Annotated in this window: 56 protein-coding genes, 2 tRNA genes and 2 riboswitches (2 of these 60 running past the window's edge); of the genes, 29 read left to right on the plus strand and 29 right to left on the minus strand. The window is 70.8% G+C overall.

Going from position 1 to position 54,726, the window contains the following annotated elements; all coding sequences use genetic code 11:
• Together ctaD and coxB are read right to left on the minus strand one after the other, a co-directional pair.
• Positions 1-1,380, minus strand: the 5' portion of a protein-coding gene (gene ctaD / locus NK718_RS12005) for a cytochrome c oxidase subunit I (RefSeq protein WP_254742347.1). It extends 234 nt beyond the left edge of the window; 1,380 of the gene's 1,614 nt are visible here — the first part of the coding sequence; the start codon lies at positions 1,378-1,380; the stop codon falls past the left edge of the window.
• Between the two features lie 31 nt (positions 1,381-1,411).
• Entirely contained in the window at positions 1,412-2,266 is an 855-nt protein-coding gene (coxB, locus tag NK718_RS12010; protein ID WP_254742349.1) for a cytochrome c oxidase subunit II, read from the minus strand.
• Between the two features lie 450 nt (positions 2,267-2,716).
• Between coxB and NK718_RS12015 the strand changes: the two genes are divergently transcribed.
• From NK718_RS12015 to ypfJ, 7 genes are all read left to right on the plus strand, one after another.
• Positions 2,717-3,247, plus strand: a complete 531-nt coding sequence (locus tag NK718_RS12015; protein ID WP_254742351.1) for an invasion associated locus B family protein — start codon at positions 2,717-2,719, stop codon at positions 3,245-3,247.
• Positions 3,248-3,314: 67 nt separating this feature from the next.
• Positions 3,315-3,941 (plus strand): hypothetical protein, encoded by a 627-nt coding sequence (locus NK718_RS12020; protein ID WP_254742353.1) that lies wholly within the window; start codon positions 3,315-3,317, stop codon positions 3,939-3,941.
• A 68-nt stretch (positions 3,942-4,009) separates the two neighbouring features.
• Positions 4,010-4,112: riboswitch (glycine riboswitch) on the plus strand.
• A gap of 1 nt (position 4,113) precedes the next feature.
• Positions 4,114-4,219, plus strand: a riboswitch (glycine riboswitch).
• 57 nt (positions 4,220-4,276) lie between these two features.
• Positions 4,277-5,437, plus strand: coding sequence for a glycine cleavage system aminomethyltransferase GcvT (gene gcvT / locus NK718_RS12025; RefSeq protein WP_254742356.1), 1,161 nt, complete (start codon positions 4,277-4,279; stop codon positions 5,435-5,437).
• Positions 5,438-5,453: 16 nt separating this feature from the next.
• Positions 5,454-5,828 (plus strand): glycine cleavage system protein GcvH, encoded by a 375-nt coding sequence (gene gcvH, locus NK718_RS12030; protein ID WP_254742359.1) that lies wholly within the window; start codon positions 5,454-5,456, stop codon positions 5,826-5,828.
• A gap of 13 nt (positions 5,829-5,841) precedes the next feature.
• A complete protein-coding gene (gene gcvPA, locus NK718_RS12035; RefSeq protein ID WP_254742362.1) occupies positions 5,842-7,182 on the plus strand; it encodes an aminomethyl-transferring glycine dehydrogenase subunit GcvPA in 1,341 nt (446 codons plus the stop codon).
• Complete coding sequence (gcvPB, locus tag NK718_RS12040; RefSeq protein ID WP_254742365.1) at positions 7,182-8,753, plus strand: aminomethyl-transferring glycine dehydrogenase subunit GcvPB; 1,572 nt, start codon at positions 7,182-7,184, stop codon at positions 8,751-8,753. The genes gcvPA and gcvPB overlap by 1 nt, the downstream gene beginning before the upstream one ends.
• 143 nt (positions 8,754-8,896) lie before the next feature.
• Positions 8,897-9,793, plus strand: a complete 897-nt coding sequence (gene ypfJ / locus NK718_RS12045; protein WP_254742368.1) for a KPN_02809 family neutral zinc metallopeptidase — start codon at positions 8,897-8,899, stop codon at positions 9,791-9,793.
• Between the two features lie 389 nt (positions 9,794-10,182).
• Here the strand turns inward: ypfJ and NK718_RS12050 are convergent, their stop codons facing one another.
• The 8 genes from NK718_RS12050 to NK718_RS12085 all read right to left on the minus strand — a co-directional run bounded on the left by NK718_RS12050 (position 10,183) and on the right by NK718_RS12085 (position 17,910).
• A complete protein-coding gene (locus NK718_RS12050; RefSeq protein ID WP_254742371.1) occupies positions 10,183-10,671 on the minus strand; it encodes a F0F1 ATP synthase subunit B family protein in 489 nt (162 codons plus the stop codon).
• A gap of 9 nt (positions 10,672-10,680) precedes the next feature.
• Complete coding sequence (locus NK718_RS12055; protein WP_254742374.1) at positions 10,681-11,232, minus strand: F0F1 ATP synthase subunit B; 552 nt, start codon at positions 11,230-11,232, stop codon at positions 10,681-10,683.
• Positions 11,233-11,329: 97 nt separating this feature from the next.
• The gene (locus NK718_RS12060) at positions 11,330-11,557 is read right to left on the minus strand and encodes a F0F1 ATP synthase subunit C (RefSeq protein WP_254742377.1); all 228 of its coding nucleotides are present in this window, start codon (positions 11,555-11,557) and stop codon (positions 11,330-11,332) included.
• A gap of 72 nt (positions 11,558-11,629) precedes the next feature.
• Positions 11,630-12,388, minus strand: a complete 759-nt coding sequence (locus NK718_RS12065; RefSeq protein ID WP_254742380.1) for a F0F1 ATP synthase subunit A — start codon at positions 12,386-12,388, stop codon at positions 11,630-11,632.
• Positions 12,389-12,455: 67 nt separating this feature from the next.
• Positions 12,456-12,818 (minus strand): AtpZ/AtpI family protein, encoded by a 363-nt coding sequence (locus NK718_RS12070; protein WP_254742383.1) that lies wholly within the window; start codon positions 12,816-12,818, stop codon positions 12,456-12,458.
• Between the two features lie 195 nt (positions 12,819-13,013).
• Complete coding sequence (gene smc, locus NK718_RS12075) at positions 13,014-16,472, minus strand: chromosome segregation protein SMC (RefSeq protein WP_254742386.1); 3,459 nt, start codon at positions 16,470-16,472, stop codon at positions 13,014-13,016.
• 42 nt (positions 16,473-16,514) lie between these two features.
• Entirely contained in the window at positions 16,515-17,159 is a 645-nt protein-coding gene (locus tag NK718_RS12080) for a DsbA family protein (RefSeq protein WP_254742389.1), read from the minus strand.
• A gap of 259 nt (positions 17,160-17,418) precedes the next feature.
• Positions 17,419-17,910, minus strand: a complete 492-nt coding sequence (locus NK718_RS12085; protein ID WP_254742392.1) for a DUF721 domain-containing protein — start codon at positions 17,908-17,910, stop codon at positions 17,419-17,421.
• Positions 17,911-17,987: 77 nt separating this feature from the next.
• Between NK718_RS12085 and mutY the strand changes: the two genes are divergently transcribed.
• Positions 17,988-19,067 carry an A/G-specific adenine glycosylase gene (gene mutY, locus NK718_RS12090; RefSeq protein ID WP_254742395.1) on the plus strand — a complete coding sequence of 360 codons (1,080 nt, stop codon included), beginning with the start codon at positions 17,988-17,990 and terminating at the stop codon, positions 19,065-19,067.
• Positions 19,068-19,070: 3 nt separating this feature from the next.
• Here the strand turns inward: mutY and NK718_RS12095 are convergent, their stop codons facing one another.
• From NK718_RS12095 to NK718_RS12110, 4 genes are all read right to left on the minus strand, one after another.
• The gene (locus NK718_RS12095) at positions 19,071-20,249 is read right to left on the minus strand and encodes a site-specific DNA-methyltransferase (RefSeq protein ID WP_254742398.1); all 1,179 of its coding nucleotides are present in this window, start codon (positions 20,247-20,249) and stop codon (positions 19,071-19,073) included.
• A gap of 151 nt (positions 20,250-20,400) precedes the next feature.
• Positions 20,401-21,096: a ribonuclease HII gene (rnhB, locus tag NK718_RS12100; protein ID WP_254742401.1), complete on the minus strand. Its 696-nt coding sequence runs from the start codon at positions 21,094-21,096 to the stop codon at positions 20,401-20,403.
• Between the two features lie 153 nt (positions 21,097-21,249).
• A complete protein-coding gene (locus NK718_RS12105; RefSeq protein WP_254742404.1) occupies positions 21,250-21,672 on the minus strand; it encodes a VOC family protein in 423 nt (140 codons plus the stop codon).
• A 26-nt stretch (positions 21,673-21,698) separates the two neighbouring features.
• Positions 21,699-22,817, minus strand: coding sequence for a PA0069 family radical SAM protein (locus NK718_RS12110; protein ID WP_254742516.1), 1,119 nt, complete (start codon positions 22,815-22,817; stop codon positions 21,699-21,701).
• 172 nt (positions 22,818-22,989) lie between these two features.
• Between NK718_RS12110 and NK718_RS12115 the strand changes: the two genes are divergently transcribed.
• Positions 22,990-23,523, plus strand: coding sequence for a glycosyltransferase (locus NK718_RS12115; protein WP_254742407.1), 534 nt, complete (start codon positions 22,990-22,992; stop codon positions 23,521-23,523).
• Here the strand turns inward: NK718_RS12115 and NK718_RS12120 are convergent, their stop codons facing one another.
• Positions 23,524-24,321: a uracil-DNA glycosylase gene (locus NK718_RS12120; protein ID WP_254742410.1), complete on the minus strand. Its 798-nt coding sequence runs from the start codon at positions 24,319-24,321 to the stop codon at positions 23,524-23,526.
• A 131-nt stretch (positions 24,322-24,452) separates the two neighbouring features.
• On the opposite strand from NK718_RS12120, the gene NK718_RS12125 reads away from it, so the two are divergent.
• The 3 genes from NK718_RS12125 to NK718_RS12135 all read left to right on the plus strand — a co-directional run bounded on the left by NK718_RS12125 (position 24,453) and on the right by NK718_RS12135 (position 28,924).
• Complete coding sequence (locus NK718_RS12125; RefSeq protein WP_254742413.1) at positions 24,453-26,132, plus strand: electron transfer flavoprotein-ubiquinone oxidoreductase; 1,680 nt, start codon at positions 24,453-24,455, stop codon at positions 26,130-26,132.
• Positions 26,133-26,280: 148 nt separating this feature from the next.
• Entirely contained in the window at positions 26,281-28,044 is a 1,764-nt protein-coding gene (locus NK718_RS12130) for a tetratricopeptide repeat protein (protein WP_254742416.1), read from the plus strand.
• Positions 28,034-28,924: a 4-(cytidine 5'-diphospho)-2-C-methyl-D-erythritol kinase gene (locus tag NK718_RS12135; protein WP_254742419.1), complete on the plus strand. Its 891-nt coding sequence runs from the start codon at positions 28,034-28,036 to the stop codon at positions 28,922-28,924. Before NK718_RS12130 ends, NK718_RS12135 begins: the two co-directional genes overlap by 11 nt.
• Positions 28,925-28,967: 43 nt before the next feature.
• Here NK718_RS12135 and NK718_RS12140 read toward each other — a convergent pair whose 3' ends face one another.
• Positions 28,968-29,981 (minus strand): polyprenyl synthetase family protein, encoded by a 1,014-nt coding sequence (locus NK718_RS12140; protein ID WP_254742422.1) that lies wholly within the window; start codon positions 29,979-29,981, stop codon positions 28,968-28,970.
• A gap of 135 nt (positions 29,982-30,116) precedes the next feature.
• Between NK718_RS12140 and NK718_RS12145 the strand changes: the two genes are divergently transcribed.
• Together NK718_RS12145 and NK718_RS12150 are read left to right on the plus strand one after the other, a co-directional pair.
• Positions 30,117-30,353 (plus strand): putative signal transducing protein, encoded by a 237-nt coding sequence (locus NK718_RS12145; protein WP_254742425.1) that lies wholly within the window; start codon positions 30,117-30,119, stop codon positions 30,351-30,353.
• Positions 30,350-31,147, plus strand: a complete 798-nt coding sequence (locus NK718_RS12150) for a tRNA1(Val) (adenine(37)-N6)-methyltransferase (protein ID WP_254742428.1) — start codon at positions 30,350-30,352, stop codon at positions 31,145-31,147. Before NK718_RS12145 ends, NK718_RS12150 begins: the two co-directional genes overlap by 4 nt.
• Before the next feature lie 3 nt (positions 31,148-31,150).
• On the opposite strand, the gene NK718_RS12155 is transcribed toward NK718_RS12150, so the two are convergent.
• Positions 31,151-31,453 carry a hypothetical protein gene (locus tag NK718_RS12155; RefSeq protein WP_254742431.1) on the minus strand — a complete coding sequence of 101 codons (303 nt, stop codon included), beginning with the start codon at positions 31,451-31,453 and terminating at the stop codon, positions 31,151-31,153.
• A 148-nt stretch (positions 31,454-31,601) separates the two neighbouring features.
• Between NK718_RS12155 and NK718_RS12160 the strand changes: the two genes are divergently transcribed.
• Together NK718_RS12160 and glyS are read left to right on the plus strand one after the other, a co-directional pair.
• On the plus strand, positions 31,602-32,522 hold the full coding sequence (locus NK718_RS12160) for a glycine--tRNA ligase subunit alpha (RefSeq protein ID WP_254742434.1): 921 nt from the start codon (positions 31,602-31,604) through the stop codon (positions 32,520-32,522).
• A gap of 112 nt (positions 32,523-32,634) precedes the next feature.
• Positions 32,635-34,791: a glycine--tRNA ligase subunit beta gene (gene glyS, locus NK718_RS12165; protein ID WP_254742437.1), complete on the plus strand. Its 2,157-nt coding sequence runs from the start codon at positions 32,635-32,637 to the stop codon at positions 34,789-34,791.
• A gap of 39 nt (positions 34,792-34,830) precedes the next feature.
• Here glyS and NK718_RS12170 read toward each other — a convergent pair whose 3' ends face one another.
• On the minus strand, positions 34,831-35,118 hold the full coding sequence (locus NK718_RS12170; protein ID WP_254742440.1) for an HlyU family transcriptional regulator: 288 nt from the start codon (positions 35,116-35,118) through the stop codon (positions 34,831-34,833).
• Positions 35,119-35,213: 95 nt separating this feature from the next.
• Entirely contained in the window at positions 35,214-35,414 is a 201-nt protein-coding gene (locus NK718_RS12175; RefSeq protein WP_254742443.1) for a hypothetical protein, read from the minus strand.
• Between the two features lie 176 nt (positions 35,415-35,590).
• Here NK718_RS12175 and NK718_RS12180 point away from each other — a divergent pair.
• From NK718_RS12180 to NK718_RS12190, 3 genes are all read left to right on the plus strand, one after another.
• Positions 35,591-35,667, plus strand: a tRNA-Pro gene (locus NK718_RS12180).
• 311 nt (positions 35,668-35,978) lie between these two features.
• Complete coding sequence (locus NK718_RS12185; RefSeq protein WP_254742446.1) at positions 35,979-36,440, plus strand: chemotaxis protein CheW; 462 nt, start codon at positions 35,979-35,981, stop codon at positions 36,438-36,440.
• 18 nt (positions 36,441-36,458) lie between these two features.
• A complete protein-coding gene (locus NK718_RS12190; protein WP_254742449.1) occupies positions 36,459-38,837 on the plus strand; it encodes a methyl-accepting chemotaxis protein in 2,379 nt (792 codons plus the stop codon).
• Positions 38,838-38,920: 83 nt separating this feature from the next.
• Here NK718_RS12190 and rhaM read toward each other — a convergent pair whose 3' ends face one another.
• The 3 genes from rhaM to NK718_RS12210 all read right to left on the minus strand — a co-directional run bounded on the left by rhaM (position 38,921) and on the right by NK718_RS12210 (position 40,871).
• A complete protein-coding gene (gene rhaM, locus NK718_RS12195) occupies positions 38,921-39,235 on the minus strand; it encodes an L-rhamnose mutarotase (RefSeq protein WP_254742452.1) in 315 nt (104 codons plus the stop codon).
• 117 nt (positions 39,236-39,352) lie between these two features.
• Entirely contained in the window at positions 39,353-39,868 is a 516-nt protein-coding gene (locus NK718_RS21965; RefSeq protein WP_371877273.1) for a cold-shock protein, read from the minus strand.
• A gap of 403 nt (positions 39,869-40,271) precedes the next feature.
• The gene (locus NK718_RS12210) at positions 40,272-40,871 is read right to left on the minus strand and encodes a biotin transporter BioY (protein WP_254742455.1); all 600 of its coding nucleotides are present in this window, start codon (positions 40,869-40,871) and stop codon (positions 40,272-40,274) included.
• 132 nt (positions 40,872-41,003) lie between these two features.
• Here NK718_RS12210 and NK718_RS12215 point away from each other — a divergent pair, with 132 nt between their 5' ends.
• Positions 41,004-41,915 (plus strand): MBL fold metallo-hydrolase, encoded by a 912-nt coding sequence (locus tag NK718_RS12215; RefSeq protein WP_254742458.1) that lies wholly within the window; start codon positions 41,004-41,006, stop codon positions 41,913-41,915.
• Between the two features lie 5 nt (positions 41,916-41,920).
• Here NK718_RS12215 and NK718_RS12220 read toward each other — a convergent pair whose 3' ends face one another.
• Positions 41,921-42,697: a DUF1499 domain-containing protein gene (locus tag NK718_RS12220; RefSeq protein WP_254742461.1), complete on the minus strand. Its 777-nt coding sequence runs from the start codon at positions 42,695-42,697 to the stop codon at positions 41,921-41,923.
• Positions 42,698-42,915: 218 nt separating this feature from the next.
• Between NK718_RS12220 and NK718_RS12225 the strand changes: the two genes are divergently transcribed.
• Positions 42,916-43,371: a MarR family winged helix-turn-helix transcriptional regulator gene (locus NK718_RS12225; RefSeq protein WP_254742464.1), complete on the plus strand. Its 456-nt coding sequence runs from the start codon at positions 42,916-42,918 to the stop codon at positions 43,369-43,371.
• 7 nt (positions 43,372-43,378) lie between these two features.
• On the opposite strand, the gene NK718_RS12230 is transcribed toward NK718_RS12225, so the two are convergent.
• Positions 43,379-44,122, minus strand: a complete 744-nt coding sequence (locus NK718_RS12230) for an HAD family hydrolase (protein ID WP_254742467.1) — start codon at positions 44,120-44,122, stop codon at positions 43,379-43,381.
• Positions 44,123-44,207: 85 nt separating this feature from the next.
• A complete protein-coding gene (locus NK718_RS12235) occupies positions 44,208-44,393 on the minus strand; it encodes a hypothetical protein (protein ID WP_254742470.1) in 186 nt (61 codons plus the stop codon).
• Positions 44,394-44,598: 205 nt separating this feature from the next.
• Between NK718_RS12235 and NK718_RS12240 the strand changes: the two genes are divergently transcribed.
• Both NK718_RS12240 and NK718_RS12245 read left to right on the plus strand, forming a co-directional pair.
• Positions 44,599-45,240, plus strand: a complete 642-nt coding sequence (locus NK718_RS12240; protein WP_254742473.1) for a glutathione S-transferase family protein — start codon at positions 44,599-44,601, stop codon at positions 45,238-45,240.
• A gap of 227 nt (positions 45,241-45,467) precedes the next feature.
• Positions 45,468-45,542, plus strand: a tRNA-Gln gene (locus NK718_RS12245).
• Positions 45,543-45,725: 183 nt separating this feature from the next.
• Here NK718_RS12245 and NK718_RS12250 read toward each other — a convergent pair.
• A complete protein-coding gene (locus NK718_RS12250) occupies positions 45,726-45,923 on the minus strand; it encodes a hypothetical protein (protein ID WP_254742476.1) in 198 nt (65 codons plus the stop codon).
• A gap of 161 nt (positions 45,924-46,084) precedes the next feature.
• A complete protein-coding gene (locus tag NK718_RS12255) occupies positions 46,085-46,606 on the minus strand; it encodes a hypothetical protein (protein ID WP_254742479.1) in 522 nt (173 codons plus the stop codon).
• A 451-nt stretch (positions 46,607-47,057) separates the two neighbouring features.
• On the opposite strand from NK718_RS12255, the gene NK718_RS12260 reads away from it, so the two are divergent.
• Positions 47,058-47,384, plus strand: coding sequence for a sugar-binding domain-containing protein (locus NK718_RS12260; RefSeq protein ID WP_254742482.1), 327 nt, complete (start codon positions 47,058-47,060; stop codon positions 47,382-47,384).
• A gap of 158 nt (positions 47,385-47,542) precedes the next feature.
• Here NK718_RS12260 and NK718_RS12265 read toward each other — a convergent pair whose 3' ends face one another.
• Together NK718_RS12265 and NK718_RS12270 are read right to left on the minus strand one after the other, a co-directional pair.
• Positions 47,543-48,907, minus strand: coding sequence for a sensor histidine kinase (locus NK718_RS12265; protein WP_371877275.1), 1,365 nt, complete (start codon positions 48,905-48,907; stop codon positions 47,543-47,545).
• Between the two features lie 2 nt (positions 48,908-48,909).
• On the minus strand, positions 48,910-49,569 hold the full coding sequence (locus tag NK718_RS12270; protein ID WP_254742488.1) for a response regulator transcription factor: 660 nt from the start codon (positions 49,567-49,569) through the stop codon (positions 48,910-48,912).
• A 130-nt stretch (positions 49,570-49,699) separates the two neighbouring features.
• On the opposite strand from NK718_RS12270, the gene NK718_RS12275 reads away from it, so the two are divergent.
• The 5 genes from NK718_RS12275 to NK718_RS12295 form a co-directional block, all read left to right on the plus strand.
• Positions 49,700-50,170 carry a PepSY domain-containing protein gene (locus NK718_RS12275; protein ID WP_254742491.1) on the plus strand — a complete coding sequence of 157 codons (471 nt, stop codon included), beginning with the start codon at positions 49,700-49,702 and terminating at the stop codon, positions 50,168-50,170.
• Positions 50,171-50,206: 36 nt separating this feature from the next.
• Complete coding sequence (locus NK718_RS12280) at positions 50,207-50,680, plus strand: DUF2271 domain-containing protein (protein ID WP_254742494.1); 474 nt, start codon at positions 50,207-50,209, stop codon at positions 50,678-50,680.
• Positions 50,681-50,690: 10 nt separating this feature from the next.
• Complete coding sequence (locus tag NK718_RS12285; RefSeq protein ID WP_254742497.1) at positions 50,691-52,898, plus strand: PepSY domain-containing protein; 2,208 nt, start codon at positions 50,691-50,693, stop codon at positions 52,896-52,898.
• Between the two features lie 25 nt (positions 52,899-52,923).
• Positions 52,924-53,838 carry an FAD:protein FMN transferase gene (locus NK718_RS12290; protein WP_254742500.1) on the plus strand — a complete coding sequence of 305 codons (915 nt, stop codon included), beginning with the start codon at positions 52,924-52,926 and terminating at the stop codon, positions 53,836-53,838.
• Between the two features lie 92 nt (positions 53,839-53,930).
• Positions 53,931-54,726: the start of a hybrid sensor histidine kinase/response regulator gene (locus NK718_RS12295; protein ID WP_254742503.1), read on the plus strand. It continues 1,133 nt past the right edge of the window; 796 of the gene's 1,929 nt are visible here — the first part of the coding sequence; it begins with the start codon at positions 53,931-53,933; the stop codon falls past the right edge of the window.

The following is a 54,726-nucleotide window of genomic DNA, read 5'->3' on the forward strand; positions in this document are numbered from 1 at the left end:
CACGTAGTGGCGCGGCATGCCGGCGAGGCCCGTGAAGTGCATCGGGAAGAACAGCACGTTGGCGCCGACGAAGGCGATCCAGAAGTGCAGCTTGCCGATCCAGTCCGGGATCACGTAGCCGGTCATCTTCGGGAACCAGTAGTACCAGGCCGCGAAGATGGCGAACACCGCGCCGAGCGACAGCACGTAGTGGAAGTGCGCGACGACGTAGTAGGTGTTGTGCAGCTGGCGGTCGACGCCCGCGTTGGCGAGCACGACGCCGGTGACGCCGCCGACCGTGAACAGGAAGATGAAGCCCAGCGCCCACACCATCGGCGAGGTGAAGCGGATCGAGCCGCCCCACATCGTCGCGATCCAGGAGAAGATCTTCACGCCCGTCGGCACCGCGATCACCATGGTGGCGAACACGAAGTAGCGCTGCGTGTCGAGCGACAGGCCGGCCGTGTACATGTGGTGCGCCCACACGACGAAGCCGACGGCGCCGATCGCCACCATCGCGTAGGCCATGCCGAGATAGCCGAACACCGGCTTCTTCGAGAAGGTCGAGATGATGTGGCTGATGATGCCGAAGCCCGGCAGGATCATGATGTATACTTCGGGGTGGCCGAAGAACCAGAACAGGTGCTGGTAGAGCACCGGATCGCCGCCGCCGGCCGGGTCGAAGAAGGTCGTGCCGAAGTTGCGGTCGGTCAGCAGCATGGTGATGGCGCCGGCGAGCACCGGCAGCGACAGCAGCAGCAGGAACGCCGTCACCAGCATCGCCCACGCGAACAGCGGCATGCGGTGCATGGTCATGCCCGGCGCGCGCATGTTGAGGATGGTGGTGATGAAGTTGATGGCGCCGAGGATCGACGAGGCGCCGGCGAGATGCAGCGACAGGATGCCGAAGTCCAGCGCCGGGCCGGGGTGGCCCGCGGTCGACAGCGGCGGGTACACCGTCCAGCCGCCGCCGAAGCCGGTGGAGCCGGGCGCGCCCTCGACGAACATCGAGATGACCAGCAGCGTCAGCGACGACGGCAGCAGCCAGAACGAGATGTTGTTCATGCGCGGGAACGCCATGTCCGGCGCGCCGATCATGATCGGCACGAACCAGTTGCCGAACCCGCCGATCAGCGCCGGCATGACCACGAAGAACACCATGATCAGGCCGTGGCCGGTGACGAACACGTTGTAGGTCTGCGGGTTCGAGAAGAACTGCAGCCCCGGCTCCTGCAACTCCATGCGCATGGCGATCGAGAGCGCGCCACCGATCAGGCCCGCCATGAGGGCGAAGACCAGGTACATCGTGCCAATGTCTTTGTGGTTCGTCGACAGCACCCAGCGGCGCCAGCCGGTGGGATGGTCGTGATGCGCTTCGTGCGCGAGAGCGGCATGAGCCATTTTGTGTCTGTCCCGTTGGCGGATGGTCGGTTTACTCGGCGGCGGGCGCGCGGGCGGCGACCCGCACGGCGCCGTCCTCGGCCGAGGCGAACTTCTTCTTGGCGTCCGCGAGCCAGGTGGCGTAGTTGGCCTGGCTCACCACGCGGATGGCGATCGGCATCTTGTAGTGGTTCTGGCCGCACAGGCGCGAGCACTGGCCGTAGTAGATGCCCTCGCGGTCGGTCTTGAACCAGGTCTGGTTGAGCCGGCCCGGGATGGCGTCCATGCGGAAGCCGAGCGACGGAACCGAGAACGAGTGGATCACGTCGTTGCCGACGATCTGCAGCACCACCGTCTTGCCGGCGGGCACCACCATCTCGTTATCGACCGCGAGCAGGTAGGGCTGGCTGGCCTTCTCCGCGTCCGCCTGCTCCAGCGGGTTGCTGTCGAACTTGAAGCCGCCTTCCTCGCCCGGGTACTCGTAGGACCAGTACCACTGGTTGCCGTAGACCTTCACGGTCATGTCGGCCTTGGGCAGCTCGATCTGCAGCTTCAGCAGCCGGAAGGAGGGGATGGCGATGCCGACCAGGATCAGCACCGGAATCACCGTCCAGGCGATCTCCAGCCCGGTGTGATGGGTGGTGCGCGAGGCGACCGGGTTCTTCTTCTCGTTGAAGCGGACCACCACCGTCACCAGCAGCGCCAGCACGAACAGCGAGATCAGGGTGATGATCCACACCAGCGCGGTGTGCAGGTTGTGGGCGGCCTCGGCCACCTCCGTCACCGGCTCCTGCAGGCCGAGCTGGTAGTGGGCCGGTTGACCGATCCCGGCGGCGAGCGCGGCCCCGCCCGAACCGAGAACGAGAGCCGCCGCGGCGAGCGCTGAACGGTTCCAGGAACGAGTCATGCCTTCTGATCTCCCGAATTTCCCCCGGGTCTTCGCGGCCTCGCGAACTCAGCCGACCGACCGGTCAAGGACGTGCCCTGTGCGACACGTGGCAACCACCAGTGAGTTTGATCTAGCGCAAAAACCACAAAGCCGCGCGAAGCGCAACGCCGTCAAACGACTAAAGTTGGTGTTTACCGGGTCGCTTGAGGGAGTTTCCCGCCGGCGTTGCCCAACGGTTGCGCGCAACCTGTCCTCGGGCCCTGCCCGCGCTTGACACTCGCGTCCGGAAGTGGTCCGAACGCTGGTCGAGGTGCGTCGGCGCTGCCGGCGGGCCGCGCGACAGCGCTTGCGTTCGCGCAAGGCAAGTCCGGTTCTGGAAAGCCCGCGTCGGGCAGCTCGCGTGAGGCAGTCCCGCGCAAGGCAGTCCCGCGCAAGGAAGGTGGCCGCATGGGTTGGGGAGTCGCTGATATGCCGTTGGCCGGAATCGCGTCCGGGCTGGCCCGGAAGCTGGCCGGCGCGCTGCTTCTCGGGCTCGCCCTGGTCGGCGGCTCGGCCGGGCACGCGGCGGCACAGGGCGCGGTGAAGTCCACCATCGGCGACTGGCAGATGCGCTGCGAGACGCCGGCCGGCGCCAAGGCCGAACAGTGCGCCCTCGTACAGAGCGTGCAGGCCGAGGACAAGCCCAACGTCACGCTGGTCGTAATTGTGCTGAAGACGGCCGACGGCCGCAGCCGCCTGCTGCGCGTCATCGCTCCGCTCGGCGTGCTGCTGCCTTCCGGACTCGGCCTGCGCATCGACCAGAACGACATTGGCCGCGCCGGCTTCGTGCGCTGCCTGCAGAGCGGCTGCGTGGCCGAGGTCGTCATGGACGACGACCTGCTCGCCAAGCTCAAGGGCGGGCAGAACGCCACTTTCATCGTCTTCCAGACGCCGGAAGAGGGCATCGGTATCCCGGTGTCGATGAACGGCTTCGGCAAGGCGTTCGATTCGCTGCCCTGAGCCCGCCCTTTTGTCCTTCGTCCCCTTTTTCAGCCCCGCCTCGCCCCTATTTCGCCAGGAGCCGCCGATGTCCCGCACCGATCGCCGCCTGCCTCTCGCCCGCCGCCTGGCTCTGACTGCGCTGGCGGCCGTTGCGCTGGCCGGCTGCACGTCGGCGGGCGAAAGCTCCTCGGCCTCCTCGTCGGGCGGCTTCTTCTCGATGTTCCGCGGGTCGTCGACGCCGCCCGTCGGCCCCGCCGTCGCGGGCGTCTCGACCAAGCTCGACATCGACGACATCGAGTGTCCGACGGTCGAGGTGCTGGACGGCGGCGCGGCGATGCGCAACCAGTCGGCCGGCGGCGACGTGCGCTCCCAGCTCAGCCTCGGCGAGACGGCGCGCGAGTGCCACCTGGTGGGCGAGAACATCGTCATCAAGATCGGCGTGCAGGGCCTCGCTTTGCTCGGGCCGGCGGGTTCGCCCGGCACCTTCGTCGCACCGGTGCGCTTCGTCGCCAAGCGCGGCGAGAAGGTGCTCGTCTCGCGCCTCCAGCGCACCTCGGTGACGATCCCGGCGGGGCAGGCGCAGGCGCAGTTCGTGATGGTCGAGGACAATATCGTGGTGCCGGCCGTCGGCGACGACCTCACCCTCATCGTCGGCTTCGACCCGCACGGCTCGGCGGCCGAGCCGGCGCGCAAGGCGAAGAAGCGGAGCTGAGCGAGCCCCGCGCACCGCGCCGAGGTCGATTGACTCGGACGCACGGCTCGCCTAACCAGAGCAGGTCGACGATCTCCGCGGAAGAGTCCGGCGGGGGCGCAAGCCCCGGTCGCCGGCGCCGAAGGCGCAACCGCCCCGGAAACGCTCAGGCCGAAGGACCGCGGAGAGCTGGCACTCTGGAAAGCGGCGTTCCCCAGCGGAACGCCCACCGAAGGGCGTAACCTCGCTCGCCTCGCGGCGAATCACGGGGGAAATCTCTCAGGTCCATGGACAGAGGGGGCTCGAATCCGGCCGTATGGCCGGAGTCGCGCAGCTCTGACCGGGGACACGCCTGCATGGCCGATCACGCCGACGCCGCCGAAAACGCCGCCCCGATTCGCACCACGCCGCTGAACGCGCGACACCGCGCGCTGGGCGCCCGCATGGTGCCGTTCGCCGGCTACGACATGCCCGTGCAATATCCCACCGGCATCCTCGCCGAGCACCTGTGGACGCGCGAGAACGCCGGGCTGTTCGACGTCTCCCACATGGGCCAGGCGTTCCTGGTGGCCGAGAGCCACGAGGCCGCCGCCCGCGCGCTCGAGACGCTGTGCGCCGCCGACATCCTCAACCTGAAGCCCGGCCAGCAGCGCTACACCCAGCTCCTCGACGACGAGGGCGGCATCATCGACGACCTGATGGTGACGCGCTCCGCCGAGCCGGAGGAGGACGGCGTGCTGATGCTGGTCGTCAACGCCGCCGGCAAGGAGCAGGACTACGCGCATATCGAGGCGCGCCTGCCCGCCGGCGTCCGGCTGATGCAGGCGCCCCACCGGGCGCTGCTGGCCCTGCAGGGCCCGAAGGCCGCCGAGGTGCTGGCCCGCCACTGCCCCGACGCCGCCGAGATGGGCTTCATGACCGCGAAGTCGACGACGTTCGACAGCATCCCCGTCCACGTCTCGCGCTCCGGCTACACGGGCGAGGACGGCTACGAGATCTCGGTGAAGGCCAAGAAGCTCGAGGCCGTCGCCGACGCCCTGCTGGCAGAACCGGAAGTGAAGCCGATCGGCCTCGGCGCGCGCGATTCGCTGCGGCTGGAGGCAGGGCTGTGCCTCTACGGCCACGACATCGACCGCACCACCTCGCCCGTCGAGGCCGGGCTCGTCTGGTCGATGCAGAAGCGCCGCCGCGAGGAGGGGGGCTTCCCGGGCGCGGCGCGCATCCAGCGCGAGCTCGCCGAAGGGCCGAAGCGCGTGCGCGTCGGCATCCTGCCCGAGGGCCGCGCCCCGGCGCGCGAGGGCACGGTCATCACAGCGCCCGACGGCCGCGAAGTCGGCATCGTCACCTCCGGCGGCTTCGGCCCCAGCCTCAACGCGCCGCTGGCCATGGGCTATGTCGAGCCCGCCATGTCCGCTCCCGGCACGGAGCTTTCGCTGATGGTGCGCGGCAAGGCCCTTCCGGCCCGCGTCGCGCCGATGCCTTTCGTTCCCAACCGCTACTTCCGCAAACCCGCCTGAGCCGCAGGAGCGCCCGATGGCCGAGACCCGCTACACCAAGGACCACGAGTACATCCGCGTCGACGGCGACACCGGCACGGTCGGCATCACCGACTTCGCCCAGAGCCAGCTCGGCGACGTCGTGTTCGTCGAGCTGCCCGCCGTCGGCAAGACCGTCGCCAAGGGCGACGAGGCCGCGGTGGTCGAGAGCGTCAAGGCCGCCAGCGAGCTCTACGCGCCGGTCTCCGGCGAGGTCGTCGAGGTCAACGGCGCGCTCACCGACGCCCCGGCGACGGTCAACGAGGACCCCAAGGGCCACGGCTGGTTCCTGAAGCTGAAGCTGAAGGACCCCTCCGAGCTGCAGGGCCTCATGACCGAGGACCAGTACAACGACTACGTCGCCAACCTCTGAGGCCCGGCCCACGATGCGCTATCTGCCCCTTTCCGACGCCGACCGTGGCGCGATGCTCGCGCGGATCGGGGTCGATTCGATCGACGCGCTGTTCGCCGACATCCCGGCCGAGATGCGCCTCGACGGCCTCGTCGACCTCCCCCGCCGCAAGGGCGAGATGGAGGTGGAGCGGCTGCTGGCGCGCATGGCCGGCCGCAACCTGACGGCCGGCGCCGCGCCCTTCTTCGTCGGGGCGGGGGCGTACCGCCACCACGTGCCGGCCACCGTCGACCACCTGATCCAGCGCTCCGAGTTCCTGACGAGCTACACGCCGTACCAGCCGGAGATCGCGCAGGGCACGCTGCAATATCTCTACGAGTTCCAGACGCAGGTCGCGGCGCTGACCGGCATGGAGGTGGCCAACGCCTCCATGTATGACGGCTCCACCGCCTGCGGCGAGGCCGTGCTGATGGCGCACCGCGTCACGCGCCGGCGCAAGGCGGTGCTCTCCGGCGGCCTGCACCCGCATTACGCCGAGGTCGTGCGCACCCTCTCGCGGATGGCGAGCGACGATGTCGTGACGCTGGCGCCCGACGTCACCGCGTCCGAGGACCTGCTGGCCTCCATCGACGACAGCGTCTCCTGCGTGGTGGTGCAGACGCCCGACGTGTTCGGCAATCTGCGCGACCTGACCGCCATCGGCGAGAAGTGCCGCGCCCACGGCGCGCTGCTGGTCGCCGTGTTCACCGAGGCGGTGTCCCTCGGCCTCGTCACGCCGCCCGGCGCGATGGGGGCGGACATCGTGGTCGGCGAGGGCCAGTCGATCGGCAACGCGCTGAACTTCGGCGGGCCTTATGTCGGCCTGTTCGCGGCGCGCGCCAAGCACGTCCGCCAGATGCCGGGCCGCCTGTGCGGCGAAACCGTCGACGCCGAGGGGCGGCGCGGCTTCGTGCTGACGCTCTCCACCCGCGAGCAGCACATCCGCCGCGACAAGGCGACGTCCAACATCTGCACCAATTCCGGACTGTGCAGCCTCGCCTTCACCATCCACATGACTCTGCTGGGGCAGGCGGGGCTCAAGCGGCTCGCCCGCGTCAACCACGCCAACGCGGTGAAGCTGGCCGACATGCTGGCCGGCGTTCCGGGCGTGGACGTGCTGAACGCCACCTTCTTCAACGAGTTCACGCTGCGCCTGCGCCGCCCCGCCGCCGAGGTGGTGGAGGCGCTGGCCGGCAAGGGCGTGCTGGCCGGCGTGCCCTATTCGCGGCTCGACCCGGGGGCGGGCCTCGACGACCTGCTCCTCGTCGCCAGTACCGAAATCAACACGGACGACGACCGCGCCGCGCTCGTCGCGGGCCTGAAGGAGGTCCTGTGATGCTGAACCGCCAGGGACGTCCCACCGCCGCCGCCGACGCCTCCGGGAGCGGGCGCGCCACCTTCACCGGCAACCGCGCTCTGCTCCAGTCCGAGGCGCTGCTGTTCGAGATCGGCCGCCTCGACACCACGGGCGTCGACATCGACGAGCCGGAGCCCTTCACCCCGCGCCTCGGCGGGCTGGAGCGGAAGGGCGACATCGGCCTGCCGGGCCTCTCCGAACCCGAGGCGATGCGCCACTACGTGCGGCTGTCGCAGCAGAACTACGGCATCGACACCGGCCTGTTCCCGCTAGGCTCGTGCACCATGAAGCACAATCCGCGCCTCAACGAGCGCGTGGCGCGCCTGCCCGGCTTCGCCGACGTGCACCCCCTGCAGCCGGTCTCCACCGTGCAGGGCGCGCTGGAGGCGATGGACCAGCTCGGGCGGTGGCTGCTCGAGCTGACCGGCATGGAGGCCGTTGCGCTGTCGCCGAAGGCCGGCGCGCACGGCGAGCTGTGCGGCATGATGGCCATCAAGGCGGCCATCGAGGCGAAGGGCGAGGGGGCCACCCGCAAGGTGGTGCTGGTGCCCGAGTCGGCGCACGGCACCAATCCAGCCACTGCGGCGCTGATCGGCTTCGAGGTGAAGGCGGTCCCCGCCCGCGAGGACGGCACGGTGGACGTGGAGTCGGTGCGCGCCATGGCGGGGCCGGACGTCGCCGCCATCATGCTCACCAACCCGAACACGCTCGGGCTGTTCGAGCGCGACATCGTCGACATCGCCCGCATCCTGCACGCGGCGGGAGCGTACTTCTATTGCGACGGCGCGAACTTCAACGCCATCGTCGGCAAGGCGCGGCCCGGCGACCTCGGCGTCGACGCCATGCATATCAACCTGCATAAGACGTTCTCGACGCCGCATGGCGGCGGCGGGCCTGGCTCCGGCCCGGTGGTGCTGTCGCCGCGCCTGGCCCCGTTCGCGCCGCTGCCGTTCCTGACGCGCGAGGGCGGCACGCTCGGGCTCGTCGAGATGGCGCGCGACCACGCCGGCGAGCGGCCGTTCGGGCGGCTCACCGCCTTCCACGGCCAGATGGGCATGTTCGTGCGCGCGCTCGCCTACATGCTGTCGCACGGGGCGGACGGCATGAAGCAGGCCTCCGAGGACGCCGTGCTGAACGCCAACTACGTGCGCGCCTGCCTCTCCGACCTGCTGTCGCTGCCGTTCGGCGACCGGCCCTGCATGCACGAGGTGCTGTTCGACGATACGTGGCTGAAGGGCACCGGCGTCACCACGCTCGACTTCGCCAAGGCGATGATCGACGAGGGCTATCACCCGATGACGGTGTATTTCCCGCTCGTCGTCCATGGGGCGATGCTGGTCGAGCCGACGGAGAGCGAGTCGCGCGCCTCGCTCGACCTGTTCATCGCCACGCTGCGCGACCTCGCTTTGTCCGCCACCTCCGGCGACACGGAGCGCTTCACCGGCGCGCCCTATCTGGCCCCGCGCCGCCGCCTCGACGAGACCCGCGCCGCCCGGAGCCCGGTGCTGCGCTGGACCCCGCCCGAGCCGGTGAGCGAGGCCGCCGAGTAGAAAAGGCCGAGCTCCCGGACTACATAGAGGCAACCTGGACGCCGCTGCGGCATTGTGACGGTGGCGGCGTTCGAGCCTCTGGGCCATGACGCGGAGCCGGGCGACCGGCCCGCCGCTCGCGGCCCCCACGCCCGGGAACGATCATGCGCTGGGACGACCTGAGAACTTCCGAGAATGTCGAGGACCGTCGCGGCGAAGGCGGCGGCTTCGGCGGCGGCACGGGCTTCGGCATCGGCGGAGGACGCCTCGGCATCGGCACGGTCATCGTGCTCGGCCTGCTCGGCTGGGCGCTGGGCATCGACCCGCGCCTGCTGATCGGCGGCGCCGAGGTCGTGGCCGACCGCTTCCCGACGCAGCAGAGCTCCGGGCGCACCGGCGCGCCGCCGGCCGACGACCGGGTCGGCACCTTTGTGGCGAAGATCCTCGGCGAGACCGAGGATGTGTGGTCGCAGGTGCTGCCGCAGCAGGCGAATGTCGACTACCAGAAACCGCGCCTTGTGATGTTCTCGGGCGCGACGCAATCGGCCTGCGGCGGGGCCCAGTCGCAGATGGGGCCGTTCTATTGCCCGATCGACCGCAAGGTCTATCTCGACACGGCGTTCTTCCAGGAGATGCAGCAGCGCTTCGGCGGCGGCGGCGACTTCGCCTACGCCTACGTGATCGCCCACGAAATCGGCCACCACGTCGAGAACCTGCTCGGCATTCTGCCGAAGGTGCAGCAGGCGCAGCGGCGCGCCGGCGGCGGGCCCGAGGCGAACCAGCTCTCGGTGCGGGTCGAGCTGATGGCGGACTGCCTCGCCGGCGTCTGGGCCGCCAAGATGAACGAGCGGCGCAGCAACATCACCGAGACGGACGTGCGCCAGGCGGTGGCTGCCGCCACCGCCATCGGCGACGACCGGCTGCAGCGCCAGTCGCAGGGCCGCGTGACGCCGGACAGCTTCACCCACGGCTCCTCCGAGCAGCGCGTGCGCTGGCTGATGACCGGCCTGCGCGGTGGCAACGTCAACTCGTGCAACACCTTCCAGGCGTCTCGCGTCTGACCGCCGCCTGAGCCGCATGCGGGGTGCGTCGGTTCCCGACGGAGCCCCGCCCTTAGGAACCTCGGCGCAGCCGGCAATCCCCGCTCGCGGAGCCCCGGAGCGATAGCGGAGGCACATCCGCGCCTAGCGAATGGATGATGCCGCGAAGCGGCGCTCCACTGACCTTTTTTCCATGAGGACGCGCTGACGCGCGACATTTTGCGCTAGGCCCCGGATGCGGTTCCGCTGGCGCTGCACCGCTCCGGGAACGGGACCGCGCGACCCATCACGGTTGACCGCTCAACTCTGTCCCACGAAAACGAGCGACCCATGACACCGCCCAACAAAAAAGCGCCCCGGAGGGCGCTTTCTCGTCGGTCGATGCCGGCCGGCGCGGGCCGGCGGCGGCGTCAGTTCAGCTTGGAGCGAATTTCGCCGATGCCCTGCTCGACAAGGCGGTCGCCCGCTCCGGCGGCCACTTCCTTGCGCAGGATCTGCTCCGAGGCGCGAACCGCGGCCTCGGCGGCGGCGGCGCGGACCTCGGCGGCGGCCTGTACCTCGGCCTGCGCGATCTTCTGCTCGGCCATCTTGGTGCGGCGCTCGACGAAGTCGGCGAGCTTGGCCTGGGTGTCCTGCGCCAGGCGTTCGGCCTCCGCGCGGGCGGAGCGGATGATCTCCTCCGCCTCGGCCTCGGCCTCCTTGCGCCGGCGCTGGTAGTCGGCCAGCACCTTCTGCGCCTCCTCGCGGAGGATGCGCGCGTCCTCGAGCTCGGCGCGGATGCGTTCGCCGCGCTTGTCGAGGCCGGTGGCCATGGACGAGAAGGCGCCCATCTTCCAGGCGATGCCCATGAAGATGAAGAACGCGACCGCGACCCAGAATTCAGGGGTTTGGAAGAACATGGTTCGTCCTCACTGGACCTGGGACGCGGGGAGCGCGCGGCCGACGGCCGCGTCGACTTCGTCGGCCGACGGCGTCTTGCCGACCAGCCGTTCGACGATCGCCAAGGCGGTGTCGACGGCGATGCCGCGGACGTTGCCCATGGCCTTCGTCTTGCCGTCGACGATCTGCCGCTCGGCCTCGGCCAGCTTGACGTGGAGATCGGCTTCGAGCGCCCTGCGGCGCGCGTCCGTCTCGGCCGCCAGCTTGTCGCGGGTCTCGCCGGCGATGGCCTGCGCCTTGGCCTTGGCGTCGGCCAGGGCCTTCTCGTAGGCCTCGATCGCCGCGTCGGTCTCGGACTTCAGCTTCGCCGCCTGCGCCAGGTCGTCCGCCACGCGGTTGTGGCGCTCTTCCAGGATCGCGGCGACGCGCGGAAGCGCGACCTTCGACATCAGCACGTAGAGCGCGCCGAAGGCGAGGGCCAGCCACAGGAGCTGGTTGCCGAAGCTGTGGCTGTCGAACGGCGGGAAGTTGCCGTGCGCCTCGGCGGGATGCTCCGTCGAGGCAGTCGTCGTTTGCGCCATGGCCTTACCTCATCCAGTCAGGTCCGCTCCCGCCACGCGGCGATGACGGCCGAAGCCGCCCCGCCGCCGCGCGGCGACGAGCAAAGCGGGCCGGGAATTAGACGGCGAACAGGAGCAGCAGGGCGATCAGCAGCGAGAAGATGCCGAGAGCTTCCGTCAGCGCGAAGCCGAGGAGCAGCGTGCCGCGCTGGCCGTCGGCAGCCGACGGGTTGCGCAGCGCGCCAGCGAGGAACTGGCCGAACAGGTTGCCGAGGCCGATGCCCGCGCCGGCCATGCCGAGGCAAGCGATGCCAGCGCCGAGGAGCTTAGCAGCTTCAGGACCCATAGTCGTATCTCCTTGAGGTGTGTGATCGTCGTGATCGTTGGGGCAGGGATGTCGAACCGCAGGGACCGGGCCTCAATGGCCAGGGTGCAGCGCGTCGTGGAGGTAGATCGAGGTCAGCGTCGCGAAGACATAGGCCTGCAGGACGGCGACCAGGAACTCGAGGGCGGTGAGCGCGACGGCGAGCGCCAGCGGCAGCGGCGAGATGATGCCCCACAGGCCCGCACCCAGCAGCGTCACGACGAAGCCCGCGAAGATCTTCAGCGCGATGTGGCCGGCCAGCATGTTGGCGAACAGACGAACCGACAGGCTGATTGGGCGCGAGATGAACGAGATGACCTCGATCGGCACCAGGATCACCAGCATCACCGGGTGCATGCCAGAGGGGGCGAACAGGCCGAGGAAGCGCAGGCCGTGCTTCATGAAGCCGTAGATGATGACGGTGAGGATCACCAGCACCGCCAGCGCGGCGGTGATGATGATGTGGCTCGTCACGGTGAAGCCGTAGGGCATCATGCCGGCCAGGTTCAGCACCAGGACGAACATGAACAGCGAGAAGACGAGCGGGAAGAACTTCATGCCGTCATGGCCGGCCGAGCTTCGCACCGTGCTGGCGACGAACTCGTACATCACCTCGACCAGTGACTGCAGGCGGCCGGGAACCAGCGAACGGCCTGCGGTGCCCATCAGCATGACGATGGTGATCAGCGCCACCGCGCCGATCATGTACAGGGAGGACTGCGTCAGAACCACCTCGGTCCCGCCGATGTGGAAGAGCGGCTGCCCGATCTTCACGAGCTGGAATTGATGGATCGGATCGATTTTCTCGGCCATCGCCGGTCAGTCTCTCTCTCTGCGCCGCCGGGGCGGCATTGCCCTCAATCCGGCTCCGGCTTTCGCCTCAGCCATTCGGCGGCCGGACGAACCCGGACGCCCTCATCACGTTCCAGATGCCGGCGCCGAAGCCCAGCATCATCAGCACGATCATGCCCCACGGCCGCGTGCCTAACAGGGCGTCGAACCCCCAGCCCAACCCGGCGCCCGCGATCACCCCGGCGATGAATTCCGACGAAAGCCGGAACGCCTTGCCCATGGAGGACGCGTCGGACTGCTGGCTGGACCCGTCCGGCTTTCCACCCCGCGGTGCCGCGTCCCGAACCTGATCGAGCCGCGTCCCGAGGCGCTTCAGCCTTTCGGAAAGTTCGACGTCTTCGGGAGATCGCGGACCCGAACCGGGCGTCTCGTGCGATCCGTCGTTCGCCATGGCGTAGACCCGCACTGCCTGCCCGGAGCGTCGCCCTGACACCCCCCTTGAAGTCGGGCGCACCATAGTTTTTGCCCCAGCGGGTGTCAAGGAGGCTGGCTATGGGTTTAAGTGTCTGAAACAGAACGAAAAAACGTGGCTAAGACAAAGGGATGGTGTCGCCTGGCGCGTCGGGCGCGCGGGAGGGCGCGACTCCTACGACGCTTCGAGGAACTGCTCGGCGGTTTCCAGGTCCACCGAAACGAGCTGGCTGACGCCCCGCTCGGCCATCGTCACGCCGAACAGCCGGTCCATCCGGGCCATGGTGATCGGGTTGTGGGTGATGACGATGAAGCGCGTCTCGGTGCTCTTGGCCATCTCGCGCAGGAGGTCGCAGTAGCGCTCGACATTGGCGTCGTCGAGCGGCGCGTCGACCTCGTCGAGCACGCAGATGGGCGAGGGGTTGGTGAGGAACACGGCGAAGATCAGCGCGATGGCGGTCAGCGCCTGCTCGCCGCCCGACAGCAGCGTCATCACTTGCGGCTTCTTGCCCGGCGGGCGCGCCACGATCTCCAGCCCCGCCTCCAGCGGGTCGTCCGATTCCACCAGTTCGAGCTGCGCCGTGCCGCCGCCGAACAGGCTGGTGAACAGCCGCTCGAAGTGCCCCTGCACCACGGTGAAGGCGGCCAGCAGCCGCTCGCGGCCCTCGCGGTTGAGGCTGGCGATTCCGGCGCGCAGGCGCTTGATGGCCTCGGTCAGGTCTTCCTTCTCGGCGGCGAGCCCGTCGCGCTGCGTCTCGAAGCCGGCCAGCTCCTCCTCGGCGCGCAGGTTCACCGCGCCGAGCCGCTCGCGGTCCTGGCGCAGCGAGTCGAGCCGGCGCTCGACGGATTCGGTCGGCGGCGGCGTCGCGCCGGCCGCGAGGCCGGCGATCTCCGGCAGGCCCTCGGGCGTTGTCTCCAACCGTTCCTCGATGGTGCGGACCACCTCGATCAGCCGGGCGCGGGCGGCCTCCAGCCGCGCCTCCGAGCGCGCCTTCTCCTCGCGCGCCGTCGACAGCGCGGCCAGCGCCTGCTGGGCGGCGGCGTCGGCGCCGCGCTGCCCGGTCTCCGCCTCGGCCAGCCGCTCGGCGGCCTCGCGGCGGGCGGTCTCCGCCTCGGCGATCTCGGACAGGATGGCGCGGCGGCGCAGCAGGAAGGTGTCCGGCGCCTCGCGCAGCGTCTCGCGCTCCTCCTCGATATCGGCCTGTCGGCGCTCGATCTCGGCCACCTGGCCGGCGGCGCGGACGCGGCGCTCCTCCCACGCGGCGCGGTCGCCGGCGATGGCCGTGAGCCGGCGGGACCGCATGTCGGCCTCACGCGCCAGGCCCTGGGCCAGCAGCCGCACCTCGCTCACCGCCTGCCGGTCGTGCGAGACGGCGATTCGGGCCTGGGCGAGGCGCGATTCGAGCGTGCTCGGCTCCGGCAGCGCCTCGCGCTGGGCGAGGGCGGCGGCACGCCGGGCGATGGCCTCGTCGCGGCCGGCGGCGTGGCGGCTGCGCGTCTCCTCCAGCGCGGCGCGGCGCTGGGCCACTTCCGCCTGCCGGCGTTCGGCGGCGGCGAGGCGCTGGCGCAGCGCATCGAGGTCGCGGCGCACCGCGGCGGCGGCGTCGAAGGCGCGGGTCTCCTGCTGCGCGGCGGCGCGGGCGGCGGCGGCGGCGGCCTCCAGCGCGGCGCGGGCCGTCTCGGCGGCGTCGCGCGCCTCGTCGGCGGCGGCCTCCAGCTCGCCCAGCCGGTTCTTCTCGGCGAGGCGGCGGGCGGCCGGGCTCGGGGCCTCGGCCGCCTGGGTCAGCCCGTCCCAGCGCCACAAATCGCCCTCGCGGGAGACGAGGCGCTGGCCGGCGGCGAGCCGGGCGCGCAGGGCGGGCCCGGCGTCGCGCTCCACCACGCCGACCTGGCGCAGCCGCCGGGTCAGCGCGGGCGGGGCCTCGACCAGCTCGCAGAGCGGCAGCGCGCCCTCGGGCAGCGGGGCATCGGCCTTGTCGCCGCCGGTCAGTGTCCAGTGCGTGGGCGCGCGCTCGTCGGTGGAGGCGTCGAGGTCGTCGCCGAGCGCGGCGGCGAAGGCGGTTTCGAACCCGCGCGACACGCGCACCGCGTCGAGCATGCGCGGCCAGGCGTCGTCGGCGGGGCTGGCGAGCAGCTTGGCGAGGGTGCGCGCCTCCGTCTCGAGGCGCTGGGCGGCGCGGTCGGCCTCCTGCGCGGGGCCGCGCGCGGCGGCCTCGCCCTCGCGGGCATTGGCATGGGCGAGGCGCGCCTCGCCCGCCGCCTCGTCGGCCAGCTCGGCGCGCTCGGCGGCAACCTCGATCTCCTCGCGCAGCCCGCTCACGTCGGCGTCGGCGCCGAGCGCGGCCTCGATGGCGTCGAGCTCGCGCTGCACGCGCTCCAGCTCGGCGGTAAGCCGGGCCTCGCGCTCGGTCTCCTCACCGATGCTGCGCTCCACGGCGGAGCGGCGGGCGTTGAGGTCGGCCACGGCGGCCTGCGCCTCCGCCAAGGCGGCCTCGGAGGCCGCCAGCCTGGCTTCCAGCCCGCTCAGGCGGTCGCGCGCCTCCAGTTCGGCCTCGGCGGCGGCCTCGCCGTCCGCGCCGAGCTGTTCCTGCTCGGCGTCGAGCCGCGCCAGCGCGCCGCCGGCGTCCTCGATCAGGGTGGTCTCGCGGGCGAAGTCGCGGGCCAGCTCCACGGCGCGCCGCTCCAGCTCGCCGGCGCGCTCGCGCGCTCGCTTCTCCTCGGCGTCGAGCGAGTCGCGGGCCAGCGTCAGGCGTTGCAGCGCGGCGGCGGCGGCGGCCTCGGCGTCGCGCAGGCCCGGCAGCGCGTGCGCGGCCACCGCCTGCCTCGTCGCGGCCTCCGCCTGCGCGCGGGTGCGCTCGGCGACCACGGACAGGTCGGCCTCGACCTTCTTCTCGGCGGCCAGCACGCCGTCGCGGGCCTCGCGCCAGCCGATCAGCATCAGCAGCGCCTCGGCCTTGCGGATGTCGGCGGCGAGGGAGCGGTAGCGCGCCGCCTGGCGGGACTGGCGCTTGAGGCTGTCGATCTGCGCGTCGAGCTGCTGGAGCACGTCGGCGAGGCGCGACAGGTTGTCCTCGGCGGCGGTCAGCCTCAGCTCGGCCTCGTGGCGGCGCGAGTGCAGCCCGGCGATGCCGGCGGCGTCCTCGAGGATGCGGCGGCGCGCCTGCGGCTTCGCGGCGATGATCTCGCCGATCATGCCCTGCCGCACCATGGCGGGAGAGCGCGCGCCGGTCGCGGCGTCCGCGAACAGCAACTGCACGTCGCGGGCGCGCACCTCCTTGCCGTTGACCCGGTAGGTGGAGCCGGACTCGCGCTCAATACGGCGGGAGACGTCGAGCTGGTCGGCGTCGTTGAAGGCGGCGGGGGCGGTGCGGTCGCGGTTGTCGACGAGCAGCGCCACCTCGGCGGTGTTGCGAGCCGCGCGGTTGCCGGAGCCGGCGAAGATGACGTCGTCCATGCCGGAGGCGCGCAGGCTCTTGTAAGAGCTCTCGCCCATCACCCAGCGCAGCGCCTCGACGAGGTTCGACTTGCCGCACCCGTTCGGCCCGACTACTCCCGTCAGGCCCGGCTCGATGAGGAAGTCCGTCGCCTCGACGAAGGACTTGAAGCCGACGAGGCGCAGGCGGGTGAGCTTCATGCCGCGTCACCCGCCCGGGGCCGCGCGGCCCGGAAGCGCCGGTCAGCTCCCGACGAGGGGAGCGAGGATCTTCTCCAGTTCCTCAACCGAAAGGGCCCCGCGTTGCATCTGGCCGTTGATGAAGAAGGTGGGGGTGGAGTTGACGCCGAACTTCTGCGCGCCACGGTCCCGCACCGCGTTCACGCCGTCATAAACCTGCTGGTTTTTCAAGCAGGCCTCGAACGATTCCTGTGTAAATCCGGCCTGCTTGACCATCTTGGCCAGCGCCTCGACCGGCTTGTCGACGAACGCCCAGTTCTTCTGCTGGCTGAACAGCAGGTCGATCACGGCGTAATATTTCGCGTCGCCGGCGCAGCGCGCCAGCATGAAGCCGGCGGTGGCGAGCGGATCGAGCGGGAATTCCCGCATCACGAAGCGCACCTTGCCGGTGTCGATGTATTTCTGCTTCAGCGTCGGCCACGCAGTCTCGTGGAAATGCGCGCAATGGCTGCACGTCATCGAGGCATATTCGTAGATGGTGACCTTGGCGGTCTTGGAGCCGAGCTCGATGTCGCCCAGCGGCCCGGGGACGGCGAGATCGGCGTCGGACACGGTCTGGGCCAGCGCCTTCGCCGGCAGGCCGTCCCACGCGGCGGCGGCGAGGCCGACGGCGGCGATGCCCTGGATCACGGTACGGCGGGTCAACATGCGAACTCTCCTCGGCTCCATGGGATCGGCCGTCTCTCGCGAGGCCCGACCTTGTGTCCTGTCGCGGCGCGCGACGCGGGCCGTCGGCCGGGCTCTCCGCCCGACGCCCCTTCCGCTTGTCGCCGCAGGATTGTGGCAAGACGACGCCCGATGCAAGCGCCCGACCCGCGGCATCGTTCACGAAAGGGTGGGGAAAGCGGACGGACGGGGCGGGAAGGAGCGAGGTCCGCCCATTGGCCGCGTTCAGTCGGATGTGACCTCAGCCGGACTTGCGGGCGCGGATGCCGGCGCCGAGGCGGGCGAGGGATTCGCGCAGGGCGTCGTCCTCCACCCCGCTCACGCGGGCGCGCATCTCAGCCATGGTCGCGGCATCGGGCTCGGGCGCGCGGCGGGGCGGGGATCGGTCGCGCTCCAGCGGACCCTGGCGGAAGGAGAGGCGGCCGACGCAGCGCCAGCCGTAATGGGCGTTGACGCGCTCGACGATCAGCGGCGCGAGGTGCTGCAATTCCAGCGCGAACGCGCCCTCCACCCGCACCACCAGCGTCGCCGGCTCCGGCGGCTCGTCCGGGCCGCCATGCGGCTTGCGCGCGAACTGCATCTTCATTGGCTCGCTCCAGGCGGCCAGCCGCTCGCCGACGATCTCCGGCCACGCCACCACCACGTCGGCGCTGGCGAATCCCTTGGCCGCCAGCATCGGCTGGAGGCACGGCGCCACGAGGTCCGCCAGCGGCCGGAGCTTGGGCTTCTTCACGCGAAATCCCCCGGTGATTCGGCCCGCGGCGCCGCGCGCCCTTCACAAGCACGCCCGCCGCGCCCTAGACCTGTCGCATGGTAGCCTCCCCCGACCGCCCGCGAAAGCCGCGCCCGACGCCCGACCCCGGCGATCTGCTGGACTGGTACGATCGCAACCGCCGCGTGCTGCCGTGGCGCGCCGCCCCCGGCGAAACGCCGGACCCGTACCGCGTCTGGCTGTCGGAAATCATGCTGCAGCAGACGACGGTGCGGGCGGTGAAGCCCTATTTCGAGCGCTTCCTCGGCCTGTTCCCCACCGTCCACGCCCTCGCCGAAGCGGAGAGCGAGGCCGTGATGCGGGCCTGGGCGGGGCTCGGCTACTACTTCCGCGCGCGCAACCTCCACGCTTGCGCCAAGGCCGTCGTGGAGCGGTTCGGCGGGCGCTTCCCGGCGGAGGAGGAGGCGCTGCGCTCGCTGCCGGGCGTCGGCCCCTACACCGCCGCCGCCATCGCCGCCATCGCGTTCGACCGCCGGGCCGTGGTCGTCGACGGCAATGTCGAGCGCGTGGTGACGCGCCTCTTCGCGGTCGAGGAGGCGCTGCCGCGCGCCAAACCCGTGGTGCGCGCGCTCACCGACGGGCTGACCCCGGCGCGCCGGCCCGGCGACTTCGCGCAGGCGATGATGGACCTCGGCGCGACGATCTGCTCGCCGCGCGCCCCGGCCTGCGGCCTGTGTCCGTTCCGCGAGCCCTGCGCCGCCCGCGAGGCCGGCGCGGCGGAGACCTATCCGCGCAAGGAGCGCAAGGCGGCGGGCGCGCCGCGGCGCGGCGCGGCCTTCGTGGCGCTGCGCGAGGACGGCGCAATCCTGCTGCGCACCCGCCCGCCGAAGGGCCTGCTGGGCGGCATGGCGGAGGTGCCCGGCAGCGCCTGGGCGGCCGACTACGACCCGCGGGACGCGCTGCGCGACGCGCCCCTCGCCGCGCCCTGGCGCGTCGCGCCGGGCGTCGTCGAGCACGTCTTCACGCACTTCCCGCTCTCATTGACGGTGCTCGTGGCCGCCGTGCCCGAAGAAACGCCGGCGCCGGAGGGGGCGCGCTGGACACGGCTGGAGAAGCTGGGCGAGGAGGCCCTGCCCAACCTGATGCGCAAGGTGGTGGCGCACGTCCTCGGCGGCTGAGCCTCAGGCCGCCTGCGCCATCTGCCCGCGCAGCGCCTTGCGGAAGCCGTCGATGGGGGCGAGCCCCGCCTCGCTCTCGACGTGCCAGAAGGTCCAGCCGTTGCAGGCGGGCAGGCCCTGGGCCAGCGCGCCGATCTTGTGGATGGACCCGATCCAGTCGCCGAGCGCCAGACTGCCGTCGGGCCGCACCACGGCCTGGAAGCGGCGCTTCTCGTCGGTCAGCGTCGCGCCGGGGGGCAGCAGGCCGGCCTCGAGGACGGAGAGGAAGGGAATGCGAGGCTCGCTGCGCTTCTCGGGCGCGTTGCGCACCGCCTCGGCTCCCAGCGGCTCGACCGCCTCGATGCGGGCTTGCGCCGCCTCGGCATAGGCGGCGTCGCGCTCGACGCCGACGAAGTGGCGGCCGAGGCGACGGGCCACCGCGCCGGTGGTGCCGCTGCCGAAGAACGGGTCCAGCACCACGTCGCCGGCCTGAGAGGAGGCGAGCAGCACGCGCGCCAGCAGCGCCTCGGGCTTCTGGGTGGGGTGGACCTTGCGGCCCTCGGCGTCCTTCAGCCGCTCCGCGCCGGTGCACAGCGGGATGAACCAGTCCGAGCGGACCTGCAAATCCTCGTTGCCGGCCTTCAACGCGTCGTAGTTGAAGGCGTAGTTGCGGGCCTTCGGACCCTTCGACGCCCAGATCATCGTCTCGTGGGCGTTGGTGAAGCGGCGGCCGCGGAAGTTCGGCATCGGGTTGGCCTTGCGCCACACGATGTCGTTGAGGATCCAGAAGCCGAGATCCTGCAGGATCGCGCCGACCCGAAAGATGTTGTGGTAGGAGCCGATGACCCACAGCGTGGCGTTCGGCTTCATCACGCGCCGCGTGGCGAGCAGCCAGGCGCGGGTGAAGTGGTCGTAGGCCTCGAAGCTCGCGAACTTGTCCCAGTCGTCGTCGACCGCGTCGACCAGCGACTGGTCGGGACGCATCAGCGCGCCCTCGAGCTGGAGGTTGTAGGGCGGGTCCGCAAACACCAGGTCGACGCTGGCCTCGGGGAGCTTGGACAGCTCCGCGACGCAATCGCCGACGAGAATGCGGTCGAGGGGGAGAGCGCAACGCTCCCTCCGACCAGCCGGTGTGGAACGCCCGGTACGCGAAACCTGAATCCGGGGTTCGACACCGGCTGCATCGGTACGCGGGATACCCATGGTGCAGCACCGTTACGCAACTGAACGGAGGTCACTATGGGTGTGGCAAGGTAAAGAGCTGGTTTCCGGCTTCGAGAAATTTCGTCTCGGATCAGAACAACCGGCGGCAACAATTGCCGAGCGCTGCGTTAACCTGCCGTTTGGAGATTTTTTACTCTTCGTTATCCGTATCGCCGTCGAGCATGCCGAAGCTCATCCGGTGATAGGGGCAGGGTCCCTGGGCCAGCAGCGCGACGCGGTGGGCGGCGGTGGCGTAGCCGGCGTGCCGCTCGAACCCGTAGGCGGGGAAGTGGACGCCGAGCCGGCTCATCATCCTGTCGCGCGTCACCTTGGCGACGATCGAGGCCGCCGCGATGGAGGCGACCAGCCGGTCGCCCTTGACCACCGCCTCCCCGGGCCCCGCCCAGCCGGGCAGGTCGCGCCCGTCCACCAGCACGAAGCCGGGCGGCCGCCACAGGCCGGCGAGCGCGCGGCGCATGGCCTCCAGCGTCGCCTGGCGGATGTTGATGGCGTCGATGCGCGCCGCCGAGACGGAAGCGACGGCCACGTCGGCCGTGGCGACGATCTCGTCGAACAGCTCGTCGCGGCGGGCCGGCGGCAGCAGCTTCGAATCGTTCAGCCCCTCGGGAATGCGCGCCGGGTCCAGAACCACGGCGGCGGCGACGACCGGACCGGCGAGCGGCCCGCGCCCGGCCTCGTCGACGCCCGCCACCGGCGAATGGCCGCGTCGGATCAGCGCCTGCTCCCGCGAAAAGTCCGGCCAGCGCCCAGCCTCGGCGGCAGGCGCGGCGGCGCGTCGGGGCGCGTCCTTGCGGGAGGCCGGGCTCGGCCGGGCGATTCGGGTCATCACCCCATGCTGGCCTTCCGGCGGCCGGAGGCAAGCCCGAGGCCAGCCCGAAGGCGCAATTGTCCCCGCCTTCCCCATCCCGGTTGCCGTCCGGACGCGGACAAGCGGCTTCCGGCCTCCCACGCCGCCCCAAGGACCAGCCGGCCGCGAGGCTTATGCCGGCAGGCGGACGCGCCCGTCGTCGTCGAGCGGCCAGAACGGGTTGTGGGCGAACTCCCACAAATGCCCGTCCGGGTCGGCGACATAGCCCGAGTAGCCGCCCCAGAACGTGGCCTCGGCGGCCCGCCTCGGCTCGCCGCCGGCGGCGATCGCCTCGCGCATGGCTTCGTCGACAGCGTCGCGGTCGGGCAGGTTCTGCGCCAGCGCCACCGCTCCGGCCGGCGGCAGGTCCGCCAAACCCGCGTCCTTGGCGAGCTCCGGCCGGGCGAAGAGCGCCAGCACGACGCCGTTGAGGTCGAAGAAGCACACCCCTTCGCCGCCGGCGGAGGAGGCCGTCCAGCCGAGCCGCTCGTAGAACGCCCGAGACCGGGCGAGATCGGCGACGCCGAGAGTGACGAGGTTGAGGCGCTGGCGCATGGCCCGGATCTCCTTGGTCGTCCCGCTCAGAGCAGCTTGAGCTGTTCGCCCGGCCGCGCCGGCGGCGAGAACAGGTCCGTCCGCAGCCGCCGGCGCGTCTTGTTGAAGCCCAGGCGCTCGGCGGCGATCTCGAAGCGCCGGCCGATCATCCAGGCATAGGGTCCGTCGCCGGTCATGCGCTCGCCCCACTTGGCGTCGTAGTCCTTGCCGCCGCGCGTCGAGCGGATCAGCGAGAGTACGTGGCGCAATTTGTCGGGATGATGCTCCAGCAGCCATTCCCTGAACAGGTCGCGCACCTCGAGCGGCAGGCGCAGCAGCACGTAGCCGGCCTCCCGCGCACCGGCGGCGTGGGCCTCTCCGAGGATCGCCTCGAGCTCCGGATCGTTCACAGCCGGGATGATCGGCGCGACCATGACGCTCGCCGGAATGCCGGCCTCGGAGAGCTGGCGGATGGCGTCGAGCCGCTTCTTCGGCGTCGAGGCGCGCGGCTCCATGGTCCGCGCCAGCCCGGGATCGAGCGTCGTCACCGACAGCGCCACCTTGGCGAGCCCCTTTGCCGCCATCGGGGCCAGGATGTCGATGTCGCGGGTGACCAGCGCCGACTTGGTGACAATGCCGACGGGGTGGTTGGCCCGCGCCAGCACCTCGAGCACGGAGCGCATGACGCGGTGCTCGCGCTCGATCGGCTGGTAGGGATCGGTGTTGGTGCCGATGGCGATGGTGCGGGGCGTGTAGCCGGCCGCGCCCAGCTCGCGCTCCAGGAGCTCCGCCGCGCCGGCCTTCACGAACAGCTTGGACTCGAAGTCGAGCCCCGGCGACAGGCCCATATAGGCATGGGTTGGCCGCGCGAAGCAGTAGACGCAGCCGTGCTCGCAGCCGCGATAGGGGTTGATGGAGCGGTCGAACGAGATGTCGGGCGAATCGTTGCGGGTGATGACGGTCTTCGGCCGCTCTACCGTCACTTCGATACGGAAGGGCGGCAGTTCGGCCGCGCTGCCCCAGCCGTCGTCCTCCGGCGTGCGCGTTTGCGGCTCGAACCGGCCGGAGCGGTTGGACAGCGAACCGCGCCCGCGCCGACGCTCGCCGTCGACGATCTCGTCGGGCCGCGGCCGCGCCGGATCCGCGCTGGCGAAGTCGAGGTTCATCGGCCGCCGTTTCGGACGGGCGAGCGGGGCGGCGCTGTCGCCCGTGCGTTTGAAATGGAGCATTTCGAGTCCCGTTGATCGAACGTAAAGAGAACAAACCATCAATACGCAAGGAACGCAAGAGGTCGTCCGCCGTTCCCGGCCGCCTCCGCCGGCATGCTAGTCTGCGTCCATGTTGTCCGTTGTGATTCCGACAACGGGAGGCCAGCCCTTCCTCGTCGAGACGCTGTCCGCGCTGGTTCCGGCCGCCGCCGAGGGACTGGTGCGAGATGTCGCGCTCGCGGCCGCCGCGCCCAACGAGGCTCTGCGGAGCATCGCCGACGCGGCGGGGTGCGTGCTGCGCGAAGGCCCGGGAGAGCGAGCGGCGCGCGTCGCCGAGGCCGCCGCGCTCGCCCGGTCCGACTGGCTGCTGGTGCTGGAGCCGGGCTTCGCGCCGGGCGGCGACTGGATGGCCGAGACGGCCGAGTTCGTGGTGGGGCAGGCCGCATCTCGCCCGCGCTGCGCCGTGTTCACGATGGCCGCCGCCCGCGGCCGGACGCTGTCGGCCGCCTTCGCCAATTGGCGCGCGGACCTGCTCGGTGATGCGCTGGCCGCACCGTCTCTCGTCGTCCATCGCCGGGCGCTGGCGCGGCCGGGGCGGCCGGTTCGCCTGGCCGCGCCGCTATATGACCGTCGTCCGAGGTCGGCGCGCAACCAGGCCTTCTGACTAGGCCGGGGTTGCGCTCTCGTCGAGCGCCTTGCGGATCGCCTTGAGGTCGCGCCAGGCGAGGCGCTTCTGCAGCGGCTGGCGCAGCAGGTAGGCGGGGTGCAGCGTGGCGATGGCGCGGATGCGCCGCTTGCCGGTGTCGTACTCGGTCCAGCGGCCGCGGGCGCGGGTGATGCCTTCCTTCAGCCCGAGCAGCGCCTGCGCCGACGGCCCGCCGAGGCAGACCAGGATGTCGGGGTCGGCAAGCTCGATCTGCCGCTCGATGAAGGGCTGGCAGGTCGCGGCTTCCTGCGGGGTGGGCGTGCGGTTTCCCGGCGGCCGCCACGGGATGATGTTGGCGATGTAGACCGCGCGGCGGTCGAGGCCGATGGCGGCGAGCATGCGGTCGAGCAGCTGGCCGGAGCGCCCCACGAAGGGCAGGCCCTGGCGGTCCTCGTCGGCTCCGGGCGCCTCGCCGACCAGCATGAGCCGGGCCTTGGGGTCGCCGTCCGCGAAGACGAGGTTCTTGGCGGTGGTCTTCAGCGCGCAGCCGTCGAAGGCGGCGAGCAGGTCGCGCAGCTCGTCGAGGCTGCGCGCCGAGCGCGCCAGCAGCCGGGCCGCCGCCGCCGCCTCGTCGACGCTGCCGGCCGCCGCCGGGGAGGGCGGGGGCGCGGGCTCGGGCGTGGGCGCCGGGCGGCGCGGCGCCTCCTCGAAGCGGTTGCGCGGCGTCTCGTCGAGCGCCGCGTCGACGCCCATCTCGGCATACCACTGCACCACAAGGGCGGCTGCCTGGCGGGGGTCGAGGGGGAGCGGGTCCATGGCCGATCTTTACCGGTCCGCCGCGCCGGACGCCAGCGCCCGCCGGCCTCCACCATCCGGTGTGTTGCGGTGCGAACGGGGCTGGTCCATAGGTGTCCGGTCGATTTCGGGTCGGGCGGGGAGTTCGAGGAATGGATCTGGCAGAGGCGCGCAACATGCCCCGGGAGGGCATGGACTATGACGTGGTGGTCGTCGGCGCGGGCCCGGCCGGGCTGGCGGCGGCGATCCGGGTCAAGCAGGTCGCCCCGGACCTGTCGGTGGTGGTGGTCGAGAAGGGCTCCGAAGTCGGCGCGCACATCCTGTCGGGCGCCGTGATCGATCCGGTGGGGCTGGACCGCCTGCTGCCGGACTGGCGCGACGATCCCGAGGCGCCGATCCGCACCCCCGTCACCGACGATCGCTTCTACCTGCTCGGCCCGGCCGGTTCGGTGCGCCTCCCCAACGCGCTGATGCCGAAGCTGATGTCGAACCACGGCAACTACATCGTCTCGCTCGGCAACGTGGCGCGCTGGCTGGCGGCCCGCGCCGAGGCCCTGGGCGTCGAGATCTATCCCGGCTTCGCGGCCGCCGAGGTGCTGTATGGCGAGGCCGGCGAGGTCGTCGGCGTCGCCACCGGCGACATGGGTGTCTCGAAGTCCGGCGAGGTGAAGGACGGCTTCACGCGCGGCATGGAGCTGCGCGGCAAGTACGTGCTGTTCGGCGAGGGGGCGCGCGGCAGCCTCACCAAGCAGCTCATCGCCCGATATGGCCTCGACGCCGGCCGCGAGCCGCAGAAATTCGGCATCGGCCTCAAGGAATTGTGGCAGGTGGCTCCGGAGCAGCACCGGCCAGGCCTGGTGCAGCATTCGTTCGGCTGGCCGCTCGACAACTCCACCGGCGGCGGCTCCTTCCTCTACCACCTCGAGGACAATCTCGTGGCGGTGGGCTTCGTGGTGCATCTCAACTACACCAACCCGACCCTGTCGCCATTCGACGAGTTCCAACGCTTCAAGACGCACCCACTGGTCCGCGACACCTTCGTGGGCGGAAGGCGCATCTCCTACGGCGCGCGCGCCATCACCGAGGGCGGCTGGCAGTCGGTGCCGAAGCTGTCCTTCCCCGGCGGCGCGCTGATCGGCTGCGCGGCCGGCTTCGTCAACGTGCCGCGCATCAAGGGCTCGCACAACGCGATCCTGTCCGGGATGATGGCGGCCGAGCACGCCTGCGAGGCGCTGGCGGCGGGCCGGGCCAATGACGAGCTGGCCGGATACGAGCAGGCCTGGCGCGAGTCCGAGATCGGCCGCGACCTCAAGCGCGTGCGCAACGTCAAGCCGCTGTGGTCCCGCTACGGCACGGCGATTGGCGTCGCGCTGGGCGGGCTCGACATGTGGACCAACCAGCTGTTCGGCGCGTCCATGTTCGGCACGCTGGGCCACGGCAAGGCCGATTACGCGACGCTGAAGCCGATCGACAAGGTCAAGCCCATCGTCTACCCGAAGCCGGACGGGGTCGTGTCGTTCGACAAGCTGTCGTCCGTGTTCCTGTCGGCCACCAACCACGAGGAGGACCAGCCGGTCCACCTGCGGCTGAAGGATCCGTCGGTCCCGATCGCCCGCAACCTGCCAACCTACGGCGAGCCGGCGCGGCTCTATTGCCCGGCCGGCGTGTACGAGGTGGTCTACGCTGACGCGGACGCGCGCACCGATCCCCGCTTCGTGATCAACGCGCAGAACTGCGTCCACTGCAAGACATGCGACATCAAGGACCCCGCCCAGAACATCGACTGGACCACGCCTGAAGGCGGCGGCGGGCCGAACTACCCCAACATGTGATCGGGCCCGCCGGGGCCGCCCGCCTGTCGCGGCGAGGCCCCGGCTTGCCGCGCTACCGCAAAAACGCCATGTTGCCAGTTGCGATTCCGGGTGTCGCGCGGCGCCGGGGTGGCGCAGGTGCGAGCAAACACAAAAAGAGCGGCTCAGCGTGAAGCGATCGATCGATAATGCCCGGCGCGGCCGGTTCATGCCACTCGTGCTGGCGGCGATGCTGTCGGCCGGGGCAGCGTGCGCGCCGGCCTCGGCGGAGAGCTACACCGACACGATCGACGCCGGCGACACGCTGGCGGGCAATTTCCTGTCGGCCGTGGTGGCAGCCGCCGCGCGCGACACCAGCGCCGCGGCCTTCTTCTATCGCGAGGCGCTGCGCGACGACCCGCGCAACCCGGAGCTGACCGACCGCGCCTTCGTCTCGCTGCTCGTCGAGGGGTCCTATCCCGACGCGGCGCGGCTGGCCGAGCGGATCGTCGCCCGCGACCAGAACAACGCGCTCGCCCAGCTCACGCTCGGCGTGCGCGACATGCAGGCCAAGCAGTTCCCGAAGGTGCGGGCGCGGCTCGGCAGGTCGGTCAAGAACCGACCGGTCGACTTCACTTCCACGCTGATCGTCGCGTGGTCGTGGCTCGGCTCCGGCAATGCCAAGAAGGCGCTGGAGACGGTCGACTCGATCAAGGGCGAGGCCGGCCTCGCCGCCTTCAAGGATTATCACGCCGGGCTCATCGCCGAACTCGCCGGCAACCAGGCCGAGGCCGGCCGTCGCCTGAAGGCGGCCTACGAGGCGGAGAAGCGGACGCTGCGCATCGTCGACGCCTATGGCCGCTTCCTCTCGCGCCAGGGCAAGCCGGACGAGGCGAAGGCCGTCTATCGCGAGTTCGAGAAGATCCTGCCGCGCCATCCCATCGTCACCTCCGCGCTGGAGCAGCTCGACCAGGGCAAGACGCTGGAGACGCTGGTGCCCAACGCGCAGGCCGGGGCCGGCGAGGTGCTGTTCGGCGTCGGCTCCGCCAGCAACCGGCAGGGCGACGAACTGGCATCGATGTTCTACCTGCGCCTGTCGCTGTGGCTCGCGCCCAACAACGGGCTCGCCTGGATCACGCTGGCCGACATCTACGACCGGCTGAAGCAGATGGAGCGCGCCAACGACACCTATGATTCGGTGCCCGAGGCGTCCCCGCTGCGGCGCGGCGCGCAGGTGCAGGTGGCGCTGAACCTGGAGCAGCTCGACCGCAAGGACGAGGCGGTGGCCCGCCTCGAGGGGCTGGTCGCCAAGCAGCCCAACGACATCGAGGCGCTTACCGCGCTCGGCAACGTCTACCGGTCGCGCAAGGATTTCGCCAAGGCGGCCGAGGCCTATAGCCGGGCCGTGGCGCTGGTCGGCGACAACCCCGACGCCAGCCGCTGGTCGCTGTTCTATTTCCGCGGCATCGCCTACGAGCGCAGCAAGGACTGGCCGAAGGCCGAGGCCGACTTCAAGACGGCGCTGCGGCTCTCGCCGGACCAGCCGCTGGTGCTCAACTACCTGGGCTACACCTGGGTGGACAAGCACATGAACCTCGACGAGGCCTTCCAGATGCTGAAGAAGGCCGTCGACCAGCGGCCGACCGACGGCTACATCGTGGACAGCCTCGGCTGGGCCTATTACCGGCTCGGCCGCTATGACGAGGCGCTGCGCATCCTGGAGCGGGCGATCGAGCTGAAGCCGTCCGACCCGGTGATCAACGACCATCTCGGCGACGCCTACTGGCGCAGCGGCCGCAAGCTCGAGGCGGGGTTCCAGTGGAACCACGCGCGCGACCTCAAGCCCGAGCCGGAGGACCTTCCGCGCATCCTCGAGAAGATCGAGAAGGGCCTGCCGGACGAGGCCAAGCCCGCCGCCGCCGAGGTGAGCGAGACCAAGGCGAATGGCGGCTGAACCGGCCGCCCGCGCCGGGCTCGACCCGTCGCGCGCGCCGGCCAAGGTCAATTTGACGCTGCGCGTGCTCGGCCGCCGCGCGGACGGCTACCACGACCTCGATAGCCTCGTCGCCTTCGCCGGCGCTGGGGACCGTCTGTCCTTCGCGCCGGGGCCGGACTGGGCCATCCGCGTCGAGGGGCCGAGCGCCGCCGACACCGGCGACCCCGCCGACAATCTGGTTCTCAAGGCCGCCCGCGCGCTGGAGGCCCGGTGTCCCGGCCTGCCGCGCGGCAGCTTCCGCCTGACCAAGCGCCTGCCGGTGGCCGCGGGCCTTGGCGGCGGCTCGTCGGACGCCGCCGCCGCGCTGCGCCTGCTCGCCGCGTCCGCCGGCCTGCCTGCGGGGCATGGGGCGGTGGTCGCGGCTGCCGTCGCGACGGGCGCGGACGTCAGCGTCTGCCTCGACCCCAGCGCCCGCATGATGGCGGGGATCGGCGAGCGTGTGGGCGAGAAGCTGGGCCTGCCGCCGCTGTTCGCGGTGCTGGCCAACCCCGGCGTGGCCGCGCCGACTCCTTCGGTGTTCCGGGAACTCGGGTTGCGGCCGGGCCAGCGCCTGCGCGAGGACCCCGGCGCGCCGCCGCCGCGCGGCCGCGCCGCGCTCATGGACTGGCTCGCCGCGCGCGGCAACGACCTCGAAGCGCCGGCGCTGCGCGTCGCGCCGGCGGTCGGCGAGACCCTGGCGGCGCTTCGCGCCACGCAAGGCTGCCGCCTCGCCCGCATGTCGGGCTCGGGCGCAACCTGCTTCGGCCTCTACGACGACTGCCACGCCGCCGCGCGGGCGGCCCGGACTCTGCGCACGCGCCATCCCGGCTGGTGGATCGCGCCCACGCTGCTGCGATAGAGCGGCCCGAGCTGACTGATCGCCCGCTCGGGCGTGAACTCGCTCAGTTGGTGCGGGCGATGCAGAAGTCGACGGCCTCGATCAGCGCGTCCTTCATGTCCCCGTCGGGGAACAACGCCAGCGCGTCGCGCGCCATGGCCCCGTAGTGGCGGGCGCGCTCGATCGTGTCCTCGATGGCCCGGTGCCGCCGCATGATGGCGATGGCCTGCTCGAGATCGCCGTCCTGGATGTCGCCCTGCTCCAGCGTGCGCTTCCAGAAGGCGCGCTCCGCCTCCGTGCCGCGCCGGAAGGAGAGCACGACGGGAAGGGTGATCTTGCCCTCCCGGAAGTCGTCGCCGACCTTCTTGCCGAGCTTGGCGCTGGCCCCGCCATAGTCGAGCGCGTCGTCGACGAGCTGGAAGGCGATGCCGAGATTGGCGCCGTAGCTGCGGCAGCCCGCCTGCTCGTCGCGGTCGCGGCCGGCGATGATGGGGCCGACCTCGCAGGCGGCGGCGAACAGCGCCGCCGTCTTGCCGCGCACCACCGCGAGATACTCGTCCTCGGTGGTCGAGGTGTTCTTGGCGGCGGCGAGCTGCATCACCTCGCCCTCGGCGATCACCGCCGCGGCGGTCGACAGCACGTCGAGCGCGTGCAGCGACCCGACCTCGACCATCATCTTGAAGGCCTGGCCGAGCAGGAAGTCGCCGACCAGCACGCTCGCCTCGTTGCCCCACAGCATCCGCGCGGCGAGCTTGCCGCGCCGCATCTCGCTGCCGTCCACGACGTCGTCGTGCAGCAGCGTCGCCGTGTGCATGAACTCGACGGAGGCGGCGAGCTTGACCGCGCCCTCGCCCTGGCTGCCGCACAGCTCCGCGCAGGCCAGCGTCAGCATGGGCCGCAGCCGCTTGCCGCCGGAATTGACGAGGTGGCGCGCGATCTCGGGGATGAGCTGCACGTCCGAGCCCACGCGGTCGAAGATGAGCTGGTTGACGCGCTCCATCCCCGCGGAGGTCAGGCGCAGGAGAGGGTCAATGCTGGGTGCGGACGGCGATCCGTCCAATGGAATGACAACGCCCACGTCGATCCCCTTCAGGCCCCCGGACCGATCAGCGACGTCCGTCTCGCGGGCGCAAACTGCCATCGCGGCCCCAATTTCGCAACTCGGCCGCTTGTCGCGGAGGCCGCGCCGTCGCAGAGTCGGCGGGGAGGCCCCGTGATCACCCTCGTCCGCACCAACGATATCGTCCTGATCTCCCTCATCGAGGCCCTGTTGCGCGAGGCGCGCGTGCCGTTGTTCGTGGCGGACGCGCATGTCAGCGCGGTGGAGGGCTCGATCGGCGCGTTCCCCCGCCGCGTCATGGTGCCGGAGGATCACGCGGCCCAGGCCCGCCGCCTGCTGCGGGACGCCGGGCTCGGGGCCGAACTCGCGCCCTCCCCCGGGGGATCATGAGCGCCGAGGGCGTCGGCCCACGCGCCGAGCCGGACGTCGAGGGCGCGGGGTGGCGGCGGGACCTGCTGCTGGGCGGCCGTCTGATCCTGCGCCAGCCCGCCCGGGGGCACCGCGCCGGCACGGACGCCGTGCTGCTGGCCGCCGCCGCGCCCGACGGATTTCGCGGCACGCTGGTCGATCTCGGGGCCGGCGTGGGGGCGGTCGGGCTCGCCGTCGCGATCCGCGCGCCGGAGGCCCGCATCCGCCTCGTCGAGATCGATCCCGAAATGGCGGAGGCGGCGCGCGTCAACGCCGCGCTGAACGGTTGCGGAGAGCGGGTCGAGGTGATCGAGGCCGACGCGCTGGCGCCGCACCGGGCGCGCCTCGGAGCCGGCATCGCGGCGGGCGACGCCGATCTGGTGCTCACCAACCCCCCCTTCGCGGAGGGGGCGGCCGGGCGGCCCTCGCCGGACCCGCGCCGTCGGCGCGCCCACGTGATCGGGGAGGGCGGGCTGGACGGCTGGATCAAGGCGGCGGCGGACATGCTTCGCCCGCGCGGCGAGCTGGTCGTCATCCACCGGGCCGACGCCCTGCCGACCCTGCTCGCCGCGATGGCGGGGCGCTTCGGCGGCGTCTCGGCGAGGCCGATCCATCCGCGCGCCGGCGATGACGCGGTCCGTGTCATCGCGCGAGGGGTCAAGGGAAGCCGCGCGCCCTTCGCGCTGCGGCCTGGCCTCGTGCTGCACGGCCCCGACGGGCGCTTCACGCCGGAGGCGGAAGCGCTCCACCGGGGCGAGCGCGTGCTGCGCCCCTAGACGTCACCAGCGCCGGTGGCAGACCCGGCGGGGGCCGTAATAGCCGTACTCGATGCGGCAGGTGACGCGCGGCCGCACGTAGTGGCGGCGGTAATGGTGCCGCCAGCCCCAGCGCGGCCCCCAGCCATGTCGGCGCGGGCCGTGATAATAGCCCCGGTGACGAACCGTCTCGATGGCGCTCGGAGCCTCGCGCTGCAACGCCACGGCGGCGCTGGGCGGGACGGCGGCGGCCTCGGCCGGAAGCGGGGCGGCGGCCCAGACCAAAGTGGCGGCGAGGCCGCAGAGAACCAGACGCAAAACTCTCATGTGATCGACTGCCTCCTGTAGCGTCGGACAGCCGGACAACGCGCCACGCGCCGTTTTTTTCCCGCCTGGCTCTCCGGGAGCCGTGCCTTGACCGGTCCGGACGGCGCTTCTACGGTGCGCCGCTTTCTCGGCCGACCCGGATTTCGCCATGACCGACGCACTGAAGCCGGAACGCTCGTTCCAGGGCCTCATCCTCACGCTGCACCGCTTCTGGGCGGAGCAGGGCTGCGTCGTGTTGCAGCCCTACGACATGGAGGTCGGCGCGGGCACGTTCCATCCGGCGACCACGCTGCGCTCGCTCGGTCCCCGGCCGTGGAAGGCCGCCTATGTGCAGCCCTCGCGCCGCCCCAAGGACGGCCGCTACGGCGAGAACCCCAACCGGCTGCAGCACTATTACCAGTACCAGGTGATCCTGAAGCCCTCGCCGCCGGACCTGCAGGATCTCTACCTGCGCTCGCTGCAAGCCATCGGCATCGACATGAAGCTGCACGACGTGCGCTTCGTCGAGGACGACTGGGAGAGCCCCACGCTGGGCGCCTGGGGGCTCGGCTGGGAGTGCTGGTGCGACGGCATGGAGGTGAGCCAGTTCACCTATTTCCAGCAGGTCGCCGGCGTCGAATGCGCCCCCGTGTCGGGCGAGCTGACCTATGGGCTGGAACGCCTCGCCATGTACGTGCAGGGCGTGGAGAACGTCTACGACCTCAACTTCAACGGGCTCGAGGGCGACGACAAGGTCACCTATGGCGACGTGTTCCTGCAGGCCGAGCAGGAATATTCGCGGCACAATTTCGAGGCGGCGAACACCGCCATGCTGTTCCAGCACTTCAAGGACGCCGAGGAGGAGTGCCGCTCCCTGCTGCGCCAGGGCGAGACGGACGCTGGCCGCCACCTTCTCGCGCTGCCGGCCTACGACCAGTGCATCAAGGCGAGCCACGTCTTCAACCTGCTCGACGCGCGCGGCGTCATCTCCGTCACCGAGCGCCAGAGCTACATCCTGCGCGTGCGCGAGCTGGCCAAGGCCTGCGGCGCGGCCTGGATGAAGACGGAGGCCGGCGGCTTCGCCGGCTGAGCGGCCGGCGCAGCGCCTTGTTCTCGACAGGATCGCCCGCGCTCTTTAAAGCGGAGCGGTCCGTTGCAGCCGGCGCTTCCCCGAGCGCCCGAACCTTCGCGTTGAACCCGCCATGCCCGACCTGCTGATCGAACTCCTGTCCGAGGAAATCCCGGCGCGCATGCAGCGCCGCGCGGCCGAAGACCTCCGGAAGCTCGTCACGGACGCGCTGGTGGAGCGCGGTTGCCTCTACGAGGGCGCGCGCGCCTTCGCCACGCCGCGCCGCCTGGCGCTGCACGTCGTCGGCCTGCCGGCCCGGCAGCCGGACGTGCGCGAGGAGAAGAAGGGCCCGCGCGTCGGCGCGCCGGAGGGCGCGATCCAGGGCTTTTTGAAGAGCGCCGGCCTCGCGGACATCGGCCAGGCGACGGTGCAGTCCGACCCCAAGAAGGGCGAGTTCTACGTCGCGGTGATCGAGAAGCCGGGGCGGCCGACGCCCGAGGTGGTGGCCGAGATCATGCCCGGCATCATCCGCAGCTTCCCGTGGCCGAAGTCGATGCGCTGGGGCGCGCGCTCGGCCGAAGCCGGCGCGCTGCGCTGGGTGCGGCCGCTGCAATCCATCCTGTGCACGTTCGGGCCGGAAACGGAGACGCCCGAGGTGGTGGCCTTCGAGGTCGACGGCGTGCGCGCCGGCGACGTCACGCGCGGCCACCGCTTCATGGCCCCGTCGCACTTCACGGTTCGCCGCTTCGAGGACTACGAGGCGGCGCTCCACCGCGCCTTCGTCGTGCTCGACGCCGACCGGCGCAAGGAGATCATCCTCGCGGACGCCCGCAACCTCGCCTTCGCGCGGGGCCTGGAGCTTGTCGAGGACGAGGGATTGCTGGAGGAGGTGGCCGGGCTGGTCGAATGGCCGACGGCGCTGGTCGGCTCGTTCGACGCGGCCTTCCTCGCCATCCCGCCCGAGGTGGTGCGCGCCACGATCCGCGCCAACCAGAAGTGCTTCGTGCTGCGCGATCCGGCGACCGGCGCGCTCTCCAACCACTTCATCCTCGTCGCCAACATCGAGGCGAGCGACGGCGGCGGGAAGATCGTCACCGGCAACGAGCGCGTCGTGCGCGCCCGCCTCTCCGACGCCCGGCATTTCTGGGAGACCGACCAGCGGCCGCTGCCGGACTACGCCGACAAGGCGGGCAAGCCGCTCGACCAGCGCCTCGCCAAATTGCGCGCGCTCGACATCGTGTTCCACGAGAAGCTCGGCACGCAGGGCCAGCGGATCGACCGCCTGATGGCGCTGGCGCGCGAGCTCGCGCCGCTCGTCGGGGCGCAGCCCGAACTCGCCGCCCGCGCGGCCGAACTCGCCAAGGCCGACCTCGTCACCGAGATGGTCGGCGAGTTTCCCGAGGTGCAGGGCCTGATGGGCCGCCGCTACGCCGATCTGCAGGGCGAGCACGCCTCCGTGGCCGCCGCGCTGGAGGAGCACTACAAGCCGCAGGGTCCCAGCGACCGCGTGCCCACCGACCCGGTGTCCGTCGGCGTCGCGCTCGCCGACAAGCTCGACACGCTGGTCGGCTTCTGGGCCATCGACGAGAAGCCCACCGGCTCCAAGGACCCCTACGCGCTGCGCCGCGCCGCGCTGGGCGTGATCCGCCTGGTGCTGGAGAACGGGCTGAGGCTACGGCTCGTGGACGCCTTCGCGGCGGCGGTCGCGAAGCTCGGCGCGGTGGGGGCGGCCCCGCAGGGGCTGGGCGCCGACCTCCTCTCCTTCTTCCACGACCGGCTGAAGGTCTATCTGCGCGACAAGGGCGCGCGGCACGACCTGATCGACGCGGCCCTGGCCGCCGGCGACGGGGCGGCGCAAGACGACCTGCTGATGATCGTGCGCCGGGTGGAGGCGCTGGGCTCCTTCCTCGACAGCGAGGACGGGGCGAACCTGCTGGCCGGCTACAAGCGCGCCGCCAACATCCTGCGCATCGAGGAGAAGAAGGACGGGGTCGGCTACGCCGAGCCGGTCGACGCGCACCTGCTGCGGGACCGCGGGCTGCCCGAGGAGAGGGTGCTGGCGGAGGTGCTCGATGTCGCCGAGCGGCACGCCCGCGAGCATGTCGGGCGCGACGACTTCGAGGGCGCGATGGCGGCGCTGGCGCAGCTGCGGCCGGCCGTGGACGCGTTCTTCGACAAGGTGACCGTGAACGATCCCGACCCCGCCCTTCGCGCCAACCGGCTGCGCCTGCTGGGGCGGCTTCGCGAGGCGACGCGGGCCGTCGCCGATTTCTCGCTCATCGGCGGCTGAACGCGCGCGAACCGGCGCGCTTGTCGCGCCGGGACGCCCTCAGTCGAAAACGCGGTCGCCCTGCTGGTCGACGATCTGCTGCCCCTTGGTGATCGAGAACGACTCGGCCTCGCCCCGGCTGCCGTGCTTCTCGGCCCGGATGAAGCGGTGCTGCTTCGTCTCGCCGCCGAAATCCTTCTCGATGACGCCGGCCGTCTGGTACTGGCCGCCTTCCGCGAAGGGCGTCGCGATGATGCGGTAGCCCTTGTATTCGACGGGGTCCGAGGCGCTTTCGGCGGCGGGACCGCCCGTTCCGCCGGTGAGTCGCGCCCACAGGGATTTCAGCATGGATCGTCCGCTCCGCTCTCCGGCCGCCTGCTTCGGGCGGCGCCTCCGGTGTCGGAGCCATCATAGGGCATCGCCGCCGCCGCGTCGCGCCCCGCTCAGGACACCGAGTCGCCGACGGTGTCGTCCTCCATCGGCGGCGGCGACGGGTTGGTGGTGACCAGGGCGCGGCGCTCTGGCTCGATCTGCGCCGCGTAGGCGTTGGCCGCCTCGGGCGTCTCGAACACGCGCGGCGTCGCGCGCACGTAGCGCGGCGGGTCGCCCTGCTGGCAGTCGAGACAATGGACGAAGTAAGGCATGGGAGGCCTCCTCGTGCGGATGTCTTCTGTCCTGCCCCCGCGTGCTGACCTGTCGCGAGGGGGCGCGAGGTCAAGTCCCCACGTTATCGCATGGCGGCCCAATAAGCGACCCGACGGGGCGATCCGCGCTTGCGATCCACGGAGGGGACGGCTATAACGCCGCCCGTCAGACATGGCGGAGCGTAGCGCAGCCTGGTAGCGCACCTCGTTCGGGACGAGGGGGTCGAAGGTTCAAATCCTTTCGCTCCGACCATCTGACCTTCTTCGACGGAAAAGCGGGCGGCCTCGGGCCGCCCGTTTTCGTTTCGGCGACCGCTGGCGGGCAGCCGCCGGCGCCGGCTGACGACTCGGCCTTGCGATAAGTCAAGGCGCAACTTTGGCGTGAAAAAAGTTTGCGCTACGCCAAAGAGTCTAATGAAGAATAGCTGTAGTTGTAAAATTCGATTCTTGCTCGCAAGTAGGGATTCGTGAATCTACACGGTTTGTTTATTGCTGAGCAGTACAGTTTCACATCGCACTCGGCTGTTGAAGTACATTTTTCGCAGCCTCGCGCGGAGGACGTTCGTGCAAGTCATTTCATCGAACACAGCAGACATCTGGGCGCCCCCCGCTCCGCCTCAACAAGTGCTCATATTCAAAGTGGGAGAGCAGACCTTCGGGATCCCCGTCGATCTGGTCCGCGAGATCAAGTGCTGGCAGAAGGCCACCGCCTTGCCGGATGCGCCGCCCTACATGCTCGGCGTCATCAACCTGCGCGGCCAGGTCATCCCGATCTACGATCTCGCCGCGCGGCTGGGCCGGAACTCCGGCGAAAAGGCGGCCGCGAGCGTGGTGATCGTCGTCGAAGACGATTCTCGCCAGTTCGGCATCCTCGCCGACTCCGTCTCCGACATTCTCGACCTCTCGCCGGAGAGTATCCGGCGAACTCCCGTCGGCGAGGACGCCGACGGTCTCATCGAAGCGCTCGTCGTCCGCGATGACGACGTCGTCCCCCTGCTTCGCATCTCTGCCATCGCTACCGAGTGACACATCATGATTGGCAAAATGCGTATCGGCCATAAGCTTGCATTGCAGGCTGGATGCGGCGTCGCCCTCCTCGCGGCGCTCATGGGCGTCCAGCAATGGTCCTTCTCCACCATCGGCGGACTGGGCGACCTCCAGTCGCGCACGTCGACCGTCATCGAGACCGTCGTCATGCTCGGCGCCGAAGTCTCGACGGTCCAGGCGCTGAACCGCGGCATTCAGCTCTCGAAGAATTCCGAGGAACTCGCCAAGGCCATGGACGCGGTTCCGGCAACCGCCAGCGCGGCCAACGCCGCCGTCGACCGGGCGCTCGCGCGGGCGGGCATTCCCGAAAACAGGGCGCGGCTGAACAAGGCCAAGGAGATCCTGGCCGACTACCTGGCCGCCGTGGCCGAAATCGGCGCGGTTCATACCGAGCGCCTGGCGCTTCGGCGCGAGCAGATGGAGCTTGCGGCGGCGTGGGACAAGCGGATGGGCGCGCTGGTCGAAACCGGACTTCCGGCCACGTTGCCGGGGCGACTCGAGATCGAACGCGACCTCGTGGATCTGGACGCCCATCTGAAGAGCTCGCGCACGGCGATGTGGCGCTTTGAGGCCACTGGCGACAAAGGGCTGCTCGGCGCCATCAACACCCAGCTGAGCGGCGCCGCGACCGCGCTCACCGACGTCCGGGGCCGGCTCGCCGACGCCGCGCTGCTGCGCGAGGTGGACGAGTTGCATGGAACCCTTGGACGCCTGCAGGACGTGATGACACGTCAGGTTCACGCGACCGAGAGGGAAATGGCCGTGGTGACGCAGAAGAGCACGCCCCTTCGCGAGAAGCTGACCGCCCTGATCGACGAAACCCGCGTGACGGCCCGCGAGCGCAACGACGCCGCCAGCCGCGAGCTCGAGGCGTCGATCCGCAACGCCACGATGAGCGGGCTCCTGCTCGGCGCGCTGGCGCTGCTCGTGATGGTGGGAACGGCGGTGTCGACGACGCTGTCCGTGGCGCGCCCGATCCGCCGTATCGCGGACATCCTGTCGCAGCTCGCTTCGGGCCGGCGCGATGTCGAGGTGCCCTATGCGAATCGCGCCGACGAGGTCGGCGACGCCGCCAAGGCGGCGGAGGCGTTCCGTGTCAGCCTCGTGCGGACGGACGAGCTGGAGGCGGAGGAACGCGCCCAGGCGGAGCAGCGCGCCGCCCAGGCTGCCGAAATGGCGGCCGTGGTGCGCGAGGTCGGCGTGGTCGTCGAAGCCGCTGCCCAGGGCGATTTCGGCTTGCGCGCCGAGGTCCGGACCAGCCAGCCCGAACTCGGCAAGCTCGTGGAGAGCGTCAACCAGATCAACCAGATCGTGGATGCCGCCACTGGCGACTTCGCCGAGGTGCTGGGCGCCGTCGCCCAGGGCGACCTCACCCAGACGGTCCGCGCGCCCTATTCGGGCCGCCTCGAGGAGCTGAAGACCGCCATCAACACCACGGTCGTGCGCCTCGCCGAGACCGTGACGGTGATCCAGGCGACCACCGTCGACGTCAACAACGCCGCCGGCGAAATCAATGTCGGCGCGGACGACCTCTCGCGGCGGACGGAAGGGCAGGCAGCCTCGCTCGAGGAGACCGCCGCGACCACCGAGCAACTGGCCGCGTCCGTCAAGGCCAGCGCCAGCGCCTCCCGCCGCGCGGTGGGCCTGGCGGAAGAGGCGATGAGCGTCGCCGAGCAGGGGGGTGGCGTTGTCCGCGAAGCGGTCGAGGCGATGAGCCGCATCGAGGCCGCGTCGCAGCGCATCTCGGCGATCACCTCGGTCATCGACGACATCGCGTTCCAGACCAACCTGCTGGCGCTCAACGCGGCCGTCGAGGCGGCGCGGGCCGGCGAGGCGGGCAAGGGCTTCGCGGTCGTCGCCTCGGAGGTCCGCACGCTGGCGCAGCGCTCCAGCGAAGCGGCCAAGGACATCACCGGGCTGATTTCCTCCTCGGCGGCCGAAGTGGCGCAGGGCGTGAGGCTCGTCCGCTCCGCCGGCGATACGCTGGAGCAGATCGTCTCGGCGTCGGTCAAGGTCTCGGAGACGGTGGGCGAGATCTCGTCCGCCGCCGCCGAGCAGGCCAACGGCATCGAGGAGATGAGCCAGACCATCGCGCACATGGACGAGATGACGCAGCAGAACGCCGCGCTGGCCGAGCAGAGCGCCGCGTCCGCCACCTCGCTGACGGGGCAGATCCGCAAGCTCGACGAGCTTGTCGCCGCCTTCAAGACGGACGCGCGCATGAAGCAAGCGGTGCGCCCGGACGCGCCGCAGCGGCTCCAGGACCTCGCCAAGTCGGCATTCTCCGGGCCGCGTCCCACTTCGGGCGAACCGCGCCGCAGGGTCGCCGTCGGCGGCGGACGGACGGTCCAGGCGGGCGACTGGAGCCAGTTCTAGAAGCGACGCCATCCGGGGCGGCGCCGCCGCCCCTTGAGTCGATCCGAGCCGCCGGGCGCGACGCGTCCCGGCGGTCCGGCGTTTCAGGGCAGGTGGAACATGTCGACCAGCGGCACGGCGACGGGGGAGCCGTCCGGATTGCTGCGCATGATGTCCTTCATGAAATCCCACCAGCGCCGCATGACGGGATGGGACGGCAGGTCCGCCATGCGGTGGTCGTCGGTGCGCTCGAGATAGCCGAACAGCACGCCGGTCTCCTCGTCGAGGAAGATCGAATAGTTCGACACGCCGCTGTCGCGAAGCAACGCGGCCAGCTCCGGCCAGATCTCGTCGTGCCGCTTGCGGTATTCGGCGCTGCGCCCCGGGTTCAGGAACATCTTGAAGGCGTGCCGCTGCATGGTGTCCTCCGCCGCCGGGCCGTCGCGGCCCGGGCGCGCTTCAGCCGAAACGAAAAAGGGCCGCCCTCGCGGACGGCCCCTGTTCAGGAGAGGGACGACGGGTAGCCCGTCGCCCGATCAATCCTCGAGTTCGATGGCGTCCGCCTGCGGACCCTTCTGGCCCTGCACCACGGTGACGCGGACCTTCTGGCCCTCGACGAGGTCGCGCAGGCCGGCGCGCTGCAGCACCGAGACGTGCACGAATACGTCCTTGCCGCCGCCCTGGTCGATCTGCACGAAGCCGAAGCCCTTCTCGCCGTTGTACCAGCGGACCGTGCCGCTGTGCGTCTCGCCGGGGCCGCGCGGGGCGAAGCCGCCGCCACCGCCGCCGCCACCACCGCCGAAGTCGCTGCGCTCGCGGCGCTGGAAGCCGCCGCCGGCGCGCGGGGGCTCCGCCGTCGACGTGTCGACGCTGATGATCTCGGTGACCTGCGCGCCCTTCTGGCCCTGGCCGACGCGCACACGCAGCGTCGTGCCCGAATCCATCGAGCTGTAGCCCGAGGCCTCGACGGCGCGGCCCGGAAGGAACGCGTCGCCCGTGCCGTCATCCAGCGTCACGAAGCCAAAGCCCTTGTCGGACTTGAACCACTTCACTGTGGCTCCGACCTCAGGGCCTGCCTGCACCGGGGCCCTGGGGACATACCCCCCCGAGACGGGGCCGCGGTCGCGGCTGGGGGCGAAATTCTCTTCGTCGAAAGAGCGGCGACGCCGCTCCCAATTGTTCCGGTCTTTGTTCATCGTCAGCCACTGGAGGTCGGGAGACGACTCAGTGGCACATCGGATGCCATGATGTCTAGAAGCAACGTGGCCGTATTGCGTCCGCAACTGCTTTTTTTTTCATGTTCCGAACGGAATCCGGCGGGTCCTCGATTTGCCGAGGTCATGCTCGCCGCGCGCGATGGCGAGAAACAATGGCGGGGCGCGCGCCACGCGGGAGCCGCAACGAAAAACGGCGCCCCGCGGGCGCCGTCGTTCGGGTGAGTGTTGGGCCGCAGGCTCAGCCGCGGCGGCGGTCCGCCACCGACCACAGGGCCGGCACCAGCACCGCGCCGAGCGCCGTCTTCAGCGCCGTGGCGAGGAAGAACGGGGCGACGCCGCCGGCCCAGGCGGCCGTGGGGCCGACCAGCGTGGCCAGCCAGCCATAGCCGAAGGCGAAGATCGCGAGGTGGCCGATCGTCATGGCGGCAAGCATGCCGAGCAGCGAGCGGCCGAGGCCGCGTTCGCACAGCCAGCCGACGATCGCCGCGCCGGCGAGGAAGCCGACCAGGAAGCCACCCGTCGGGCCCATCATGTAGGCGAGCCCGATGCCGCGCTCCGGCGTGTCGGCGAACACGGGCAGTCCGAGCGCGCCTTCCAGCAGATAAAGGGCCACGGTGGCCGCGCCGAGGCGCGAGCCGTAGGCCGCGCCCAGCATCAGCACCACCAGCGTCTGCATCGTCATCGGCACCGGGTAGAAGGGCACCTTCAGCTTGGCCGAGAGCGTCAGCAGCGCCGTGCCCGCGACGGCGAGCAGCACGGCGCGAAGCACGCCGCCGAGGTCGGCGCGCGCCGGCCAGATCGCGGAAACAAGCGTGGTCGAAGACGGTTGAACGGCCATGAGAAAGCCTTTCGCGGCAGACGGGGACCCGGAGAGGTCGCCCCTCTCCTTTATGCAATGACTTTCCCCGTATAGGGTCTCGCGCGAAACGCCACAAGTGGCCCCGCCCTCCGACATCCGGCGGACAGCAGCATGAGCGACGACATTCCCTTCGAGCGCAATTTCGACAGTCCGGCCGGGACGATGGAGACCGTGAGCCCGCTCGTGCGGCGCATGGTGGCGGGCAATCGCGGCCCGTTCACCTTCACCGGCACCTGCACCTACGTAGTGGGGCGCGGCGACGTGGCGGTGATCGACCCCGGCCCGGAGGACAGCGGCCATATCGCCCGCCTGCTCGCCGCGCTCCAGGGCGAGCACATCGGCCGAATCGTGGTCACCCACACCCATCGCGACCATTCGCCCGGCGCGCGCCTGCTGCGCGCGGCCACCGGCGCGCCGATCGTCGGCTGCGGTCCGCACCGGCCCGCGCGCCCGCTGCACGCCCACGAAACGGGTGGCGGGGAGGGCGGCGGCGACCGCGACCATGTCCCCGACACCGAACTGGCCGACGGAGAGCGGATCGAGGGCGACGGCTGGACACTTGAGGCGGTCGCCACGCCGGGCCACACGGCCAACCATCTCGCCTTCGCTCTGCCCGAGGAGAACGCCCTGTTTTCGGGCGACCACGTGATGGCGTGGTCCACCACCGTCGTCGCGCCGCCGGACGGGGCGATGGGCGACTACATGGCCTCGCTGGCGCGGCTCGGCGCGCGCCCCGAGGAGGTGTACTGGCCGGGCCATGGCGGGCCGGTGACGAACCCGCAGCGTTACGTGCGCGCCCTGGCGCACCACCGTCGGCAGCGCGAGGCCTCGATCCTCGACCGGCTCGCCGCCGGCGACACACGCGTCGCCGAGATCGTGCCCCGGCTCTACGAGGGCCTCGCCCCGGCGCTGCTGGGCGGCGCGGCGATGTCGGTGCTGGCCCATATCGAGGACCTCGTGGCGCGCGGCGTCGTGGAGTCCGACGGGCCGCCCTCCCTCGGCTCGCGCTTCGAGCTGCGCTGAGACGGTCAGCGCGCGTCGGCGAGATCCTCCACCGCCTGCAGGAAGGCGGCGATTCGCCGCGCGTTCTGCCCGAAGTCGTGCGTCGCCACGCGGGAGGCGGAGCGCACGTCGATCCGCGTTCCGGCGGCGGTCGGCCGCAGGCGAACCGTCACGTCCTCCGGAAAGCGCAGGGCGGGCGAGAAGTCGATCGCCTCCAGCCGGCCCGCGCCGATGCGTCCGCCGGGCGCGCTGCTCTCGATCACCTGCCAGCCGCGCTGGTTGGCGGCCTTCAGCACGATGCCGAAGCTGTCCTGCGGCGTCAGGTCCAGCACGAGGGGCTGGATCTGCGGATAGGCCGAGCGCTGCGCGGCGCGCAGGCCGGCGGGGGCCTCGGGCGGCACGTGGCCGGACCGCATCTCCAGCGCGCGCCGCGAGCGCGAGAAGGACGGCGGGTCGGCGATGTCGGTGCTGACATCAGAGAGGCGCGGCAGGCGCAGCGCCTGCGCCGCCAGATAGCCCGGGTAGAGCGCCAGCAGCACCGCCAGGAACAGCCCGCCGAGCGCCTTGCCGAAGCCCGGCCGCCCCTCGCGCCAGATCGCCACGAAGGCGACGCCCGACAGCGCAACGGCGACGGCCGCCATCAGCAGGCCCGCGCCGAGCACCGTCACGGCGGCGGCCGGCTCGATGCGCCCCAGCCGCGACAGCGCCGCCGCGATGCCCGTCACGACGAGCGCGAACACGGCGATTCGGCGGCTCCAAAGGGCGGCGAGAGAAGGCGGGCGGTCGACAACGAGGCGGCGCATGCGGACAGCCTAGACCAAGCGTCCGAAAGCGGGGCGAATTTTTCGCGACGCCCCGTCCGGATTGCGACAAGACGCCTCAGCGCGGAACCGGAGCCGGGGCTCGCGCGTCGGCGCGCGGTTCGGTCGCGGGCACGCCCCGGTTGCGGAGCCCGGCGCTCCCGGCATAGCCTTGGCCGGACCTGAAGCCACTCGACACGGGCCGGCGGGAGCGCGCGCCGATGACAATCGATCCGCAAGCAAGCGTGCTGCGCACATGGTTTCGCTTCCTGCGCCTGCACCGGCGGATCACGGCCCGGGCGGCGCAGGAGTTCCGCGAACTCGGCCTGTCGATCCCGCAGTTCGACGTGCTCTCCACCCTGTCCGAGCAAGAGGGCCTGAGCCAGCAGGAACTCGCCGAGCGGCTCTACGTCACCAAGGGCAACGTCTCCGGGCTGATCGACCGCATGGCCGCGCAGAAGCTCGTCGAGCGCCGCGCCATCCCGGGCGACCGGCGCTCCAACGCGCTCTACCTGACGCCGGAGGGCCGCGCCCTCACCGAGAAGGGGCTGGCCTTGCAGCGCCGGCTGGTCGGCGCGACTCTGGGCGGGCTGGAGCCGGGGGAGGTCGAGGCGCTGGACGTTCTGCTGGTCGCCTGGCGCGACCGGGTGCGCGCCCTCTCGGGGCCGGAGGCCTGAGCCGGGCTCAGCCGGCCCGCCGCTCCGTCTCGGCGCGCGCGCCGAGGCCGCGCAGGAACGCCGGCAGTTGCGCGATGGATTCCACCACGTAGTCGGCGTGCGGCTCCAGCTCGTCCCGCGGCGCCGGTCCGGTGAGCACGGCGATGGACACCGCGCCGGCGGCGCGCGCGGCGTGCAGATCGTGCGTGCTGTCGCCGATCAGCGCCACCTCGGCGGGCGACGCGCCGATGGCGCGGGCGAAGCCCAGCACCATGCCGGGCTCGGGCTTCCCGCCGTGGCCGCTGTCGTAGCCGACGACGTAGTCGAGATGCGGCGCGAGGCCCATCGCCTCCGCCTGCACCAGCGCGGACGCCTCGGCGTCGTTGGTGGCGATGCCGAGCCGGTAGCCGTCTTGCGCCAGCTCAGCCAGCACCGCCAGGGGTTCGCCGATGGGCGAGAGCTTTTGCAGGCCCCAGTGCTTGAACAGGTCGTCCATCTCGGCGTGCAGCTCCGCGCCGTTTTCGCGGCCCAGCACTTGCGCCCACAGCGCGCCGTAGCTCTGCGACGAGCCCGCCACGAGGGGCGACGTGCGCAGGAAGCGGCGCTCCTCGATGATGAAGTGGTTGGCCTCCGCCAGCGCGCGGAACCGCGCCTCGTCCCCCTGCGCCATGATGCGCATGACCTCGTAGGCCGCGGGTCCCCACGTCCTGTCGAAATCGATCAGCGTCCCGTCCTTGTCGAACAGAAGACCCTTGAGGGCTGGGGCGGGCATGGCGGGCTCCGGTTGCGGTCGCCCACCCTTAGCGCGACCGGCCCGGCAAGGCGAGCGGTCGAGGGCGGGGCGGACCCCGCCCGGCTCAGCGGCCGCTGCCGAAGGAGGTCGGTCCGTAATCGTTGTAATACTCGTCGTTCTGGAAGCCGCCGCCATTGGCCGGCCGCGAGGTCTGCACGCAGGCGGCCACCGTCGCGGCGATCGCCAGGCCCGCGCCGATGCGCGCCGCCATCTTGGCCCAGGTCCGCGCCTTCGCGCCTACGCTCCGCATGATCGTGCTCCGTTTCGGAAGGCGCTCCGAGGGTTGCGCAACTTCCAGTTTTGTCCGGCCTTTGGTTGCAGGATCGGTTGAAACCGTCAAGACCGTGATTGACCGGATGCGCCCGGCGATGTGGCCGGCGCGGCGCACGGCGATGTGATGGTCGGCGCGACCGGGCCGTGGCAGACTGGTCCGCCACCATCTGGGAGGACCCGCGATGTCGACGCCGATCGTCTACGGACCCGATTACAGCACCTATGTGCGGACCGTGCGCATGGTGTTCGCCGAGAAGCCGGCCGACTACCGGCTGGAGCCCGTCGACCTCCTGTCGGGGCAGGGGCGGCAGTCGGCCCATCTCGGCCGCCATCCCTTCGGCAAGGTGCCGGCGTTCGAGCACGACGGCTTCGCCTTCTACGAGACCAGCGCCATCGCGCGCTACGTGGACCAGGTCTTTCCCGGCCGCCGGCTGCAGCCGGCCGACGCCCGCCAGGCCGCGCGCATGAACTGGGCCATCGGCCTGCTCGATTCCTACGGCTACGGCGCGATCGTCGGCAAGATCGTGTGGCAGCGGCTGATCACGCCCATGACGGGCGGAACCTGTGACGAGTCCATCGTCGAAGCCGCGAGGCCCACAGCCGCCACCTGCCTCGCGGAACTGGACCGCATCAAGGGCTCGGACCCGTGGCTCGCCGGCGGCGACCTGACGCTCGCCGACCTCTGGCTCGCGCCGATCATGGCCTATTTCTCGATGACGCCCGACTTCGCGCGGATGATGGAGCCATGCCCCGGCCTGCGCGCGTGGTGGGACACCATGGCCCAGCGGCCCTCGCTGGCGTCCACGCAGCCCCGCCTGGGCTGACGCGCCGGCGCTCGCTGCGGGAGCGACCTCCCGCCCGCCGGGCCGGCGGGTCGCCGCGCGGTTCGTCATCGAAGGCCGGCTTGCCGAAGGGAAGGGCGGAGCCGGCTCGAGCCCGTCGATCGTGTGTAAGGCCAGGGACGGAAATGGCCGGTGGATGCCCGCGTCGGGGCTGTTGCGCCGCCGCCGGGCATTCCCTATTTTGCGCCGCGACGGCGCGCCGTCGACACTGGGGCGTCGCCAAGTGGTAAGGCAGCGGATTTTGATTCCGCCATACGGAGGTTCGAATCCTCCCGCCCCAGCCAAAACCTGAACAAGAGCGCAAGTTAAAGAACTTGATGATCTCACATATGCGCGCTCGCAGTTCCGATTCCAGATCGCCAGCACGCCAATACGTGTCTATCAAGCTCTATAGACGATTATGCCGAGATGGGGGCGTACTCCGACGGTTGAGGCTGGTTGTTCATTCGTCAGAAGGCTCCTAACTATTAGAATGGCAGATCGTCGTCGAGTTCTTTCAACACTTCGTCGAGAACAGCATCTGATCCCATTGCCCTGCGTCGGGCCAGTTCATGTATGTCCTCCATCAAGCGATAGTAGGAACCATTTTCCTCGAATATATCGTCATCTGTGAAACTATCAACAACGACTCCCTCATTATTGATAATTTGCATGGTGTAGTCCATTACGTCTTCTAGTCTAGAGTTGTCGGAAGATATTATTCTCACGGAACTATTTGAGAAGGCTACTTGAAACGCATTTATCGCGGCAGTTTCTTCCCACGCCAAACTACCTTCTACCGTTTTTCTGTGGAGGGCCTTCACAAGTCGCTTCTGCTTTTCCATGTTCACGGCAGATCACCCCACTTCAACTTTATTTCTTCGAGCATCGCAGTAAGGCGATCTATGTCGCCGGACACTATTTTATTGAACTTAACAGAATCTAGGGACGCAGTAGTCTTTAGTCCGCGCTCGACTTTGCTCTCAATGTCGAGAAGATTGCTGATGGTCGACTGTATCGCGCTCTTTCCTTCTTCGCTAAGGTGTTGGTTTGCTGCTCGTAACCCAACAAGAACTTTCCTTAGTTCACTGTATTTGTCCGGGAGTATCAGCCAGTGCTCCGTCCGATGAATTCGTTTTACCTCCTCCAACGACGAGATTACGCTAGAAAAACTTGAAACTGTCTCAAATAATTTTATATTGTTCCGAGTCTGAATTGATGCCTGCGCAGCCATCTCTGCGGCAGTACGTGAGCGTCTTACCCCTATAAATGTTACAATGAACCCTATGACAGAAATGAACACGCCAGCTATGCTCGCTAGATCGCCCAGTCGTTGCTCAGCAATAAAGGTGAGGATCTGCCCGTACATGCTCGTTTCGTCGGAATACAGTTGAATTTACAAAAAAAGTTTGGGCGCACAGAGGCTGTTTCTATTTCTGCTCTTGCAGATCGACAGTGTGGCATGATGCCTCATGTTCGAACTTATGACGTGCTCACCCACCTAGACGTAACATTAATTACTATACCAGCACATCTAAATCTTCCCACCGCATTTCGCGCCCCATCTGTCAGAGGATGCCCACGCCTCCTTCAACGTGGCAAGCGACCTGCATAAGTGATCATAGATGCCGGGTAGCTTCCTAGGCGACCTTATCAAATGTGCTGGCGACTCTGCTAGATGTCGCGCCACTGCAATCGATAGCCGTTTCGCCCCTTATCGACTGCGAGCGAGTGATGCGCGGGGCCGAATCGGTGGGAGTTCGTACCTGTGTTTGAAGATGAAGTCCTGGTCCGGCGAGACCGGCGAGGCACCCCTCCGCTTGACAAAGGTCCGGAACGGCGTCGCGCCGGACGGCTCGGCCTCGCTGCTCGACGCGGTTAGCCGCGCGGCGGAAGTCGTGAACTCGCCGCACTACCCCATGCCGTGCTCGGTCATCGCGCCCACCAAGGAGGAGCGCGACAGCATCCTGAGCCAGCGTCACGTCCGGCTGGTGGTCGACCTCGCGCGATCGGCTGAAGTCACCTTCGTCAGCATCGGCTCGATGGCGGAGGACGCGCCGCTGGTTCGCGACGCCTTCGCCACCCTGGCCGAGGTGCGCGCGATGATCGCCGCCGGGTCCGCCGGCGAATTCACCGGCTGGGCCTAAAGACGACGGGGAGTTCATCAAAGGCCTCACCAACGACCGCGTCCTCGGCGGACAGCCCGTGCGGGACTCCGGGAAGCGCGTGATCGGGGTCTCAATGGAGGCCGGCCGCCTGCGGGCCATCCGCGGCGCGATCCGCGGCCGACTGACCAACTCCCCCGTCACCGCCTCCGCGTTGGCGCCGCGCCTGCTGGGCCAGGCTCGGCGAGGGAGACGCGGGCTTCGAAGCCGTCGGGCCGGTCGGTCGCCGGGGAGTGCAGCGTCAGGCGGGCGCGGGCGCCGCGCGCGATGGCGTCGGCGATGGCGAGGCCGAGGCCGGAGCCCCGGGCCGAGGTCGGCCCCCGCTCGAACGGCTTGGTGAGCGAGGCGAGGCGGTCGGCGGGCACGACCGGGCCCGCGCTGACCACGCGCAGCACGCCGTCCGAAGCCAGCGAGACGCGGACCGGCTCGTCCGGCGCGCCGTGGCGCGCGCCGTTCTCGACGAGGTTGCGCACCAGGATCGATAGCGCGTCGGGATCGAGGCGGGTGAGCACCGGCGCATCCGGCAGCTCCAGCATGAGGCGGTCGCCGAGACCGGTGGAGCGGCGCAAATCGTCGGCGATCACGCGCAGGACGGGGACGCAGTCGGCCGGCTGTTCGGTGAGCAGCCTCCCGCCTTCGGCGCGCGCCAGCTGCATCAGCTTCTCGGCGAGACGCGCCAGCCGGCGCATCGTGTCCTCGACCTGCAAGGCGCGCTCGCGCGTCGCGTCGTCATGGGTCTCGGCCAGCAGGCGCTGCGTCTGCGCCAGGGCGGCGGCGATGGGCGTGCGCAACTCGTGCGCGCTGCGGGCGGCGAAGTTGCGCTCCGCGTCGAGCGCGCGGCGCAGGCGCTCCATCAGCTGGTCGATCGCCGCGGCGATGGGCTCGATTTCGGTCGGCAGGCCGTCCGCGCCGAGCGGGCGCAGGTCGCCGCCGCCGCGCGTCTCGATCTCGGCGCACAGGCCGCGCACGGGGGCCATGCTGGCGCGCACGAGCAGCCATGCGCCGACGAAGCCGAGCGGCACGAGCACGAGGAGCAGCGGCATGGCGAGCGCCCGCGCCGCCTGCGCCACCGCGTGCCGCCGCCCTTCCAGCGGCTCCGCCATGACGATGGTGAGCGAACCCTGCAAGGCGGTCTCGGCGTAGTAGCGGGCGGCGTGGGTGGACGAGAAGCCGAGCGGCGGATGGTCGGGGAAGTCCGCGGCGTCCGCGTCGTGCGATTGCAGCACCGTGCGTCCGGCCTCGTCGCGCACCACGTAGGCGACGCGCTCGCGGTGCGGCTCCGCCGAGGCGACGCGCTGCGCGCCGCCTTCGCCCCGGTCGATGATCTCCATCACCGCGAGCGGCAGGATGCGCTGGGCGGTCTCCTGCAGGGCGCTGTCGAACACCTCGTCCATCCGCCGGCGCAGCGCCTCGAGCGCCGCCACGCTGGCGGCGATCCACAGCAAGGCGAGCCCCAGGCACAGGCCGAGCGCGAGCCGGCCCTGGATCGAGCGCGGGAGGGGGATCCTCATGGCGAGGCCAGCCGGTAGCCGAGCCCGCGCACCGTCTCCAGCACGTCCGCGCCGAGCTTCTTGCGCAGCCGGCTGACATGCGCCTCGATGGCGTTGCTGTCGACCTCCTGCTCGAAGGAATAGAGCCGTTCCTCGAGCTGCGCCTTCGACAGGATCGCGCCCTTGCGCTGCACGAAGGCCTCGAACAGCGACCACTCCCGCGCCGTCAGCGGCACGTCGACGCCGGCCCGGCGCACGCTGCGCGCCGCGAGGTCGACGGTGAGATCGCCGATGCGCACCAGCGGATTCGGGTTGCCGTGGTAGCGCCGCGACACCGCGCCGACCCGCGCCGACAGCTCCGACAGGTCGAACGGCTTGACGAGGTAGTCGTCGGCCCCCGCGTTGAGGCCGGCGATGCGGTCGGAGATCTGGTCCAGCGCCGTGAGGATGACCACCGGCGTGGTGTCGCCGGCCTTGCGTAGGGCGCGCAGAAAATCGAGGCCGCGCCCGTCGGGGAGCATCAGGTCGAGCAGCACCAGCTCGTAGGGGGCGAGGCCGAGATGGTCGCGCGCCGCGTCGAGCCGCGTCGCCCAGTCCACCGAGTGCCCGTCCGCCACGATCTGGTCGCGGACGGCCGCCCCCAGCGCCGTGTCGTCTTCGATCAGCAAGATGCGCATTCGCCACCCTTCGCGCCGTCAGGCTGCGCCCCGGGGCTGACGGCAGCCTGACGACGATTGTGGTCCGGCGTCAGGGCCGCGTCAGCTTGGCGGTCCAGTCTGTCGCCGTCACACAAACCGGAGCTGCGCCATGAAGGCAAGAACACTGATCGCGACGACGGGCCTCCTGGGCGTCGGAATCGCCGGCGCGGCGCTCGCCGACGAGCGCTGCAACGTCCGCATCGCCGACTGGCGTCCCCGCAGCGCGCTCGTGCAGATGGCCGAGACGATGGGCTGGACGGTGCAGCGGATCAAGACGGACGACGGCTGCTACGCCATCCAGGCCGTCGACCGCGAAGGCCGCGAGATCCGCGCCAAGGTCGACCCCGCCAGCCTGGCCGTGCTGTCGACGCGGCAGATGCGCGAGCGCCACGGGGACGGCGACGACGACGAGCGCGGCGAGCGCACCCGTGGCCGCCGCGAGCATGGTGACCGCGCCGAGCGCGGCGAGGGCGGCGAGCGCCGGGGCGGTCCCGCCGCCGCGGCCGCGCCCGAGGACCCCAATGCGCCGCCGCCCGCCAACGGCCTGATGAAGTCGCGCCCCAAGGCGCAGGTCCAGTAGGCCGCCCCCGACAATACAAACAGCAAGGACACCGCCATGAACCGTCTTCTTCCCGTCGCGGCCGCCGCCGCGGCGTTCGCCGCCCCTTCGCTTGCGCAGGCGCGCCCCGTCACCTTCGAGGTGAAGATGAAGCCCTACGGGGGCGACGGCGCGTATGTGGTCCTCTACGTCACCGACAAGGCGGGCGCCTACAAGGGCACGCTGTGGATGGCCGGCGGCAAGTCGAAGTTCTACCGCCACCTCGCCGACTGGCAGCGGCTCTCGGGCGGAGCGATGGCCGAGCTCGACGGCATCACCGGCGCCAGCGTCGGGGCCGGGCGCACGCTCAGCGTCACCGTCGACCTCGCCGACACGCTGATCGACGGCGGCTTCGAGGTCCACGTCGACACCTCCGTCGAGAACATGCGCGACAACCCCTCCGAGGTCGTAGCCCCGCTGACCTCCGCCGGGGCCGGCAAGCCGGTCGGCGGGCGCGGCTACGTCCAGACCTTCGTCTACAAGCTCTCCTGAGTCATCCGCCATGCTGCGTCCGCTGCACTCGTTCCTCGGCCTCGCCGCCGCCCTGCTGCTCGTCGCCCTGGCGACCAGTGGGGCGCTGCTGGCGATCGATCCCGTCCGCGAGCGGCTGACGGCCGCCGCGCCGCCCGCCGCGACGGTGTCGGTGGCCGACGTCGCCGAACTGGCCACGCGCGCCGCGCCGGGCGTCGACCGCATCGAGCGCAAGCCCTCCGGGGCCATCGTCGTCACCTATTTCGAAGGCGACAGCCCGGCCATCGCCGTGATCGACCCCGCGACCGGCGCGCTCTCGCCCGCGCCGGAGCCGTCCCCCTTCATGCTCGTCGTCAAGAACCTCCACCGGAAGCTGCTGCTCGACGACCCGGGCCGCGTCACGGCCGGGCTGGGCGCGTTCGCGATGCTCGTGCTGGCCGTCAGCGGGCTCGCCATGCTCGCTCGCGGGCTCGGCGGCTGGCGCAAGCTGGCCGGCCCGGTGCGCGGCACGGCGATGCAGCGCCTGCACGGGCAGGCCTCGCGCGCCGCCGTCGCGGGGCTCCTGATCTCCGCCCTCACCGGCGTCGCGATGTCGCTGACGACCTTCGAGGTGCTGCCCGACGGCGCGCCCGCCAGCGCCGAGGCCGCCCGCTCGGCCGAGGGGCCGACGTTGTCGCCGGCGCAGATTCCGCTGCTGCGCGACACGCCGCTCGCTTCGCTGCGCACGCTGAGCTTCCCCTACGCCGACGATCCCACCGACGTCTTCCGGCTCGCCACCGCCGACGGCGAATCCAACATCGACCGCGCCACCGGCGCGGTGCTGAGCACGGCGGCCAACACGCCCTACCAGTCCGCGTACCAGGTCATCTACGCCCTGCACACCGGCGAGCTCGCCTGGCCGCTGACCGTGCTGCTCGGCCTCTCCTCGGCCGCCGTGCCGCTGCTGGCCGGAACCGGCGTCGCCATCTGGTGGGCCCGCCGCCGCGCCCGTCCGGGGCGCTCCGCCGCCATCGCCGGCGTGTCCGACACGGTCATCCTGGTCGGCAGCGAGGGCAACACCACGTGGGGCTTCGCCGAGACGCTGCGGGCGGCGCTGGCCGGGGCCGGCGTGGATGCGAGCGTGGCCGCCATGAACGATCTCGGCCCGCACCTGCGCGCCGCGCGCCGGTTCGTCGTCCTCACCGCCACCTACGGCGACGGCGAGGCGCCCTCGTCCGCCAGCGATTTTCTCGCCAGGCTCGCCCGTTTCGAGGCGGGGCCGGAGCTCGAATTCGCGGTGCTCGGCTTCGGCGACCGCCAGTTCCCGCGCTTCTGCGGCTTCGCCGACACGGTGGACCGGGCGCTGGAAGAGAAGGGCCTGCGCCGGCTGCTGCCGGAATTCCGCATCGACCGCCAGTCGGCCCAGGGCTTCGCCGACTGGGGCCGCGAGTTTGGCGCCGCCATCGGCGTGGAGCTCGCCCTCGTCCACACGCCGGAGCGGCCGCGCACCCAGTCGCTGCGCCTCATGGAGCGCATCGATTACGGCGTCGAGATCGGCGCTCCGACGGCGGTTCTCCGCTTCGGCCCCGGCGAGCCGTCGGGCCTGATGGGCCGGCTGTTAGGCGCGCGCCTGCCACGCTTCGAGGCCGGCGACCTCGTCGGCATGCTCGCGCCGGGTTCGGACGTGCCGCGCTTCTATTCGCTGGCCTCGTCGAGCCGCGACGGCGTGCTGGAGATCTGCGTGCGGCTGATGCCGGGCGGACTGTGCTCCGGACGCCTGCACGCGCTGCGTCCCGGCGACTGCATCGACGGCTTCGTGCGGCCGAACCCCGGCTTCCGACCCGCGCCGGGCCACGCGCCCGTCATCCTCATCGGCGCGGGCGCGGGCGTCGGGCCGCTCGCCGGCTTCATCCGCTCCAACGCGGCGCGCCGGCCGATGCACCTGTATTTCGGGGCGCGCGACCCGGGCTCCGACTTCCTTTACCGGAACGACTTGGAGGCATGGCTGCGCGACCGGCGGCTGACCTCGCTGCGCCCGGCCTTCTCGCGCGCCGCGCCGCGCGCCCGCGTCCAGCACCGGCTGGCGGCCGACGCCGAGGCGCTGCGCGGGCTGATCGCCCGCGAGGCGCAGATCCTGGTGTGCGGCGGCCGCGACATGGCGCGCGGCGTCGCCGAGGCGCTGGCCGCCGTGCTCGCCCCGATGCAACTCACCGTCGCCGACCTGAAGAGGGAGGGCCGCTATGTGGAGGACGTCTACTGAGCCCTCCGCGCCGGCAAAGCCGGGCTTGCGGCGCACCACGCTGAGCGGCCCCACCATGGGCAGCCGCTGGACCGCCACGGTCCATGCCGACCGCGAGGTCGACGCCGCCGCGCTGGCCGCCCGCCTCGCCGAGGCGGCGGGGCGCGTCGACGGCCAGATGTCGACCTGGAAGCCCGACTCCGACCTGATGCGCCTCAACGCCGCGCCGGTGGGCGCGTGGGTGGCGCTGCCGCCGGAGATCCTGGAGGTGCTGGAGGCGGCGCTGCGCATCGGCCGCCTGTCCGGCGGGGCGTTCGACATCGGCGTCGGCTCCGTGGTCGCCGCCTTCGGCTTCGGGGCGCAGGCGCGCGACGCCGCCGCCGACCCCGCGCTGGGCTTCGCCCCCAGCATCGACCTGCTCGAACTCGATCCGCAGCGCGGCCGCGCCCGCAAGCACGCGCCGCTCGCCCTCGATCTCTCGGGCATCGCCAAGGGCTACGGCGTCGACCGGCTGGCGGCGTGCCTGGAGCACGAAGGCTTCCCGTCCTGGCTCGTCGGCATCGACGGCGAGCTGCGCGCGCACGGCCGCAAGCCCTGCGGCCGGCCCTTCGCGGTCGCGCTGGAGCGGCCCGATCCCGATCGGCGCGAGGCTATGGGCGTGATCGAGCTCGACGATGGCGCGGTCGCCACCTCGGGCGACTACCGCCACCGCCGTCGGCGCAATGGCGAGTGGGTCTCCCACACCATCGACCCGCGCACCGGGGCGCCGCTCGCCAACGGGCTCGCCTCCGTCACCGTGCTCGCCCCCACCGCCATGGACGCCGACGCGCTGGCGACGGCTCTGATGGTGCTCGGGCCCGACAAAGGCGGGGAGCTCGCCGCGTCGCTGCGCCTCGACGCGCTCTTCGTCTCCCACGCGCCGGAGGGGTTCGTCCACAAGGGGCTCGGCCGGTTCGCCTGAGCGCCCCTCGGCGCGCAACACGGTTTCGCTCAAGGAACCATTGCGTCCCGGACGGCGTTTTGCCTGATCTCGGGGGCGCGGAATATCAAATCATGGCCGGTCGTTTGCGGATGTCGGGCGCCGAGGATCGCTTTCGCAGCCTCGTCGAAGCCGTCACCGACTACGCCATCTACATGCTCGACCCCGACGGCGTGGTCAGCACGTGGAACGCCGGCGCGCGCCGCTTCAAGGGCTATGACGACGCCGAGATCATCGGCCGGCATTTCTCCACCTTCTACACCCCCGAGGACCGCGCCGACGGCCTGCCCGAGCGGGCGCTGCGCACGGCGGCGACCGAGGGCCGCTTCGAGCACGAGGGCTGGCGCGTCCGCAAGGACGGGACGCGGCTGTGGGCGCACGTCATCATCGACCCGATCTTCGGCCCCGACGGCCAGCTCGAGGGCTTCGCCAAGATCACCCGCGACGTCACTGAGCAGCGCCGGGCCCGCGAGGAGCTGCGCCGCAGCGAGGAGCGCTTTCGCCTGCTCGTGCAGGGCGTCACCGACTACGCCCTCTACATGCTCGACCCGGACGGCCGCGTCAGCAACTGGAATACCGGCGCGGAGCGGTTGAAGGGCTATACGGAAGCCGAGATCGTCGGCCAGCATTTCTCGCGCTTCTATACCGACGAAGACCGAGCCGAGGGCCGCCCCGCCCGCGCGCTCGCCGCCGCCGTCGCCGAGGGTCGGTTCGTCACCGAGGGCTGGCGCGTGCGCAAGGACGGCACGCGCTTCTGGGCGGACGTGGTCGTCGACGCCATCCGCGACGCCGCCGGCGACCTCGTCGGCTTCGCCAAGATCACACGGGACGTCACCGAGCGGCGCGACACCCAGAAGGCGCTGGAGGAGG

Origin of the sequence: Alsobacter ponti (genome assembly GCF_024294805.1) — a bacterium.
In the GTDB taxonomy this organism is placed as follows: domain Bacteria; phylum Pseudomonadota; class Alphaproteobacteria; order Rhizobiales; family Beijerinckiaceae; genus Alsobacter; species Alsobacter ponti.

Excerpts from the sequence above, each read along its gene's own strand:
- coxB (WP_254742349.1), bottom strand. The coding sequence starts at position 2,266 with ATGACTCGTTCCTGGAACCGTTCAGCGCTCGCCGCGGCGGCTCTCGTT.
- NK718_RS12015 (WP_254742351.1), top strand. The coding sequence starts at position 2,717 with ATGCCGTTGGCCGGAATCGCGTCCGGGCTGGCCCGGAAGCTGGCCGGC.
- NK718_RS12020 (WP_254742353.1), top strand. The coding sequence starts at position 3,315 with ATGTCCCGCACCGATCGCCGCCTGCCTCTCGCCCGCCGCCTGGCTCTG.
- gcvT (WP_254742356.1), top strand. The coding sequence starts at position 4,277 with ATGGCCGATCACGCCGACGCCGCCGAAAACGCCGCCCCGATTCGCACC.
- gcvH (WP_254742359.1), top strand. The coding sequence starts at position 5,454 with ATGGCCGAGACCCGCTACACCAAGGACCACGAGTACATCCGCGTCGAC.
- gcvPA (WP_254742362.1), top strand. The coding sequence starts at position 5,842 with ATGCGCTATCTGCCCCTTTCCGACGCCGACCGTGGCGCGATGCTCGCG.
- gcvPB (WP_254742365.1), top strand. The coding sequence starts at position 7,182 with ATGCTGAACCGCCAGGGACGTCCCACCGCCGCCGCCGACGCCTCCGGG.
- ypfJ (WP_254742368.1), top strand. The coding sequence starts at position 8,897 with ATGCGCTGGGACGACCTGAGAACTTCCGAGAATGTCGAGGACCGTCGC.
- NK718_RS12050 (WP_254742371.1), bottom strand. The coding sequence starts at position 10,671 with ATGTTCTTCCAAACCCCTGAATTCTGGGTCGCGGTCGCGTTCTTCATC.
- NK718_RS12055 (WP_254742374.1), bottom strand. The coding sequence starts at position 11,232 with ATGGCGCAAACGACGACTGCCTCGACGGAGCATCCCGCCGAGGCGCAC.
- NK718_RS12060 (WP_254742377.1), bottom strand. The coding sequence starts at position 11,557 with ATGGGTCCTGAAGCTGCTAAGCTCCTCGGCGCTGGCATCGCTTGCCTC.
- NK718_RS12065 (WP_254742380.1), bottom strand. The coding sequence starts at position 12,388 with ATGGCCGAGAAAATCGATCCGATCCATCAATTCCAGCTCGTGAAGATC.
- NK718_RS12070 (WP_254742383.1), bottom strand. The coding sequence starts at position 12,818 with ATGGCGAACGACGGATCGCACGAGACGCCCGGTTCGGGTCCGCGATCT.
- smc (WP_254742386.1), bottom strand. The coding sequence starts at position 16,472 with ATGAAGCTCACCCGCCTGCGCCTCGTCGGCTTCAAGTCCTTCGTCGAG.
- NK718_RS12080 (WP_254742389.1), bottom strand. The coding sequence starts at position 17,159 with ATGTTGACCCGCCGTACCGTGATCCAGGGCATCGCCGCCGTCGGCCTC.
- mutY (WP_254742395.1), top strand. The coding sequence starts at position 17,988 with ATGGTAGCCTCCCCCGACCGCCCGCGAAAGCCGCGCCCGACGCCCGAC.
- NK718_RS12095 (WP_254742398.1), bottom strand. The coding sequence starts at position 20,249 with ATGGGTATCCCGCGTACCGATGCAGCCGGTGTCGAACCCCGGATTCAG.
- rnhB (WP_254742401.1), bottom strand. The coding sequence starts at position 21,096 with ATGACCCGAATCGCCCGGCCGAGCCCGGCCTCCCGCAAGGACGCGCCC.
- NK718_RS12105 (WP_254742404.1), bottom strand. The coding sequence starts at position 21,672 with ATGCGCCAGCGCCTCAACCTCGTCACTCTCGGCGTCGCCGATCTCGCC.
- NK718_RS12110 (WP_254742516.1), bottom strand. The coding sequence starts at position 22,817 with ATGAACCTCGACTTCGCCAGCGCGGATCCGGCGCGGCCGCGGCCCGAC.
- NK718_RS12115 (WP_254742407.1), top strand. The coding sequence starts at position 22,990 with ATGTTGTCCGTTGTGATTCCGACAACGGGAGGCCAGCCCTTCCTCGTC.
- NK718_RS12120 (WP_254742410.1), bottom strand. The coding sequence starts at position 24,321 with ATGGACCCGCTCCCCCTCGACCCCCGCCAGGCAGCCGCCCTTGTGGTG.
- NK718_RS12125 (WP_254742413.1), top strand. The coding sequence starts at position 24,453 with ATGGATCTGGCAGAGGCGCGCAACATGCCCCGGGAGGGCATGGACTAT.
- NK718_RS12135 (WP_254742419.1), top strand. The coding sequence starts at position 28,034 with ATGGCGGCTGAACCGGCCGCCCGCGCCGGGCTCGACCCGTCGCGCGCG.
- NK718_RS12150 (WP_254742428.1), top strand. The coding sequence starts at position 30,350 with ATGAGCGCCGAGGGCGTCGGCCCACGCGCCGAGCCGGACGTCGAGGGC.
- NK718_RS12155 (WP_254742431.1), bottom strand. The coding sequence starts at position 31,453 with ATGAGAGTTTTGCGTCTGGTTCTCTGCGGCCTCGCCGCCACTTTGGTC.
- NK718_RS12160 (WP_254742434.1), top strand. The coding sequence starts at position 31,602 with ATGACCGACGCACTGAAGCCGGAACGCTCGTTCCAGGGCCTCATCCTC.
- glyS (WP_254742437.1), top strand. The coding sequence starts at position 32,635 with ATGCCCGACCTGCTGATCGAACTCCTGTCCGAGGAAATCCCGGCGCGC.
- NK718_RS12170 (WP_254742440.1), bottom strand. The coding sequence starts at position 35,118 with ATGCTGAAATCCCTGTGGGCGCGACTCACCGGCGGAACGGGCGGTCCC.
- NK718_RS12175 (WP_254742443.1), bottom strand. The coding sequence starts at position 35,414 with ATGCCTTACTTCGTCCATTGTCTCGACTGCCAGCAGGGCGACCCGCCG.
- NK718_RS12190 (WP_254742449.1), top strand. The coding sequence starts at position 36,459 with ATGCGTATCGGCCATAAGCTTGCATTGCAGGCTGGATGCGGCGTCGCC.
- rhaM (WP_254742452.1), bottom strand. The coding sequence starts at position 39,235 with ATGCAGCGGCACGCCTTCAAGATGTTCCTGAACCCGGGGCGCAGCGCC.
- NK718_RS12210 (WP_254742455.1), bottom strand. The coding sequence starts at position 40,871 with ATGGCCGTTCAACCGTCTTCGACCACGCTTGTTTCCGCGATCTGGCCG.
- NK718_RS12215 (WP_254742458.1), top strand. The coding sequence starts at position 41,004 with ATGAGCGACGACATTCCCTTCGAGCGCAATTTCGACAGTCCGGCCGGG.
- NK718_RS12220 (WP_254742461.1), bottom strand. The coding sequence starts at position 42,697 with ATGCGCCGCCTCGTTGTCGACCGCCCGCCTTCTCTCGCCGCCCTTTGG.
- NK718_RS12225 (WP_254742464.1), top strand. The coding sequence starts at position 42,916 with ATGACAATCGATCCGCAAGCAAGCGTGCTGCGCACATGGTTTCGCTTC.
- NK718_RS12230 (WP_254742467.1), bottom strand. The coding sequence starts at position 44,122 with ATGCCCGCCCCAGCCCTCAAGGGTCTTCTGTTCGACAAGGACGGGACG.
- NK718_RS12235 (WP_254742470.1), bottom strand. The coding sequence starts at position 44,393 with ATGCGGAGCGTAGGCGCGAAGGCGCGGACCTGGGCCAAGATGGCGGCG.
- NK718_RS12240 (WP_254742473.1), top strand. The coding sequence starts at position 44,599 with ATGTCGACGCCGATCGTCTACGGACCCGATTACAGCACCTATGTGCGG.
- NK718_RS12250 (WP_254742476.1), bottom strand. The coding sequence starts at position 45,923 with ATGGACTACACCATGCAAATTATCAATAATGAGGGAGTCGTTGTTGAT.
- NK718_RS12255 (WP_254742479.1), bottom strand. The coding sequence starts at position 46,606 with ATGTACGGGCAGATCCTCACCTTTATTGCTGAGCAACGACTGGGCGAT.
- NK718_RS12270 (WP_254742488.1), bottom strand. The coding sequence starts at position 49,569 with ATGCGCATCTTGCTGATCGAAGACGACACGGCGCTGGGGGCGGCCGTC.
- NK718_RS12275 (WP_254742491.1), top strand. The coding sequence starts at position 49,700 with ATGAAGGCAAGAACACTGATCGCGACGACGGGCCTCCTGGGCGTCGGA.
- NK718_RS12280 (WP_254742494.1), top strand. The coding sequence starts at position 50,207 with ATGAACCGTCTTCTTCCCGTCGCGGCCGCCGCCGCGGCGTTCGCCGCC.
- NK718_RS12285 (WP_254742497.1), top strand. The coding sequence starts at position 50,691 with ATGCTGCGTCCGCTGCACTCGTTCCTCGGCCTCGCCGCCGCCCTGCTG.